The organism is Streptomyces sp. NPDC005962, assembly GCF_040629205.1.
In the GTDB taxonomy this organism is placed as follows: Bacteria; Actinomycetota; Actinomycetes; order Streptomycetales; family Streptomycetaceae; genus Streptomyces.
This window is the reverse complement of sequence record NZ_JBEXVE010000007.1, coordinates 282,028-337,550: the sequence shown is the minus strand read 5'-3', so window position 1 is coordinate 337,550 and position 55,523 is coordinate 282,028. Positions and strand designations below refer to the sequence as shown.

General features: G+C 69.6%; 50 protein-coding genes, 1 tRNA gene and 4 pseudogenes (2 of these 55 only partly in view). 17 read left to right on the top strand and 38 right to left on the bottom strand.

The features are described from left to right. A protein-coding gene (locus ABZ370_RS15260; protein ID WP_358620354.1) for a PEP/pyruvate-binding domain-containing protein crosses the window boundary here: on the bottom strand, positions 1–1,917 show its 5' portion. The gene continues 90 nt to the left of window position 1, outside the view; the window shows 1,917 of its 2,007 coding nt (coding positions 1–1,917); the start codon lies at positions 1,915–1,917; the stop codon falls past the left edge of the window. Beyond that, entirely contained in the window at positions 1,917–3,299 is a 1,383-nt protein-coding gene (locus tag ABZ370_RS15255) for an ATP-grasp domain-containing protein (RefSeq protein WP_358620353.1), read from the bottom strand. Before ABZ370_RS15255 ends, ABZ370_RS15260 begins: the two co-directional genes overlap by 1 nt. Positions 3,300–3,652: 353 nt before the next feature. On the opposite strand from ABZ370_RS15255, the gene ABZ370_RS15250 reads away from it, so the two are divergent. Further along, positions 3,653–4,939: a PAS domain-containing protein gene (locus ABZ370_RS15250; RefSeq protein ID WP_358620352.1), complete on the top strand. Its 1,287-nt coding sequence runs from the start codon at positions 3,653–3,655 to the stop codon at positions 4,937–4,939. Between the two features lie 20 nt (positions 4,940–4,959). Then, positions 4,960–5,187: pseudogene (locus ABZ370_RS15245) on the top strand (integrase core domain-containing protein); the annotation flags it as partial. Here ABZ370_RS15245 and ABZ370_RS15240 read toward each other — a convergent pair. The 3 genes from ABZ370_RS15240 to ABZ370_RS15230 form a co-directional block, all read right to left on the bottom strand. Continuing rightward, positions 5,184–5,585, bottom strand: coding sequence for a hypothetical protein (locus ABZ370_RS15240; protein WP_358620351.1), 402 nt, complete (start codon positions 5,583–5,585; stop codon positions 5,184–5,186). The pseudogene ABZ370_RS15245 and the gene ABZ370_RS15240 sit on opposite strands and share 4 nt — an antisense overlap. Before the next feature lie 327 nt (positions 5,586–5,912). Next, positions 5,913–7,895, bottom strand: a complete 1,983-nt coding sequence (locus ABZ370_RS15235; protein WP_358620349.1) for an FAD-dependent oxidoreductase — start codon at positions 7,893–7,895, stop codon at positions 5,913–5,915. A 29-nt stretch (positions 7,896–7,924) separates the two neighbouring features. Beyond that, the gene (locus ABZ370_RS15230) at positions 7,925–9,571 is read right to left on the bottom strand and encodes a GMC family oxidoreductase N-terminal domain-containing protein (RefSeq protein ID WP_358620348.1); all 1,647 of its coding nucleotides are present in this window, start codon (positions 9,569–9,571) and stop codon (positions 7,925–7,927) included. Between the two features lie 768 nt (positions 9,572–10,339). Here ABZ370_RS15230 and ABZ370_RS15225 point away from each other — a divergent pair. Both ABZ370_RS15225 and ABZ370_RS15220 read left to right on the top strand, forming a co-directional pair. Next, positions 10,340–10,627 carry a hypothetical protein gene (locus tag ABZ370_RS15225; protein ID WP_358620347.1) on the top strand — a complete coding sequence of 96 codons (288 nt, stop codon included), beginning with the start codon at positions 10,340–10,342 and terminating at the stop codon, positions 10,625–10,627. A 68-nt stretch (positions 10,628–10,695) separates the two neighbouring features. Further along, a complete protein-coding gene (locus tag ABZ370_RS15220) occupies positions 10,696–10,914 on the top strand; it encodes a hypothetical protein (protein WP_358620346.1) in 219 nt (72 codons plus the stop codon). Between the two features lie 70 nt (positions 10,915–10,984). Here ABZ370_RS15220 and ABZ370_RS15215 read toward each other — a convergent pair whose 3' ends face one another. Next, positions 10,985–11,362, bottom strand: a complete 378-nt coding sequence (locus tag ABZ370_RS15215; RefSeq protein WP_358620345.1) for a LacI family DNA-binding transcriptional regulator — start codon at positions 11,360–11,362, stop codon at positions 10,985–10,987. On the opposite strand from ABZ370_RS15215, the pseudogene ABZ370_RS15210 reads away from it, so the two are divergent. Continuing rightward, positions 11,331–11,585: pseudogene (locus tag ABZ370_RS15210) on the top strand (LysR substrate-binding domain-containing protein); the annotation flags it as partial. The gene ABZ370_RS15215 and the pseudogene ABZ370_RS15210 overlap by 32 nt on opposite strands. Before the next feature lie 85 nt (positions 11,586–11,670). Then, positions 11,671–12,117 carry a transposase gene (locus ABZ370_RS15205; protein ID WP_358620343.1) on the top strand — a complete coding sequence of 149 codons (447 nt, stop codon included), beginning with the start codon at positions 11,671–11,673 and terminating at the stop codon, positions 12,115–12,117. Positions 12,118–12,152: 35 nt separating this feature from the next. Here the strand turns inward: ABZ370_RS15205 and ABZ370_RS15200 are convergent, their stop codons facing one another. The 9 genes from ABZ370_RS15200 to ABZ370_RS15160 are packed head-to-tail and all read right to left on the bottom strand — an operon-like array spanning position 12,153 to position 21,464. After that, complete coding sequence (locus ABZ370_RS15200) at positions 12,153–13,622, bottom strand: dihydroorotase family protein (RefSeq protein ID WP_358620342.1); 1,470 nt, start codon at positions 13,620–13,622, stop codon at positions 12,153–12,155. Between the two features lie 32 nt (positions 13,623–13,654). Further along, positions 13,655–14,464, bottom strand: coding sequence for an ABC transporter permease (locus ABZ370_RS15195; protein ID WP_358620340.1), 810 nt, complete (start codon positions 14,462–14,464; stop codon positions 13,655–13,657). An 8-nt stretch (positions 14,465–14,472) separates the two neighbouring features. Continuing rightward, entirely contained in the window at positions 14,473–15,255 is a 783-nt protein-coding gene (locus ABZ370_RS15190) for an ABC transporter ATP-binding protein (protein ID WP_358620338.1), read from the bottom strand. Positions 15,256–15,301: 46 nt separating this feature from the next. After that, entirely contained in the window at positions 15,302–16,408 is a 1,107-nt protein-coding gene (locus tag ABZ370_RS15185; RefSeq protein ID WP_358620336.1) for an ABC transporter substrate-binding protein, read from the bottom strand. Beyond that, on the bottom strand, positions 16,405–17,703 hold the full coding sequence (locus ABZ370_RS15180; RefSeq protein WP_358620335.1) for a nucleotide disphospho-sugar-binding domain-containing protein: 1,299 nt from the start codon (positions 17,701–17,703) through the stop codon (positions 16,405–16,407). Before ABZ370_RS15180 ends, ABZ370_RS15185 begins: the two co-directional genes overlap by 4 nt. Continuing rightward, positions 17,700–18,743 (bottom strand): ABC transporter ATP-binding protein, encoded by a 1,044-nt coding sequence (locus ABZ370_RS15175; protein ID WP_358620334.1) that lies wholly within the window; start codon positions 18,741–18,743, stop codon positions 17,700–17,702. Before ABZ370_RS15175 ends, ABZ370_RS15180 begins: the two co-directional genes overlap by 4 nt. Continuing rightward, entirely contained in the window at positions 18,740–19,507 is a 768-nt protein-coding gene (locus ABZ370_RS15170; RefSeq protein ID WP_358620332.1) for an ABC transporter permease, read from the bottom strand. Before ABZ370_RS15170 ends, ABZ370_RS15175 begins: the two co-directional genes overlap by 4 nt. After that, on the bottom strand, positions 19,507–20,346 hold the full coding sequence (locus tag ABZ370_RS15165; protein ID WP_358620331.1) for an ABC transporter permease: 840 nt from the start codon (positions 20,344–20,346) through the stop codon (positions 19,507–19,509). The genes ABZ370_RS15170 and ABZ370_RS15165 overlap by 1 nt, the downstream gene beginning before the upstream one ends. A gap of 35 nt (positions 20,347–20,381) precedes the next feature. Continuing rightward, positions 20,382–21,464 carry a spermidine/putrescine ABC transporter substrate-binding protein gene (locus ABZ370_RS15160; RefSeq protein WP_358620329.1) on the bottom strand — a complete coding sequence of 361 codons (1,083 nt, stop codon included), beginning with the start codon at positions 21,462–21,464 and terminating at the stop codon, positions 20,382–20,384. A 358-nt stretch (positions 21,465–21,822) separates the two neighbouring features. Between ABZ370_RS15160 and ABZ370_RS15155 the strand changes: the two genes are divergently transcribed. Further along, positions 21,823–22,482, top strand: a complete 660-nt coding sequence (locus ABZ370_RS15155; protein WP_358620327.1) for an NAD(P)H-dependent oxidoreductase — start codon at positions 21,823–21,825, stop codon at positions 22,480–22,482. A 142-nt stretch (positions 22,483–22,624) separates the two neighbouring features. Here the strand turns inward: ABZ370_RS15155 and ABZ370_RS15150 are convergent, their stop codons facing one another. Beyond that, a complete protein-coding gene (locus ABZ370_RS15150; RefSeq protein WP_358620326.1) occupies positions 22,625–23,185 on the bottom strand; it encodes an alpha/beta hydrolase in 561 nt (186 codons plus the stop codon). Between the two features lie 264 nt (positions 23,186–23,449). Then, on the bottom strand, positions 23,450–24,496 hold the full coding sequence (locus ABZ370_RS15145; protein WP_358620324.1) for a LacI family DNA-binding transcriptional regulator: 1,047 nt from the start codon (positions 24,494–24,496) through the stop codon (positions 23,450–23,452). A gap of 109 nt (positions 24,497–24,605) precedes the next feature. Here ABZ370_RS15145 and ABZ370_RS15140 point away from each other — a divergent pair, with 109 nt between their 5' ends. From ABZ370_RS15140 to ABZ370_RS15125, 4 genes are read left to right on the top strand one after another with little or no spacing between them, the layout of a single operon-like run. Beyond that, positions 24,606–25,784: a phytanoyl-CoA dioxygenase family protein gene (locus ABZ370_RS15140; protein WP_358620322.1), complete on the top strand. Its 1,179-nt coding sequence runs from the start codon at positions 24,606–24,608 to the stop codon at positions 25,782–25,784. A gap of 52 nt (positions 25,785–25,836) precedes the next feature. Next, entirely contained in the window at positions 25,837–26,598 is a 762-nt protein-coding gene (locus ABZ370_RS15135; protein WP_358620320.1) for an SDR family oxidoreductase, read from the top strand. 31 nt (positions 26,599–26,629) lie between these two features. After that, positions 26,630–27,634, top strand: a complete 1,005-nt coding sequence (locus tag ABZ370_RS15130; protein WP_358620319.1) for a Gfo/Idh/MocA family oxidoreductase — start codon at positions 26,630–26,632, stop codon at positions 27,632–27,634. Beyond that, a complete protein-coding gene (locus ABZ370_RS15125; protein ID WP_358620317.1) occupies positions 27,631–28,650 on the top strand; it encodes a Gfo/Idh/MocA family oxidoreductase in 1,020 nt (339 codons plus the stop codon). Before ABZ370_RS15130 ends, ABZ370_RS15125 begins: the two co-directional genes overlap by 4 nt. 66 nt (positions 28,651–28,716) lie before the next feature. On the opposite strand, the gene ABZ370_RS15120 is transcribed toward ABZ370_RS15125, so the two are convergent. From ABZ370_RS15120 to ABZ370_RS15100, 5 genes are read right to left on the bottom strand one after another with little or no spacing between them, the layout of a single operon-like run. Further along, positions 28,717–29,736: a Gfo/Idh/MocA family oxidoreductase gene (locus tag ABZ370_RS15120; RefSeq protein WP_358620316.1), complete on the bottom strand. Its 1,020-nt coding sequence runs from the start codon at positions 29,734–29,736 to the stop codon at positions 28,717–28,719. Positions 29,737–29,763: 27 nt separating this feature from the next. Further along, positions 29,764–30,678, bottom strand: a complete 915-nt coding sequence (locus ABZ370_RS15115) for an ATP-binding cassette domain-containing protein (protein WP_358620314.1) — start codon at positions 30,676–30,678, stop codon at positions 29,764–29,766. 5 nt (positions 30,679–30,683) lie between these two features. Beyond that, a complete protein-coding gene (locus ABZ370_RS15110) occupies positions 30,684–31,766 on the bottom strand; it encodes an ABC transporter permease (RefSeq protein ID WP_358620312.1) in 1,083 nt (360 codons plus the stop codon). Beyond that, a complete protein-coding gene (locus tag ABZ370_RS15105; RefSeq protein WP_358620395.1) occupies positions 31,766–32,791 on the bottom strand; it encodes a substrate-binding domain-containing protein in 1,026 nt (341 codons plus the stop codon). Before ABZ370_RS15105 ends, ABZ370_RS15110 begins: the two co-directional genes overlap by 1 nt. 5 nt (positions 32,792–32,796) lie before the next feature. Beyond that, positions 32,797–33,813 (bottom strand): sugar ABC transporter substrate-binding protein, encoded by a 1,017-nt coding sequence (locus ABZ370_RS15100; RefSeq protein ID WP_358620311.1) that lies wholly within the window; start codon positions 33,811–33,813, stop codon positions 32,797–32,799. A 340-nt stretch (positions 33,814–34,153) separates the two neighbouring features. Here ABZ370_RS15100 and ABZ370_RS15095 point away from each other — a divergent pair, with 340 nt between their 5' ends. Further along, entirely contained in the window at positions 34,154–34,939 is a 786-nt protein-coding gene (locus ABZ370_RS15095) for a GntR family transcriptional regulator (protein ID WP_358620309.1), read from the top strand. 95 nt (positions 34,940–35,034) lie between these two features. Here ABZ370_RS15095 and ABZ370_RS15090 read toward each other — a convergent pair whose 3' ends face one another. The 7 genes from ABZ370_RS15090 to ABZ370_RS15060 form a co-directional block, all read right to left on the bottom strand. After that, positions 35,035–35,880: a sugar phosphate isomerase/epimerase gene (locus ABZ370_RS15090; protein ID WP_358620307.1), complete on the bottom strand. Its 846-nt coding sequence runs from the start codon at positions 35,878–35,880 to the stop codon at positions 35,035–35,037. Between the two features lie 156 nt (positions 35,881–36,036). Further along, positions 36,037–36,924 carry a sugar phosphate isomerase/epimerase gene (locus tag ABZ370_RS15085; RefSeq protein ID WP_358620305.1) on the bottom strand — a complete coding sequence of 296 codons (888 nt, stop codon included), beginning with the start codon at positions 36,922–36,924 and terminating at the stop codon, positions 36,037–36,039. Continuing rightward, positions 36,921–37,871, bottom strand: a complete 951-nt coding sequence (locus ABZ370_RS15080; protein WP_358620303.1) for an NAD(P)-dependent oxidoreductase — start codon at positions 37,869–37,871, stop codon at positions 36,921–36,923. Before ABZ370_RS15080 ends, ABZ370_RS15085 begins: the two co-directional genes overlap by 4 nt. Before the next feature lie 5 nt (positions 37,872–37,876). Beyond that, a complete protein-coding gene (locus ABZ370_RS15075) occupies positions 37,877–39,094 on the bottom strand; it encodes a Gfo/Idh/MocA family oxidoreductase (RefSeq protein ID WP_358620301.1) in 1,218 nt (405 codons plus the stop codon). Next, positions 39,094–39,912, bottom strand: a complete 819-nt coding sequence (locus tag ABZ370_RS15070) for an aldolase/citrate lyase family protein (protein ID WP_358620299.1) — start codon at positions 39,910–39,912, stop codon at positions 39,094–39,096. The genes ABZ370_RS15075 and ABZ370_RS15070 overlap by 1 nt, the downstream gene beginning before the upstream one ends. Beyond that, positions 39,909–41,873, bottom strand: a complete 1,965-nt coding sequence (gene iolD, locus ABZ370_RS15065; RefSeq protein WP_358620297.1) for a 3D-(3,5/4)-trihydroxycyclohexane-1,2-dione acylhydrolase (decyclizing) — start codon at positions 41,871–41,873, stop codon at positions 39,909–39,911. Before iolD ends, ABZ370_RS15070 begins: the two co-directional genes overlap by 4 nt. A 40-nt stretch (positions 41,874–41,913) precedes the next feature. Then, on the bottom strand, positions 41,914–43,356 hold the full coding sequence (locus ABZ370_RS15060) for an aldehyde dehydrogenase family protein (protein WP_358620295.1): 1,443 nt from the start codon (positions 43,354–43,356) through the stop codon (positions 41,914–41,916). 328 nt (positions 43,357–43,684) lie between these two features. On the opposite strand from ABZ370_RS15060, the gene ABZ370_RS15055 reads away from it, so the two are divergent. Next, complete coding sequence (locus ABZ370_RS15055) at positions 43,685–44,038, top strand: hypothetical protein (protein WP_358620293.1); 354 nt, start codon at positions 43,685–43,687, stop codon at positions 44,036–44,038. A gap of 17 nt (positions 44,039–44,055) precedes the next feature. Beyond that, a pseudogene (locus ABZ370_RS15050) lies at positions 44,056–44,322 on the top strand (xylosidase); the annotation flags it as partial. Between the two features lie 41 nt (positions 44,323–44,363). On the opposite strand, the gene ABZ370_RS15045 reads toward ABZ370_RS15050, so the two are convergent. Both ABZ370_RS15045 and ABZ370_RS15040 read right to left on the bottom strand, forming a co-directional pair. Next, positions 44,364–45,218: an ABC transporter permease gene (locus tag ABZ370_RS15045; protein ID WP_358620291.1), complete on the bottom strand. Its 855-nt coding sequence runs from the start codon at positions 45,216–45,218 to the stop codon at positions 44,364–44,366. Further along, entirely contained in the window at positions 45,215–45,823 is a 609-nt protein-coding gene (locus ABZ370_RS15040) for an ABC transporter ATP-binding protein (protein WP_358620289.1), read from the bottom strand. The genes ABZ370_RS15045 and ABZ370_RS15040 overlap by 4 nt, the downstream gene beginning before the upstream one ends. A 151-nt stretch (positions 45,824–45,974) precedes the next feature. Between ABZ370_RS15040 and ABZ370_RS15035 the strand changes: the two genes are divergently transcribed. Next, the gene (locus ABZ370_RS15035) at positions 45,975–48,290 is read left to right on the top strand and encodes a polyprenyl synthetase family protein (RefSeq protein ID WP_358620287.1); all 2,316 of its coding nucleotides are present in this window, start codon (positions 45,975–45,977) and stop codon (positions 48,288–48,290) included. A gap of 13 nt (positions 48,291–48,303) precedes the next feature. Here ABZ370_RS15035 and ABZ370_RS15030 read toward each other — a convergent pair. From ABZ370_RS15030 to ABZ370_RS15020, 3 genes and pseudogenes are all read right to left on the bottom strand, one after another. Continuing rightward, positions 48,304–48,492: pseudogene (locus ABZ370_RS15030) on the bottom strand (SDR family oxidoreductase); the annotation flags it as partial. Between the two features lie 731 nt (positions 48,493–49,223). Then, positions 49,224–49,300, bottom strand: a tRNA-Met gene (locus ABZ370_RS15025). A gap of 127 nt (positions 49,301–49,427) precedes the next feature. Beyond that, positions 49,428–50,525: a winged helix DNA-binding domain-containing protein gene (locus ABZ370_RS15020; protein WP_358620286.1), complete on the bottom strand. Its 1,098-nt coding sequence runs from the start codon at positions 50,523–50,525 to the stop codon at positions 49,428–49,430. Between the two features lie 528 nt (positions 50,526–51,053). Here ABZ370_RS15020 and ABZ370_RS15015 point away from each other — a divergent pair. Beyond that, positions 51,054–52,457 (top strand): isopeptide-forming domain-containing fimbrial protein, encoded by a 1,404-nt coding sequence (locus ABZ370_RS15015; protein ID WP_358620284.1) that lies wholly within the window; start codon positions 51,054–51,056, stop codon positions 52,455–52,457. Positions 52,458–52,717: 260 nt separating this feature from the next. Here the strand turns inward: ABZ370_RS15015 and ABZ370_RS15010 are convergent, their stop codons facing one another. The 3 genes from ABZ370_RS15010 to ABZ370_RS15000 all read right to left on the bottom strand — a co-directional run bounded on the left by ABZ370_RS15010 (position 52,718) and on the right by ABZ370_RS15000 (position 54,033). Then, positions 52,718–53,164, bottom strand: coding sequence for a hypothetical protein (locus ABZ370_RS15010; RefSeq protein WP_358620282.1), 447 nt, complete (start codon positions 53,162–53,164; stop codon positions 52,718–52,720). Between the two features lie 42 nt (positions 53,165–53,206). Continuing rightward, the gene (locus tag ABZ370_RS15005) at positions 53,207–53,461 is read right to left on the bottom strand and encodes a hypothetical protein (protein WP_358620280.1); all 255 of its coding nucleotides are present in this window, start codon (positions 53,459–53,461) and stop codon (positions 53,207–53,209) included. A 326-nt stretch (positions 53,462–53,787) separates the two neighbouring features. Next, positions 53,788–54,033 (bottom strand): hypothetical protein, encoded by a 246-nt coding sequence (locus tag ABZ370_RS15000; RefSeq protein WP_358620278.1) that lies wholly within the window; start codon positions 54,031–54,033, stop codon positions 53,788–53,790. A 260-nt stretch (positions 54,034–54,293) separates the two neighbouring features. Between ABZ370_RS15000 and ABZ370_RS14995 the strand changes: the two genes are divergently transcribed. Further along, complete coding sequence (locus tag ABZ370_RS14995; RefSeq protein ID WP_358620276.1) at positions 54,294–55,307, top strand: helix-turn-helix transcriptional regulator; 1,014 nt, start codon at positions 54,294–54,296, stop codon at positions 55,305–55,307. A gap of 78 nt (positions 55,308–55,385) precedes the next feature. Here the strand turns inward: ABZ370_RS14995 and ABZ370_RS14990 are convergent, their stop codons facing one another. After that, positions 55,386–55,523, bottom strand: the 3' portion of a protein-coding gene (locus ABZ370_RS14990; protein WP_358620275.1) for a hypothetical protein. The gene runs 99 nt beyond the window's last position; the window shows 138 of its 237 coding nt (coding positions 100–237); its start codon lies beyond the right edge, outside the window; it ends in the stop codon at positions 55,386–55,388.

Genomic DNA, 55,523 nt, shown 5'->3' with positions numbered 1-55,523 from the left:
CGCGAAGTGCGACTGGAGCAGCCGCCCGGTGAGCGCGAGATCCGCCAGCCGCGCCCGGGTCGAGGACGGCAGGTCCGTAACCGACGAACCGAGGTCCACGGTGCGGCCCCCGCCCTCCACGGTGTTGTAGAGGTACTGCAACGGCAGCGCGGTGCCGTCGACGACGCTCTCGGGCGAACCGGGCGTGCAGTTGAGGTAGACGTTGCGGAAGTCCTCGCGCCGCGTGGGGTTGCAGGTGACCAGCACCCCGCCGAGCTCGGCCGGGGTGTACTCCTGCACGATGACGCCCATGTAGGTGTCGTCCAGGGAGATGCCCGCCTCTTGACGGAGCCGGACACTGCGCGGCGACACCAGCGAGGCCCACACCTGCCGTACGGCGTCGAGGAGTTCGTCCGTGCCGTGCACCGTGGTGATGGAGTCGTAGACCCCGGCGGCGGAAAAGCCGGGCAGGTCCTCGGCATTGGAGGAGGACCGCACCACCAGCCGCTTGCGGCACACCCGGTCCGCGAACGGGCCGGTGATCCGCGCGGCCACTTCCTCCGGCACCGGGGTGCCGCGCACCAGCTGCTGGAGGCTCAGGCACAGCGGGTCCAGTACGTCGGTGGCTCCCAGCTCCAGCGCCATCTTCAGCTTGCCGATGCCCTGTTGCAGAGCGGGCGAGGAGATCAGGAAGCGGTGCTGGAGGGCGAACGGCAGCGCCACCCCGTCGGGCGCGGTGACGGTGGCCGCCACGAACTCCGAGGCCGCCTGGCGCAGCGCCTCGGGGTCGGCGGACGCGGCCAGCCGGGAGGCGAGATGGCCGTACAGATCCTTCCGGGGCGGCCGGGCGCGGCCGTAGAAGGCGGTGAGGTCGGCGGTGCGGCTGTCCAGCACATGGTGGAGTTCACCGAGGTTGGCGGCCTTGGTGCCGTAGCGGTCGCGGTCCTCGCGGCGCAGCCGGCGCAGTTCCAGGACGGGGATGTCCTCCAGCAGCGGCGGCTCCAGCCGGATTCGCTGCTGGTGCCACGCGGGCTCGTCCAGCTCCGGGACCTCGTGCAGCCGGACCAGGCTCACCTCGTCGTCCTGGACCCGGTAGCACACCCACGCCCCGTCCAGCTCCTCCGACTCCACCAGCCGGGCCATGTCGCGCACGATGGCGTTCGGGATGCCCCAGCCGGAGGCCAGCACATTGGTGTGGGACAGCGGGGTGATGGGGGCGGCGTTGATGAATCCGGCCACCCGTGGCACATCGTCGGGCAGACAGTCCATGGCCACGATGTCCGACCAGCCGAGGTCCGCGGCGTGCGCGCGGTACTCCTCGAGCGAGGCGAACCAGCGCAGCCGGCCGATGACCTCCCCGGTGTTCAGCGGGGTGCGGGGGCGGCTGACGAACAGCTCGTGGCTGAGGACGCGCGGCAGCGTTACGTCGCTCACCGGGGCGAGTGCCGCTTCCTGGCCGTGGTTGGCGGGTTTCAGCAGCAACGGCAGCCGCCCGTCAACCCGCTCCCGGACGAAGTCGTAGAACTCCTGGAGCAAGGGGCCGTCCATGGTGTCGGCCTCGGTGGTCTCCAGCACCAGGAACGGCCGGTCCCGGCCCTCGGTGTCCTCGTCGGCGTGCAGCGACAGCACACCGAGCAGGAAGCGGCGGCCGGGGTCGGTGTACACCGAGGCGTTGAACGCGTCGAGTCCGGCGTCGAGTTCGTCCAGGTCCATCCCGAGGATGCGGGTGGCCACATAGTTGACGTGGAAGGGGTGGACGGCGGTGTCCAGCAGATGCCAGGTGTGCTCGGCGCGGTCGACCACCACCTTCAGATACGGGTGTCCGGCCAGCACTCCGGACAGCGACCGGAACAGCGGCAGTGACAGGTTCTCGCCGACCACGGTGGCATCGGTGCCGGGCGCGGTGGCCGGGCTCGGAAACGCGCTGATGCCGGTCATCACGGCCTCCCGGCGGCAGGGACAGGCGGCAGGGCGGTGGGCAGGGCGTCGTTGAGCCTTTCGAAGTCACGTATCACCGTGACCGGATCGTCGGCCACCAGCAGACACTGCGCTGCCATGGTGTTCGCGCCCGCCGCCGGGTCGTAGACCGGCACCGGGGTGCCGTCCGGCAGCGAGTGCTCGGCCACCTTCGTCAGCCGCGCCCCGGTGGAGATCAGTCCGGAGCGCTGGACGGCGTCGAAGTCCCACAGCCGCCGGTCCGGCCACGGCGCGCCGGAGCCGTCCACGGCCAGCACCACCAGCGAGCCGGCCGCGCCCTTGGCGTCCGCGGCGCCCAGCACCGAACCGGGTCCCGGATCGGGCCAGTCGACCTCGCGGCCGAGCAGCCGGTCGATGAGCATGCCGATGATGTCCACCCCGAAGACCTCCTCGATCTGGGGGACGGTCATCGCGCCACCGAACCGCGCGGCGGTCTCGATGACCCACATCCGTCCGTCGGCGCCCAGCTTGATCTCGGTGTGGGTGCCGCAGGTGCGCAGGCCGAGCGCGTCCACGGCGGCCGTCGCCAGCTCCACCACCTTGCGCTGGGCGTCCTCGGGGAGCAGGGCGGGGGTGATCCCGGCGCGCTCGGTGAACGGCTCGACGGTGGGCATCCGCCCGCTCAGGCACACCGGGTGATGGACGCCCTCGGCCACGACGCCCTCGACGCTGACGTAGTCGCCCCAGCCCGGCTCCTCGAACCAGTCCCCGGCCGTGCCCGTCACGATCTCCTCGACGAGGAAGTCGGCGTCCGCCCCGGCCACATGGAGCTCGGCGTACCCCTGGCGGGCGGACTCCTCCATCACCTCACGGGCCCGGGCCCAGGCGGGCGCGATGTCCTCCGGGCCGCGCAGGATCTGATGGGCGGTGGACCCGGCGCTCCAGGCTGCCTTCATCAGCATCGGGTACGGGATCTCGGCCGCGGCCTCGTGCAGATCGCGCTCGGTGGCCACGGAGCGGAACCGTGGCTGGGACACCCCGTGCGCGTCCCAGGTGCGGCGCATCATCCGCTTGTCCCGGGCCAGCACGCAGTGCGCACCGGCCCCGGCGAGACCCAGCCGCTCGCAGGCGTCGGCCACCGCCACCACGGCGTACTCGGACGGGGTGAACACCGCGTCGGCGCCGACGGCCTGTGCCTGAGCCGTGATGAGCGCGACGAGGTCCCGGGACGCGGTGTCCACGGGGGCGACCACCGAGGCGCACAGCCGGGTGACCACCTCGTGGGCGGAGAGCGGAAGGGGACTGAGCACGAGCAGATGTACTTCGGCCTTCGCGGCGACCCGGGACAGCGCGTATTCCAGCGGCGGCCCGCCCTTGGCATAGACAAACAGCACCTTACTCACAGATAACAACTCCTCGGTTCAGAGTTTCTCGACGGCTCAGCAAAAACCGGCGGACCGGCACATCCGCCGCGATCCGGGCCCGTCAGGCGAACCAATCGGGCCTGACGCGTACCCCTCGAACCGGGGGTGGGCACTCAGGCAAATGCCTGAGTGCCACGAGGTGTTCACGGCGAGCGAGGCCATCGGGCATGGGTTTCAGCCCTTCTCGACCCCTTGTCCCTTTCGGCTGGTTACGCCGCATGTGAGCGCGGGGCCTGGGCAATCCTTAGCCATGCCTTCGGCGGTCCGCACCCGGAGGCCGGACCGGAAGGCGGCTGGTGTCCGATATGGGCCTGAGTACGCTGCTCGAGCGCATGCCTGTGTCATGGTGGGAAGCCGATGAGGGGCTGCGCATCGTCAACTGCGGCGGGGGCGCCTTCCATGACCCCGGCACGGCACAGCGGTTCGTCGACAGTCTCTGCGGCACGGCCGACGCCGCGCGGGAAGGCGCGGCCGCCGAGGGTCGGGAGTCGGGGATCGACCGCCGCCAGGTCCGGTTCGGCGGGCGGCTGTTCGACGTCACTTCCTATCCCGGCCGACTGGCCGGTGACGGCCGGGGCGGGGTCAGCGGGCTCGCGGTGGACATCAGCGCCCTGGAGCTCGGACGTCACGGCTACGCCGCGTTCACCGACTTCGCCGACTTCGCGCCCGCCGCGGCGTTCATCCGCGACGCCCACGGCCGCTACCTGTGGGCCAACCACGCCTACGCCCATCTGTACGGCACCACCCCCGACGCCGTGATCGGCAGCAGCGTCACGGATGTCGACGCCCCCGAGGACGTGGCGACCTTCCAGGCCCTGGACCGGCAGGTGCTCAGCTCGGGCAAGCCGGTACGGCACACCATCGGCTACCACCGCCCCGACGGCTCACCCGGGCGCGCGGTCGGCCACCGCTTCCCGGTGGCCGCAGGTGGCCAGGCCTGTGTGGCCGGGATCTACATCGACATCACCGACTGCACCCTCGCCCTGAGCCGGCGGCGCGCCGCCGAGGAGGACCTCCAGGCGCTCAGCGAACACAGCGGTCTGCCCTGCGCCCTGCTCTCGCCGGGCGGCCGGATCCTCCGGGTCAGCGCCTCGGCCGCGGAACTGCTCCGGGTCCATGTGCCCGACCTGCTCGGCCGCCCCGCCCACCGCTATCTGGCCCCCGCCGACGATCTGGCCGGGCTTCGCCACGCCTGGCGGGACCTGGTGAACCGGCGCCGGCGCCGGTTCCAGACCTCCGCGGTCTTCCTCGACGCCCGGGGCGATGAGTGGCGGGCCCGGGTACTGCTCACCGCCGTCAGCAGCGGTTCACGGCGGGCCCGCGGCGTCTGGGCGGTACTGCCCCACCACACCCTGCCGCACCCGCCGCTGCCACCGCTCACCGCGGCGCAGTTGCGCATCCTCACCCTGTTGTCCGCCGGGCACGGCAACAACGAGATCGCCGCCTCGCTCCGGCTCTCCCGGCAGACCCTGGACTATCACCTCTGCCGGCTGCGGGAGTTGCTGGCGGCACCCACCCGGCTGGCGCTGGTCAGCCGGGCGTATGTACTGGGCATCCTCGATCCGCAGGCGTGGCCGCCGCGCTCGGCCGCCGGCTGCCGCCCGGCCGGTCCCTGCTGATGGGAAGCGGACAGGGAGCCATCGAGCGTGTGCTGACCGACAACGCCTGGGCCTACAGCAAGAACACCTGGCGCCAGACCTACCATGACCTGGGCATCAGCCCCCGCTGGACCCGCCCCTGGCGCCCCCAGACCAACGGCAAAGTCGAACGCTTCCACCGCACCCGCACCCTGCTGGACGAATGGGCCTACCAACGGCCCAACCCCCCAGCCAGCCGCTTCACCAACCACCCCGGACAACACACCTAGACGTCGATCCCGTCGGGCGCGATATCGCCCAGCCTTGCCCCGATGTTCCCCACGCGGTAGTTGAAGGCCTCGGCGCCCAGGCGGTCGCGCAGCCAGCCGACCTTGTCGTCGGTGCCCGCGCTGGCCACTACCCGGTTGCCCATGAGCCGGGCGATCTGCACGGCCAGACTGCCCACCGCCCCCGCGGCGGCCGAAACCCAGCCCGTCTCCCCGCCTCGTAGCGCGTCGACGACATGCAGACCAGCGTAGGCCGTCAGCCCCATACCGCCCAGCGGACCGAGATACCACCGCGGCTCGCATTCCTCGACATCCAGGCGGGTCAGGGTGCCGAGTCCCCCGAGCTGCTCGGCACCCGCCTCCACGACGGCGCACTCGCGCCAGCCCTGGACATGCCACACGACGTCCCGAGCCGGAGGGCGCGTCGGGACGTAGGCGAAGCCGACGGCCGGGGTCCACCGATGTCCATGTGTTGCGTACGAGCACCTGCCCCGCCCCGGGGCCGGGGCACAGCGACCTCGACCACCTCGAAGTCATCCGGACTGACGCCGCCGACCGGGTATGCCCTGACCCGGATCTCCCGTCCGGTCCGCATCATGCCCATACCACCGTGACGGGCGTCATGAGGCGTCTCTCGTTCATCGACATCGCTCCGGGATTCACGACCTTCTCGCTGTCATCGTTCACACGCAGCTCATGTGCACGGGTTGAACCTTATTGAACCAATATCAGTTTGGTTTGGTCAGGTACAAGGGAAGAGCGCGTCTTTGCGGCATACGGCGTCGTACAGCGGTGGCGATTCTGACGGCGGCCTCCCGCCCCTCGGCGATCGCGTGCGCCACACGTCGCGGAACCACGGCGTCGCCAACCGTCAGCACCAAGGGGGCGACGCAGTCCAGGGCGCCGTACGGGCGGCGCTCCCCCACCACGACGACACGGTCCGCGGGCACGGTGGTGGTCCGTCCGGAGGTGCGGTGAGCGACGGTGACGCCCTCGGGGCTGATGCCGGTCGCCGTGCACAGCGGCAGGATTTCAAGTTCGCAGGTGCCCGACAGACGTTCCAGCAGTTGGACACGGCTCTCGGGCGGGATCGCCCCCGCGAAGGCCGTTCCCGGCGTGACGAATGTGATGCGGGGAACCCCCGCGGCTACGGCCAGTTCTACGACATCGCACCCGGGCCACCAGCCGAACCCGTCGTCGGCCACGAGCACATGGGCGGCACCTGCCAGCGAAGGAACTCCCCGCGCCAGCGCGACCGACGAGGCCATGGCCCCGGTCTCCAGCAGCGGTGATGTCTCCTCCGCGCCCGTGGCCAGCACCACGGCGTCGAATCCTTCGAGTTCGGCGTCCGGCTCCACGGTCTGCCCGAGACGTACGTCGACACTCGCGGCGGACAGCCCCCGTTCGTAGAAGCCGAGCAGCGCGGCCCAACCGGTGCGGTGGGGCGCCAGAGCCGCCGTGGTGAGCTGTCCGCCCAACCGGTCGGCGGCCTCGTAGAGGACGACATCCGCCACCCCCGCCTGGGCGAGACTCAGCGCGCACTCCAGGCCCGCGGGGCCCGCCCCCACGACGGCGACGCGCTGTGCGGTGGCGCGTGCAGGGTCCCACGCGCGCACCAGCGGTGCGGCGGGCCGACGCGGTTCACCGGACGGTGCGAGGTCCGGGTTGACCACGCACAGCAGCACCGGGTCGAACGTCCGGCAGTCCTCGTTGCAGGCCACGCAGGGCCGGACCTCCGCCGCACGTCCTGTGAGCACCTTGTGCGGCAGGTCCGGGTCGGCGATGAGTGCGCGCGCCATCCCCACCAGGTCGGCTCCGGCCGCCAGGGCGTCGCCGATCGAGGCCGCGGTGCGGAAGGCGTGGGACACCACGAGCGGCCGGGTGACGAGCGGCCGCAGACGCGCCAGATCATCCAGCACCGGGGGGCGTTCGGTGGCCATGTCACGGACGTACGTGGTCCGCACCCCGACGGTGACGTTGACATAGTCGACCAGCGGATCCACGGCCGGCAGCAGCGCGGCCAGCTCGTCCGGCGTCAGCGCCACGTCCTCCGAGGCGTCGACGCTGAAACGGATGCCCAGCAATGCGTCGGCCGACAGCCCGCGAACCGCGGCGATCACCCGCTCCAGTACCTCGAGCCCGTCACGGCGCGGGTTCGTGCGCGGCGAGAGGAACTGCTCCAGCAGATAGGCGTGAGCGGCGTGCAATTCGATGCCGTCGAACCCCGCCTCCAGAGCGTGGGCGGACGCTACGCGGAACGCCTCCACCACCTCGTCGATCTCGCTGCCGAGCAGAGCACGCGGCGCCGTCGGCTCACGAGGAGAGCGCACGGCCGCGGGAGCGACCGGTGCGTAGTACGACTGCGCACCGAGCGTCTCCCGGCCCAGATGAACAAGCTGGCAGACGGCGACCGCGCCTTCGGCGTGCATGGCCTCCACCCGCTCCCGCAGCGGACCCACCGCCTCCGGACGATGGAGCTGAAGGATGTTCCCCTGCCGCGGCGCGGACTCCGGCGCCACCGTCGTACCGCCGCAGACCAGCAGCGCCGCGCCACCGGCCGCCAGACGGCCCCAATACGCGGCGTCGCCGCCAACGGGCAGCCCATCCCGTACGAAACCGCTGGCGTGGGCCGTGGCGACCAGCCGGTTCCGCAGCGTCGACGAACCGATGACCAGCGGCGCGGCGGCCGCCGGAAGAGGTGATGCGGCCATGGGCCCTCCGGCATCGGTCATGATCGTGACTACGCTTGGGTGACGGCGCCATCGCCCGCGATGGGGCCGGCGAGGCGTCCACGGATGAGGTCCGACAGCCGTTCCGCGGCGGCGATGGTCGGCAGGTTCGTGTTGGCCCGCGGCACTTCCGGGAACACGGAGGCGTCGGCGACCCAGAGCCCGTCGACGCCGAGGACGCGGCCGGACGGATCGACCACCGCACGGGGGTCGTCGGGCGCGCCCATGCGGCAGGTTCCGCAGATATGGCCGGTGTCGCCGATGGTCTCCATCAGCCAGCGGTCGACCGTCGCGTCGTCGGACAGCGCGTCGAGACCCCGGCCGGCGATGTCGATGGCGATGTGCTCGAAGGCGGTGTCGAACGGTCCGCTGCGCAGCAACTCCACACAGCGCTTGACGCCGTCACGCATCCGGACGAGGTCCGCGCGGTCGCTCAGCAGATCCTGGTCCATCACCGGATGCACGTCGGGGTCCGCGGAGGCCAGGCGCAGCACGCCGCGCGAGAACTGCTGGTTCGCCCACAGACAGAGCAGGCCAGGACCGCCCGCGGCATGGCCGCCACCCGCACCGCCCCAGGTTCCGCCGGTGCCCTCGGCGACGAGGTGGGAGTCGCCGGGGTTCGGCAGGGCGAGCGTCTGGTTGATCGAGGTGATCATCATGTCGTTCTCGCCCGCCCCCGCCAGTCCGGAGGAGTAGCGCAGACAGCAGTTGGCATGCCGGGCATCGATGTCGGGCTGTTTTCCGGGCCGGGCGTACAGCCAGAACAGCGCCAGAGGATGTTCCTGCATCCCCTCACCGACCGGGAGCGCCGCCACCGGGCCGTTCGGCCCGATGCCGGACCGCAGCAGGATCGCCGGGGAGTGCACCGCTCCGGCACACAGGACGACGTGCTGGGCACGGACTTCCGTCCAGTCGTTCCCCCGGCGCAGTCGCACCCCCACGGCCCGGCCGCCCTCGATGAGCACCGTGTCCACCGTCGCGCCGCCGAACACCCGCAGATTGGGGCGCTGTCGGGCCGGCTCGAGGTATCCGTCGTTGGTCGTGACCCGCGCACCGTCGCGGGAGCTGATGGCGTACGGCGAAACGCCGGTCCCCGTGGGCCCGTTGTGGTCGTCGCACCAGGCGTGGCCACGTCCCAGCGCGGCCTCGGCAAGCGCGTGGTCGGCGGGGCCCCAGTCCTCGCGGCCGAGCCGCTGCACCGGTATGGGCCCGTGACCGCCGTGGTGAGGGCGGTCGCCGAAGTCCGCGTCGCTCTCCATGCGTCGCAGGTACGGCACCATGTCCGCGTACGACCAGCCGGGACAGCCGTACGCCGCCCACCGGTCGTAGTCGTCCGGCATGGCCCGGAAGGCGATCATGCCGTTGACCGACGACGAACCGCCGAGGCCCCGTCCGCGCACATGCGGCCGCGGCGCCTGGGCGCGGCTGCGCCGTGACGTAAGACCCGGCCACTGGAACTCCGCACAGGCCGTCTCGTCCAGCGCCCGCCAGCCGTTCATACTGCGCAACTGCGGTGGGGCGTCAGCGGACCGCCAGTCGCGTCCGGCCTCCAGCAGCACGACCTCGCTGGCCGGATCCTCGCTCAGGCGCGCCGCCAGCACGCTCCCGGCGCTGCCGCCGCCGACGACCACCCAGTCGGCTTCCACTGTCGGTGTCATGGTGCCCCCACCTCCATCCACACGCTGGACTTCGTCGCCTCATCGGGCGGGGCGACGGTCTCACTATTGATGACGTGGCCGAAGCGCGGCCGTCGTAGACGCCTCGCTGCGGACTCGGACAGGCGGTACAGCGAAGGATCCGTCAACTGGGTGGACATGTGCGGCTCCCCTTAGCGCGACGCTGCGCGTGGTCGGCCGGGTCGGGAGGGTCGTCGTCCCACGGCGACCCGCGCGCCGGATTGCACGTGAAAGACAGAGATTGAACTAACTTCAATTCTGCTGGGAGCGTACTGCCCCGAACGGGAGAGCGGCAAGGGCAGGTCCGGACTGGCCAGCACACCACGTCGACGCCGTGGCCGAGGGCGGTGAGCCGGTCGGCGGCGGCCAGGGCCTCCGGAACCAGGGCACCCATCGCGGCGAGGGCCACCACCGGCTTCTCGTGCCGGCGCAGCCGGTAGGCCCCCGCGGTCACCTGCCGGCGGCGGCGTTCGCGGGCGGCCCGGTCGTCGGGGACGGCGGCCGGGTCGGCGCCTCGCACGCCGGATCTCGCCCGAGGGCGTCCGGGGCAGCTGAACCACCGCTCCGGGGCGCCTCATACGGGTGGCGTGCGTGCCGTCGGCGAACCGGTCCAGGGCCGGTGATGTCGCGAGAAAAGGCCCGGCAGGCGTGGGCGAGCGCCTGGGGATCTGTCGGAGAGAACAGACCGTACGAGCCGGTCTGGCCGGTAGGCTCGGCAGCAGCCCGCTTCCCGACCTTGAGGAGACGCGTGTGAGCGCGCAGCCTGATCACCCCGTCAGTTACAAGGTCTCCGCGATTCCGTACAGCATCGAGGCGATCGGCAAGGCGTTGGCCGACCAGAAACGGACGAAGTTCTACAGCCAGGTCCTGGCCGCCGAAGGAAGCCGGGCCATCGACGAAGCCATGGAGAAATGGTGGCGGGAGGCCATGCTGGACCGGGCCCCCGGCGCCGACGCCAGCCGGGCCAACGCAAGCGCCGGCCGGAACCTTGTCGCCGTTGAGGACCTGATCGCTCAGGTTGAGCGAGCCGCCGGGTGAGCAGTGAGCGTCCCCGGCCGGCGTGGGCGGCGTACGTTGAAGACGGGTCCGCCTCAGCCATCTTGACCATGCCGCCGGACCTGGCGAAGAAGGTCTCCAACTTCATCGCCGCCCTTGCCATCGAAGCCGGAGGCGCGGTGGACAGGGACCGACCGCCGCCGGGCACCCCGATGAGTGCCCACGCCCGCTTCAGCATCCACATTCCCGGCGAACCCGTCATCCTCGAGTACACCGTCCACCAAGACCTCCGTGCAATCCGGATCCCGGTCGTGGTCTGGATCGACTGACATCTCCGATACCCCTGGACCGTGCCAGCCGACGCAGAGGCCCCCGACGGTGTCCGGGGGCCTCCACAGTTCAAGGCGCGGCGGGCCGCACCATCTGCCACGTCGCGGGGGACACCAGCACCTGTCCGTTGATCACCCGAGACACCGTGGCGATCGACACGCCCGCCTCAGAGCCACGTGGCCAAGCGGGCCACCATCCGGTGCGAGCGGGGCCACGCTCCCCAACGAGTGCCGGTGCGATGAGTACGCCGGACACCGCCGGTCCAGTGCGCGGGGCCCGGCGTACCCACCGGCCTTTGCCCGGCTCGCTGTGCTCGTGACCACCGTGCTTGCCGTGGGCAGGAAGAAACCGCTGCCCGGTGAGCGGCAGCTGCACTGCTGGGGACTGGGTCACCGGCCGGGCGCGGCCGAGGCAGTGGCCCGGGCTGCCCGGACGGCCTCGCGTCATCCACTCCGCGCGTGACTGGCTGACGAAGCTCCAGCTGGTCGCCGGCGGCTTCGGTGTGACCACGGTGCCGTCCCGGCTCTCACCGGTGCTGCCGCCCGGGGTGAGCCTGCTGCGCGTCGACGGCGCACCCCCCGAGATCCGCCGGGTACTCGTGGCGCGCCTCCCCGGCCACCCCGCCCCGGCGATCACAGCCGTCACCCGAGCGATCACTTCGGCCGCCTGAACCACCGCCAAGGCCACGCACGATCACGTGCACCCCTTTCCCCTCACGGCTGGGCACCCCGGTCACCGTCGGCCTGTTCTTCGACATGCACATACCGCCCACGCCCCGACACCCCCACGACGGCCGCTACGACTTCACCGGACCACAAGCCGGCAGACCGCCCCCGGTGCACCAGCTCCCACGAGAGCGCCCGGAACGTGGGCTTTCCCCCGCGAGAACTCCGCGACCTGCAAGTCCGCGTCCGCACCGAGCAGCAGACACCCGAATGGCCCGCTACGCCCTCCACTCCCGAGTGGAGGGCACCATCAACGAATTCACCCACGGACACGGCATACGCCGCTGCCGCTACCGAGGACAGCCGAAAGCCCACCTGCAACACGTACTCACGGCCATCGCCGTGAACATCAAACGTCTCAGCGGCCGGTCAGTGACCGAGGGAACCTCTTCGCCGAGACCGCCGACCGCCTTCCGGACCATCCTGGATCAGCGGGGGATCCCCCGGCCGAAGTCCTGGCGAACCCTCGGCAGCTGACCTCGGCCATCAGAGGTTCTCAACAAGAGTCAAGCTCAGGCGGTGCCGGTCGGACGGTGCAGGTAGGCGCCGGCGGGTGGGCCGACGACCTTGCCCGCCCACAGGATGTGGTTGCCCCTCAAGAAGGTGTCGGTGACCTGGGCGGTCAGCTCGAAGCCCTCGAACGGGGTGTACTGCTGCGTCGACTCCGACTCCGCGGCGCGCACGGTCCAGGTGCGGCCCGGGTCGACCAAGGCGATGTCGGCGTCGAAGCCGGGGGCGAGGCTGCCCTTGGTGCGCAGCCCAAAGCGCCGGGCCGGGTTCCAGGAGGTCAGCGCGGCGATCCGGCCCAGCGGCAGGCCGCGTTTCGTTCCCTCGGTGAGCAGGCCGGGGAGGAGGTACTCGGCGCCGCCGAAGCCGGCCTTGGCGAGGAAGACGTCGTCCTCGGGCCCGCCGAACTTCACCTCCTCGCGGCAGCACGCGTGGTCGCTGACGACCCAGTCGACGGTGCCGTCGAGCATGTGTTCCCAGAGCGCCTCGACGTCGTCACGGGGCCGCAGCGGTGGGTTGACCTTGCCGCCGAGGCCGTGTGCGGTGGTGATGTCGGCGAGCAGATGCCCGACGGTCACCTCGCGGCGGAAGTCGATGTGCGGGAACGCCCGGCTCATCCGCACGGCCGCGTCGACCGCCTTGCGGGACGACAGGTGCAGCAGGTTGATCGTGGGCAGCCCGGTCTCGTGCGCCAGGTAGGAGGCGACGGCGACCGCGAGGCCTTCGGAGTGCTGCGGCCGGGAGGCGCTGTAGGCGGCGAGCCCGGTCAGGTCGCCCGCCTCCTCGACCAGCCTGGTGTACGCGGTCATGATCTCGGCGGTCTCGCAGTGCAGGGAGAGGGAGATCTCGTCGGCGAGGTCGGGGAATCGCTCACGGGCGGCCTGCACCCCGCGCATGACGAACTCGAAGTGCGCGTAGTCGTACCGCTCGTCCTCGGGGAGCATCAGGAAGGCATTCTGGTCGGCCGACCTGCCGTGGAGGCCGTGGCTGCCGTAGAACATGAAGACCTTGAACGAGGTGACGCCGAACCGCTCGATCAGGTCGGGAATCTCGTCGATGTGAGCACGCGAGATCGGCGCGAGGTGGAAGCCGTAGTCGACGTGGGCGCGGCCGGAAGCGGCGGCCAGCACCTCGGGGAAGAAGTCGGCGTACGCACCGGCCTTGTTGAGGTAGTAGCGGCCGGTCCGGGTGTAGGTCAGGGCGCTGGTGACGCCTCCCTGTGCGCACGCGCGGCTCTCGGTGGCCGCGTCCTCGGGCAGCGGGTGGTAAATCCCCCAGTGCTGGTGGGCGTCGACGACACCGGGGAACGCCAACCTGCCGCCGGCGTCGACCACCCGGCGGGCGCCTTCCGTGGCGATGCCAGAGGCTACGGAGGCGATCCGGCCTCCTTGGACGGCGATGTCCGCGGGGTGCGCGTCATCGTGGTCGTGGGTGACGACACGGGCGTTCTTCACCACCAGGTCGTATGCGGTCATGCGGGCCTCCTGCCTCGGTCGACCTCAGTTCGTCATGCGCCGATCACCCGGTTCTCCTCGGCCCAGAAGACGAGCCGCTTCCTTGCGAACCGGATGATGAAGTGGGCGATCAGCCCCAGTACGGAGAGCACCACCAGCACGGCGAACATCCCGGCGATGTCGAAGTTGTAGTTGGTCTGCAGCAGGAGGTATCCCAGGCCCTCCTTCGCGCCGATGAACTCGCCGACGACGGCGCCGAGGATCGAGAAGACGATCCCGATGTCCAGGCCGGCGAAGATGAAGGGGAGCGCGCTCGGCAGCCGCACCATCCGGAACACCTGGAACCTGCCGGCGCCGAACACCGTGAGCATCTGGATCCGATCGGCGTCGGCCGAGCGCAGCCCCTCGATGACGTTGACCAGCACGGGGAAGAACGAGATCACCGCCGCCATGACGACCTTGCTCGTCATGCCGAAGCCGAACCAGACGACGAACAGCGGCGCGAGCGCCACCTTGGGCACCGTCTGGAAGGCGACGACGTACGGCATGAAGGTGCGCTCGATCAGCCGCACCTGGGAGATCGCGGTGCCCAGCACCAGCGCCGCCGCCACTCCGAGCAGAAAGCCGTAACTCGACTCCAGGACCGTCACCTTCAGATGTCCCCAGAACAACGGGTCCGCCAGCTGTGTGCGGAGGGCGTCGAAGATCTGCGAGGGGCGCGGCAGCACGTAGTCGTCGATACCGAAGACGGGAACCGCGAACTCCCAGGCCAGCATGGTGACGACGAAGACGGTGGGAGCGAGCAGCAGTTCGGGGCGTTCTCGCAGGTCCACGCGGAGCCGCCGCTTGCGGGGTCGATTCATGAGTCGCTTCATGAGTCGATCACCCAGGTGGCGTTGAAATGCCCGCGGATCCGCTCGACGAAGACTCCGGCGCGGTCCGAGGCCATCGCGCCGAGTGTGCGCGGGCGTTCGAGCTCGATGTCGACGATTTCGGCTATGCGGCCGGGGCGGGGGCTGAGAACCACGACCCGGTCGGAGAGGAAAACCGCCTCGGGGATGGAGTGGGTGACGAATACGACGGTCTGACCGCTCTCCCGCCAGATCCTCAGCAACTCGACGTTCATCGTCTCGCGGGTCAGGGCGTCGAGTGCGCCGAAGGGCTCGTCCATCAGCAGCACGGCCGGGTCGTGCACCAGGGCCCGGCAGATTCCGGCGCGCTGCTGCATCCCGCCGCTCAGCTCATGCGGGTGTCTGCCCTCGAAGCCGTCGAGGCCGACCATCGCGAGCAGCCGCTCGGCCCGCTCCCGGTACACCGAGGCGTTCAGCTTCTGTACCTCCACGGGCACCATCACGTTCTGCAGCACGGTGCGCCAGGGCAGGAGGGTGGGCGTCTGGAAGACCATGCCCACCTCGGGCAGCGGCCCCGTCACGTCGCGGTCGGCGACGCGGACCGTCCCCCGGCTCCTGGAGACGATCCCGGCGAGGATCTTCAGCAGGGTGGTCTTGCCGCACCCCGACGGGCCGACGACGGACAGGAACTCGCCGCGCCGGACCGTGAAGGTGACGTCCGAGAGTGCGTGGGTCGGCTCGGACCTGCGCGGCCGGTAGGTCTTGTGCAGTCCGGTGACTTCGATCCAGCGGTCTTCGTCCACGGTCTCCCCGCTCTCTCCGCTCGCCTGTTCTCCCCGCCTTCCCGCGTCACCCGGCGGCCTTCGCCTTGGCGATCACGGCCGCCGGGTCGAAGCCGTTCGCGCCCCCCAGCAGGCTGCCGTCCCACAGCTCCGGGAGGGGGACGTCCTCGGTGATCTGGCCGGCCGTCCTGGTGTAGGCGACCGTCTTGTCCCACTCCACGTCGCTGATCGCACCCCAGTCCTTGAAGTTCTCGGGCTCACCGGTGGCGGGGACCGCGGTCTTGATCCACGCCTTGAGGGTCCTGGTGTCGTCGGCGATACGGTCGTCGGCCTTCTTGCCGGTCAGCAGCTGGGGGAACGCCTGGTAGCCGTCGCGCATCGCGGCCTCGGGGTTGACGGCGGAGAAGAGCAGTGCCTTGTAGGAGGCGCGCAAGTAGCGCGTCAGCACGTCCTTCTTCTCCTTCAGGGTCTTCTCGGTCACCGCGTAGGTCAGGGAGCGGATGCCGTCGAACGCGTCGGAGTTGTCGAGATAGCGCAGATCGGTGCCGGTGTTCTCGATGGTGGTGTACGCCTGGGTGTACAGGGCGAGCACGTCGACCTTGCCTTCCTCCAGAGCGGCCAGGGCCTGTGCGGCCACGCCGACCGGCAGCAGGTCGACGTCCTTGGCCGCGTCCAGTCCGGCGTCGCTCGCGTACGCGCGGGCGTAGATGGCCGAGCCGGAGGCGAGGCTGATGACCCCGATCTTCTTGCCCTTGAGGTCGGCCGGGCTCCTGACCTCACTGCCGGGCCGGACGGCCATGCGCCACGGCCAGTTCCGTACCAGGCCCCCGACGGCCTTCACCGGGACGCCCTTCTCCCGTGCGGCGAGGATGGCTCCCGCGTCGGCCGGCGCGATGTCGGCGCTGTTCGAGGCGACGGCCTGGACCGCTGCCACCGACCCGTCGGTGTTGATCACGTCGACTTTCAGCTTCTCCTCGGCCAGATAGCCCTCGGCGTCGCCCACCGCGTGGGTGGCGACCTCTTCCTTGGGGGCCATCACGGCCGAGGGAACGGCGAGTCGGAGCGTGGCCCGGGCGCCCGAGTCACCGCCGGAGGACGACGCGGGCCCGTCCGCGCAGGCGGAGAGCACCGCGAGGACGGCGACGCCGAGGCCGAGCCGTAAGGACAGTTTCAATTTCCGTACCTTTGGTGGCCGTGCCGCTCGATGAGGTCGGCGGCGGTGCGCAGCCCGTCGCGGGACCGGATGGTCGTGGAGGCTTCCGTCAACCGGTGCCGCAGGCGGGTGTCGCCGAGCAACTCCGCCAGGGCGCCGTGCAGCTGCGCGTCGGTGAAGCGGTACGGGTCGAGGCGGACGCCGTAGCCGAGTTCGGCGACCCGCTGTGCGTTGTCGTACTGGTCCCAGAACAGCGGGAGCACGATCATGGGCTTGCCGAAGTGGAGGCTCTCGGTGGTCGTGTTGTTGCCGCCATGGGTGATGACGAGGTCGACGAGCGGGAGGATCCGCGTCTGTGGGAGGAACTCCGCGCCCCACATGGTGGGAGGCAGCTCGATCTCGTCGTGCAGCGGCCCCTTGGAGACGATGTAGCGGTGCCGGGTGCGCGCCAGAGAGGCGATGATCCGGCGCATGAGGCCGATGTCGGCGGAGCCGAGGGAGCCCAGGCTGAAGTAGATCAGCGCGCTGCCCTCGGGCCGTTCGGCCGCCTGTGGCGGCAGGGTGAACTCCTCGTCGGTCTCGCGGACCGAGGAGTCCAGCCGGTGCCAGGCAGGGCCCAGCGGGCGGGCTTCGGTGTAGTCGGCGATCTCCGGGTAGACGTACAGGTTCAGCTCGCCGTCGTGGATGAACTCCAGGTCGGGCAGCGGCCTCGCGCCCTGGTCCACGACCCAGGCGTTGAACTCGGCCCAGAGCTCGCGGTGCGTGCGGTCGTACTCGGCACGGAACTCGGCCCAGCCCGCGCGGTCACCGGCCGGGTACCCGGAGAAGGGCGGGGGAACGTGTTCGCCCTTCACTTCCAGCGGGTTGCAGGAGACGATCCGCACGAAGGGCACGTCCGCCGTGGTCAGCGCGGGGAAGCAGACGACGTTGTCCTCGACGATCACGTCCGGCCGGACCCGGTCGACGATTCTTTTGAGCTGAGGTTCGCAGTACCGGGCGCCGGCGACCAGTTCCTCCCAGACCGGCCTGACCCATGTGCCCAGCTGTTCGATCGTGGGCTTCTGGAACTCGGGGGCGGTGTCGCGTACGAAGTCCTTCCAGAACTGGCCCGCCTCCTGGGGCTCTTCGGGCGGCGGGGCCAGGTCGACCAAGTGCTCCTCGAAGCCGAGCGGGGCGAGCCTGCCCTTCCAGGACGCCTCCGCCGCGAACACCACGCGGTGGCCCCGTCGGCGCAGTACGTCGCCGATGCCGACGCAGTTGTTGGTCGGGCCGTACGCGCTCTCCGGCGCGAAGAGAATGGTCAGGGGGCCGCTCAAAGGGTGTCTCCCGTCGTCTCGATCAGTACCGCGCTCTCCGGGTCCCATGACAGCGCGACGCGGGCCCCGGAGACCGCCGTGGCCGGGCCCGGAACGGTCAGCAGAACCGGCCGGTCCAGACCGGGGACCGTGACCGCGATCCTTGAGGAGCCGCCGAAGTAGCTGATGTCCAGCACCGTGCCGTGCAGGTAAGCGTCCGCGCCCTGGGCGGCGAGCCGGATGTTCTCCGGACGTACGCCGACCAGCCCCGCCGCCTTCCCGGCCGGGGCGGGCAGGACACCGACGCCGGGTACGTCGAGTCCGCCGGAGGGCAGCAGCCGTCCGGAGAAGACGTTGTTGGCGCCGACGAAGCCCGCGACGAACCGGCTCCGAGGGTGCCGGTAGAGCTCGACGGGGGTGTCGACCTGCTGGACGCGCCCCCGGTCCAGGACGGCGATCCGGTCGGCGAGCGACATGGCCTCCTCCTGGTCGTGGGTGACGACGAGGAAGGTGATGCCCACCTGGTGCTGGAGGCGCTTGAGCTCCAGCTGCATCTCGGCGCGGACCTGTTTGTCGAGCGCCGACAGCGGCTCGTCGAGCAGCAGCACACGGGGGCGTTTGACGATGGCACGGGCGAGGGCAACCCGCTGCCGCTGCCCGCCGGACAGCTGGTGCGGCCGTCTGCGGGCCTGCGCGGTCAGCCCGACGGTGGCGAGTACGGCCGCGACCCGTTCGCCGATCTCCGCCCGGGCGAGCCCTTCCCGCGCCAGCCCGTACGCGATGTTCTTCTCCACGTTCATGTGCGGGAACAGCGCGTACGACTGGAACATGAGGTTGACCGGCCGCCGGTGCGCGGGCACGCCCAGCAGGTCCTGGCCGTCCAGAGCGACCGTGCCGCTGTCCGGGGCCTCGAATCCGGCGAGGACGCGCAGCAGGGTCGTCTTCCCGCAGCCGCTCGGGCCGAGGAGGGCGAAGAACTCGCCCTCCTCGATCTCCAGGCTCACCCCGTCCAGGGCGATGACCTCGCCGAACCGCCGGGTGACGGCATGGATACGAATCACAGCGCCTCCGTCAGCCGGCTGACGCGCTGGGCGGCGATCACCACAGTGAAGCTGACCGCGAGCAGCAGGGTGGCGAGCGCGTTGATCTCCGGGGTCACGCCAAACCTGATCATCGAGTAGATGACGATCGGCAGGGTGGGATCCTTCGGTCCCGCGGTGAAGAAGGCGATGACGAACTCGTCGAGCGAGAGCGTGAACGTCAGCAGCGCGCCCGCCACGATGCCGGGGGCGAGGGTCGGCAGGGTGATGCGGAGGAACGTGGTGACCTCGCCCGCGCCGAGGTCGCGTGACGCCTCCTCCAGGGAGGGATCGACGTGGGCGATCCGGGTGCGCACGACGGCCGTGACGAAGGCGAGGCCGAAGACGGTGTGGGCGAGCAGCACCGACTGCAGGCCGAGGGTGGCCGAGACGAGCGAGTAGAAGGCGAGCAGGCCGATCGCGAGCACGATGTCCGGCAGGACGGCGGGCAGCACCGACAGGGCGGGCAGCAGCCGCGACCGGCTCGCGTGGCGGGCGAGCCCCACGGCGAGCAGTGTGCCGAGGACGGTGGACAGGGCGGTCGCGCCCGCGGCCACGATCAGCGTGTTGGCCAGGCCCCGCAGGACCTCGTCGTCGCCGGCCAGCGTGGAGTACCAGGCGGTGCTGAACCCGGACCACTCGTAGGGGCTGTCCGAGCGGTTGAAGGACATCACCACGAGCACCACGACGGGCGTGTAGAGGAACACGTACGTCAACCACAGCGGGAGGAGCGTCGCCCGGCGCATCAGCGGCCGCCCAGCCGGCGCCCGGCCCAGGCCTGCGCCATGAGCAGCATGACCAGGAACGCCATGAGGGCGAGGGCGAGCACCGAGCCGAACGGCCAGTCCCGTGCGTTAAGGAACTGGTCTCTGATCAGGTTGCCGACCATGACCGTGTGCCCGCCGCCCAGCAGTTCGGGGACGACGAAGTTGCCGAGGCTGGGCACGAAGACGAAGACGCAGCCGGTCAGCACGCCGGGCAGGGTGTGCGGGAGGGTCACGCTCCAGAACGTGCGGGCCGGGCGGGCGCCCAGATCGGCCGAGGCTTCGTGCAGCCGGGGGTCGACCCGCTCGATCGCCGAGTACAGCGGCAGCACCATCAGCGGGAGATAGGCGTAGAGCAGTCCGAGGACGACGGCGGGTTCCGTGTAGAGGAGTTTCAGCGGCCGGTCGATCACGCCGATGCCGGTGAGGGCCGAGTTGACCACACCCCCGCTGGACAGCAGCACGATCCAGGCGTAGGTACGGATCAGGAAGTTGGTCCAGAACGGAAGCACGACCAGGACCAGGGCGATCGTGCGCCATCTGCCGGGCAGCCGGCTGATCGCGTACGCGGTCGGGTAGCCGAGGAGAAGCGCGAGCAGCGTGGTGACGGCGGCGATGCGCAGCGAGTCGGCGAGGACGCCGGCGTAGAGGGGGTCGGTGATCCGCGCGAAGTTCTCGCCGGTTCTTCCGTCTTCGTACGCGATCCCGCCGAAGCGGCCCCGCCGGAAGACCGTGTAGCCGATCAGCAGGGCCAGCGGCAGCACGAGCAGGACGGCCAGGTAGGACAGGCCCGGGCCGAGCAGGACGATACGGGCTCGCAACGGTGGTCTTCCGGCCGCCCTCCCCCGGCGGGCCATCAGCCCGCGGTGACTTCCGTGACGATCCGGGTGTACGCCGTCGCAGCGTCGCCAAGGTCGACGGCGGACTCACCCTTGAGCAGTTCCTCGGGGGGCATGGCGAGTGCGGGGTAGCTCTTCAGCAGGGCCGGGTCGAGTTCGGCCATGGCGGCGGTGTTGGGGACCTTGTAGAAGATGTTCGAGGCGACCCAGGAGTGCACTTTCGCGTCGAGGACGTAGTCGATGAAGGCGTGCGCCGCCTCTTTGTTCTTCGACGACTTGAGGATGACCATCGTGTCGGTCCAGAGGTCGCTGCCCTCCTTGGGGACGACGAAGCCGATCCTCTTGTCGTCGGTCGGGCACCAGCCGTCCCAGGCCTCCGCCAGCACGGCCTCCCCGGACTTGAGCCGGTCGCCGAACGTGGTGTCGTCGTAGGCGAGGAGCCCGTCCTTCGCGGTGAGCAGTAACTTCTTGACCTGGGCGAGCTGCTGCTTGCCGGTGGTGTTCACCGAGTAGCCGAGCGCCTTCTGCGCGGGCAGGAAGAGCCAGCGTTCGGTCTTCAGCATGGTGGCCTTGCCCTTGACCGCGGCGCGCGGCTTCAGCAGGTCGTTCCAGCTGTCGGGGGTGTAGCCGACGAGGTCCTTGCGGTAGCAGAGCCCAGTGGTGCCCCAGGTGTACGGAACGGAATAGACGTTGCCCTTGTCATGGGCGAGCCGGGCGGCGAGCGGGTCCAGGTTCTTGAGGTGTGGGACCAGATCGTGGTGGATGGGTTCGAGCAGCCCCTGCGCCGCGAGCGCCTGCGCGTACTGGCCCGATACGAACGCCACGTCGATGCCGCTGTCGGCGGAGGCGGTCAGTTTGGCGATGATCTCCTCGTTGGTGCTGTGCTTGGCGACGGTCATGGGTGTGCCGACGGCCGACTTGAACCGGGCGGGAAGGTCCTTCGGCATATAGCCGTCCCAGTTCGAGACGGTGAGCCGCTGCTTGCGTAAGTCCGCCTCGGGGTCGAGCGACGCGGAAGCGGCGGGGCCACTTCCGCCCGGTTGGCCGTCGCCGCCGCATGCCGGGAGAAGGAGCGTGAGGACGGCCGCCGTCGCCGCCACGGACAGGTGCCTGAACCTCAGTGCGCCTAACACGCCACTCCCTTGCTGTCGCTTGCTGTCGAGATCAGCCGGCTGAGCGTGGGTCGTGCCCGGTTCGCCGAACGGCTCACGGGCAGGCATCGATTTCCGGATTTTCGCACCATTGGCATGCACCGGGCAAGATGGCCTTTTCATCCGGCCTCGCTCTCGCCCTGTGCGGACGGAGGAGCCCGATGCGCTCCGCGGCGTGCACAACGGTCACCCCGGTCGCGTGTGCCCGAGGTATCGCTCAGAAGCCGCAGTGTGTCGTCCCATGCGGCAGGCCGGGCTGGGGAAAACTGGCTGGTGGGGACAACCGCCCGGCGAAAGGGACCGCAGGATGGCCAGAGATGCTCAGTCGGCTCCCGTTCGGGTCCTGGTATTCGGCGCCGCACTACGCGCCGGGTCCACCAACGCGCGGCTCGCCTCGCTGGCGTCGAACCTGATCGCCGAGACCGGTGCCGAGGTCGACCTGGCCAGGATGCGGGATTTCGACATGCCGCTGTACGACGGGGATGTGGAGGACTCCGAGGGACTGCCCGCCGGTGCCCTGGCCCTGTGCGAAAAGATCAAACGCTGCGAAGCACTCGTGATCTCGTCGCCCGAGTACAACGCCTCCGTTCCAGGACTGCTGAAGAACGCCATCGACTGGGTCTCCCGAGTAAGCCCGCAGCCATTCAAGACCAAGCACGCGCTGCTGGTCTCGTCCTCCCCGTCGATGATCGGCGGCAACCGCGGCCTGTGGGCACTGCGGGTCCCGCTGGAACACCTGGGGACACGGGTCTACCCCGACATGTTCAGCCTGCCCCGCGCGCACGAGGCCTTCACCGAGGACGGCCGACTCACCCACCCCGGCGCCCAGGAGCGGCTCGCCGAGACCATCTGCGGGTTCATGCGGCTGGTACGCGCCGACGTGGAGTTCGTGTGCCTGCACCGCCGCTGGTACGAGTTCCCCGGCGATCGCACCGACGCACCGGTCACCCACCGCAGCGAGGAATGACTTCCGTTTGCCGACCTGCCTATCCGGGAGCACCGCTGGGCATGGTTCCCGGCAAGCGCCGGGCGCCCCATCGCAGCGCGGCTGCTGAACGCGGGCCGCCGCCGGGCCCGCCAGGTGGTAGAACCAGGCATGGTGGAAGGGCTCAGGGTTTTTCGGGGCTGATCGTCTTGGCCACTTCACTCAGATCGTTGTTCAGCTGGTGATCGCGCCCGGGCAGCCGGTGCACCTGCGCCTGCGGAATCAGGCGGGCGTAGAGGTCGGCATGCGACGGTGGGGCGGTCTCGTCCTCGAGTCCGTGGAACACATGCACCCGCGTGCCGTGCGGCAGCCTCGCGCCCAGGTCGCCGGGCAGCTCGAACTCGTCGCCCGGCCAGCCGCCCTGGCCGACGAACGGGGCGGCGATCAGCACGATCGCCGCAAGTCCGTGCTCCGGCGGCTGCTCGGCGAGTGCATGGATGAGGATCGTCCCGCCCACCGAATGACCGGCCACGACTGCGCCGTCGTCCAGGTCCGCCATCTCGCGCCGGATCGCCGGGCTCCACCGGGCGTAACTCGGGTCGCCCTCGTCGGGCATACGGGGGTAGCGCACCTCATGCTCGTCCCCGAGCTCTCGCCTGAGGCTGTCGACGAGCTTGTCGTCCCATTCGTCGTGCGCGCCCGCGCCGCCACCCTGGATGAACAAGATCTGCTGAGTCCGTGTCATGGCGACCGTCCTTCGCGCCCTCGCGACGCTCCGATTTGGGCGTACGGCTTCCAGGCACAGGCCGCCGTGGCGGAAGTGTTCCAGGCGGCCGGACTGCTGTGCCCATCATGATCTCCCGCCTGGCCGAGGCCGGCAACCTGCGGCAGGGAGTACCCCGGCAGCGACGGGGTCATCTGCCGCGACCGCGCAGGCGCCTACGCCGAGGCGGCCGACACCGCCGCGCCCCAGACCCTCCGGTCCGGGCATAGGGCGCTCGCAGCCGGTTCAGTCGACGGCCGGCATGGGCGGGGTCCCGGGTGGCATGTTGAACGGCGTGACCACCTGGATCGGCGAGGGCAGTGCGGGGCCGTCGTCGGGGAGTGCGTTGTGGGCGCGCATGATGATCTGGCAGGCGCGGCGCATGTCCTGGCGCAGGTCGTGATGGAGGACTGCGGACAGGCGGCGCTCTCGCAGCAGCCGGGTGTTGTCGTGGTCGAGGTCGTGCGCGATGAACGCCACGCACTCCCGTCCGAGTGCGTCGAAGGCGTCGAGGGTGGCGAGGTTGCCCCCGCCCACGGAATAGACGGCGACGAGGTCCTCGTCGCGCTTGAGCGCTTCGAAGACGAGGTCACGCTGGGTGGCGTCCAGGCCGTCGCTGTCGGTGACCTCCACCAGGGAACGCCCGGGGTGGGCGTTCCGCATCGCGCTGCGGAAGCCCATCTCGCGCTCCTCCTCGCCACGGAAGGAGCCGCGGCTGAGGGTGGTGAGCACCTTGCCTGGCCGGTTGCCGAGCCACTGTCCGAGGAGGTAGGCGGCGGTGGCGCCGGCCGCGCGGTTGTCGATGCCGACGTACGCCAGGCGCGCGCTGTGGGGCAGGTCGGTCACCAGGGTGACGACGGGGATACCGGCCGCGATCAGCCGTCCGACGGCGGCTGCGATCTCCGGCTCGTCGGGGGCCTTGAGGATCACGCCCTGTGAACCACGCTTGGCGATCTTGTCCAGGGTGGCGATCAGCTCTCCGGAAGAGCAGGTCTCACGGAAGTGGAAGCGTGAGCGCACGTGGGCGGGATGCAGGGAGGGCAGTTCGGCCTCGAGTGCGTCCCGTACGGCGGTGGAGAACCGCTCCGGGGTCTGCATCACGATGTCGATCATGAAGGTACGGCCCCCGAGCCGGACCTGATTCCGCTGGCGGTTCAGGTCCTTGATGGCTTCCTGTACCTCTCTGATGGTGCTCTCCGTGACATTGCCCCGCTCATTGAGGACACGGTCGACCGTGGCCGTGCTCAAGCCTGCCTGGCGAGCGATTTCCCTGATCGGGTAGGGGTGCCGCATGACTGATCCCAAATGCCGATGATGGACTTTTGATGTATTGAGAAGCATTGAATGATGGGTTCGGATTCTCAAGACTTGCAGAAAAGCACGGACTGCGAAAGGACTGGGAATGTCCCCCACAGCCGCGGGAACGCGGACTTGGCTGACCGAGGCGGACTGCGACCTCGAAACGTTCCGCTACCTCGTGGAGCAGAGCACCGACCCCGCCGACCACCTCTCCGCCGAGCGGGTCGAGCAGGGCGTGCCGCTCTACGACAGCGAACGGCTCCGCTCGCTGACCGCGTCCCCGGAGGGCCGTCGGAATGTGCGGGACGAACTGGTCCGGGCGCTGCTGGACGGGCCGGGCGTCGTGGTCCTCAAGCGCGCCTTCACCGACGCCGGTGTCGTGGACGGCATGTCGCGGGCCTTCACCGGCGTGATCGAGGAGGAGCGCGCCACCGGCGCGGCCCGCGGCGACCACTTCGCCAAGCCCGGTGCCAACGACCGGGTCTGGAACGCGCTGGACAAGGTGGCCGTGCGAGCGCCGGAGGTGTTCGCGGACTACTACGCCAACGACATGCTCGCGCTGATCGCCGAGGCCTGGCTGGGTCCCGCCTACCAGCTGACCTCGCAGGTCAACGTGGTCAATCCGGGTGGCGCCGCGCAGAGTGTGCACCGCGACTACCATCTCGGCTTCCTCTCCCAGGAGCAGGCGGCCGCCTACCCGGCGCATGTCCACCGCCTCTCCCCCGTGCTGACCCTGCAGGGCGCGGTGGCCCACTGCGACATGCCCGTGGAGTCCGGCCCGACGCTGTACCTGCCGCACTCGCAGAAGTACGAGCCCGGCTATCTCGCCTGGCGGCTGCCCGCGTTCGTCGAGTACTTCGACGCCCACCACGTCCAGCTGCCGCTGGAGAAGGGCGACGCGGTCTTCTTCAACCCCGCGCTCTTCCACGCCGCCGGACACAACCGCTCGACTGATATCCGGCGCATGGCCAATCTGCTGCAGATCTCCTCCGCCTTCGGCCGCGCCATGGAGACCGTCGACCGCGAGACGATGGCGAACGCGCTCTTCCCGGTACTGCTGGACCGCAAGGCCGAGGGCGCCTCGGAGGACTGGCTGCGCCGCGTGGTGGCCGCCACCGCCGAGGGCTACCCCTTCCCCACCCACCTCGACCTCGACGCGCCGGTCGGAGGCCTCGCCCCGCCTTCCCAGGCGGACACCCTCCGGCAAGCGGTCGCCGAGGGCTGGGCCCCGCAACGGCTGCGCAAGGAACTACGAGCGGCTGCAGAGCGGCGTCAGGGCTGAGAAGCCCGAGCGGGAAAACCTGAGCGGGAAAGCTGGAAGGGACACAGCACTCATGAGATTGCTTGAGGACAAGGTCGTCCTCGTCAACGGCGGCAGCCAGGGCGTCGGCGCGGGCATCGTGCGGGCGGCCGTACGGGAGGGCGCGACCGTCGTCTTCACCGGGCGCCGGGCCGAGGTGGGCGAGCCGATCGCCGCGGACACGGGCGCCCGCTTCGTACGGGCGGACCTCGCCGATCCGGAGCGGGCGCGCGACAGCGCCGTCCAGGCCGTGGAAGCCCACGGGCGTATCGACTGCCTGGTCAACGCCGCGGGGCTGACGTCGCGCGGCTCGCTGCTGGACACCACGCCGGAGCTGTTCGACCAGCACATGGCGATCAATCTGCGCGCGCCGTTCTTCGCGATGCAGGCGGCGGTGGCCGACATGACGGCCCGCAAGGCGCCGGGCACCATCGTCAACATCATCTCCAACTGCGCCCACGGCGGGCCGCCGTACCTGGCGCCGTACTCCGCGGCCAAGGCCGGTCTGGCCGGTCTGACCCGCAACGCGGCCCACGCGCACCGCTGGGACCGCATCCGGATCAACGGCCTCAACATCGGCTGGACGGACACCGAGGGCGAGGACGCCACCCAGCGCGCCTTCCACGGCGCGGGCGACAGCTGGCGGGAGGAGGCCGCCAGGGCACAGCCCATGGGCAAGCTCGGGCAGGCCGACGAGATCGCCGATTTCGTCGTCTTCCTGCTCTCGGACCGCAGCGGAGTGGTGACCGGCTCGGTCATCGACTGGGACCAGGTCGTCATCGGCGGCCTGGACTGAGCCGCCCTCGGGCAGAAGGAGCACGATTTTCATGCGTATAGGCATCATGGGACTGGGCCGGATCGGCGCTTTCCACGCGGAAACCCTCGCCGGGCTGGACGCGGTGGACTCCCTCGTGGTCACCGATCCGGTGGCCCCGGCCGTGGCCCTGGCCACCGAACGGTTCGGGGCCACCGCGGTGGACTCCCCCGAGGCCGTGCTGGCCGCCGGTGTCGACGGCGTCGTGATCGCCGCCGCGACCGACGCACACCCTCATCTCATCCGCACCGCGGTCGAAGCGGGCGTCCCCGTCTTCTGCGAGAAGCCCGTGGCCCGCGGCGTCAAGGAGAGCCTGGAGGTGCTGCGGGCGGTGGAAGACAGCGGAGTCGAGGTGCACATCGGCTACAACCGGCGCTTCGATCCGGGCTGTGTGGCCGCGCGCCGGGCCGTGGTGAGCGGTGAACTCGGCGAGCTGCACACCGTACGGTCCACCACCCTCGACCCCGCCCCGCCGCCACCCGCCTACGTGGCCGTCTCCGGTGGCATCTTCCACGACTGCAGCGTGCACGACTTCGACATCGTGCGCTGGGTGACCGGCCGCGAGGTGGTCGAGGTCTACGCGACCGGCGGCAACCGGGGCGCGGATTACATCCGTGAGGCGGGGGACGCCGACACGGCGTCCGCCCTGCTCACCCTCGACGACGGAACCATCGCCGTCATCTCCAACTCCCGCCACAACGCCCGCGGTTACGACGTGCGCCTGGAGTTGCACGGTATGAACGACAGCATCGCGGTGGGCCTGGAGGACAAGCTGCCGCTGCGCTCCGTCGAACCGGGCACCGCCTTCCCGGCGGGACCACCGCACACCTTCTTCATGGACCGCTTCGCCGCCGCCTACCGCGCCGAACTCTCCGCCTTCACCGAGGTGGCGGCGGGCACCCGCAGGTCCCCCTGTACGGTGGCGGACGCCATCGAGGCGAGCTTGATCGCCGAGGCGTGCACCCTGTCGCTCCGTGAGCACCGTCCCGTACGACTCGACGAGGTGCGCACGGGATGACGGACGAGCCCTTGCGCATCGGCGTCCTGGGCGCGGCCCGGATCGCCGAGCTGTCGATCGTGGGGCCGGCCCATGCGGGCGGCCACCGCCTCGTCGCGGTGGCCGCCCGTGACCGGGGCCGCGCCGAGGCGTTCGCCGCCGCCCACGGTGTGGAACGCGTCGCAGGCTCGTACGCCGACCTGATCGCCGACCCCGAGGTCGAGGTCGTGTACAACCCGTTGGCCAACGGCCTGCACGGGCCGTGGAACCTGGCCGCCCTCCAGGCCGGCAAGCACGTCCTCACCGAGAAACCGTCCGCGAGCAACGCGGAGGAGGCGGCCGAGGTCCGCGAGGCCGCGGCCAAGGCGGGCACCTCCTTCATGGAGGGCTTCCACTATCTGTTCCATCCGGTATTCCGGCGCCTACACGAGCTACTGGACAGCGGCGAGCTGGGCGAACTGCGGCACGTGGAGGCCATGGTCGCCATGCCCGCGCCACCGGAGGGCGACGTACGCTGGTCGCTGCCACTCGCTGGCGGTGCGCTGATGGACCTCGGCTGCTACAGCCTGCACGCGCTGCGGACGCTCGCTCCCTGGGCCGGTGGCCCGCCCCGGCTGGTCGCCGCGCGCGGCGGGGAGAAGGCCGGGGCCGCGGGCGTCGACCAGTGGCTGTATGCCGACCTGGAGTTCCCGGGCGGCGTCACCGGTACGGCCAACTGCCACATGGCGTACGACACATGGCAGATGAGCTGCCGCATCGTCGGCACGCGCGGCGAAGCCACGGCGATGAACTTCGTACAGCCGCACCTGGACGACCGGGTGGTGGTGCGCACGGCCGCCGGCGAGCGCACCGAGGAACTCGGCCGCCGGTCGTCGTACACCTTCCAGCTGGAGGCCTTCGCGGCCCACCTGCGGGGCGGTGCGCCACTTGCTCTCGACGCGGACGACGCGCTGACCACCATGCGTCTCATCGACGACTGCTACCAGGCGGCCGGATTCCCGGTCCGGCCGCGTACGGTGCTTCCGGCCACCGGCTGAGGAATGGCGCACAGCGGGAGAGGGCGGTACCGGTCCGGTACCGCCCTCTCCCGCTGTGGGTGCCGCCTACTGATAGAAAGCCGGCCGCTCGATCAACTCGACCTCGACGCGCCGCCCCTCCCGCTGGGACAGCACGCCCGCCTCGCACACGGCCGCGGCCGCATAGCCGTCCCAGGCGCTGGGGCCGATGGTCCCACCGCGCCGCGTGGCATCCGCCCAGGCCTGAACCTCGCGGTCGTAGGCGTCCGCGAAACGCTCAAGGTAGTCCGGTATGACACGGCCACCCCAACGGCCGTCGGCGCTCAGCCGCGGGCCGTGTTCGTCGTCGATCCGTACGGTGCCGCGTTCGCAGACCGCTTCGGCTTGCACCTGGTAGCCGTAACCGCAGTGACCGAAGATCTCGACATCGGCGAGAGCACCCGACTCGGTTTCGAAAAGCACGAATTGCGGGTCGTTCATCCCGGCCGGGGCGTACGACGTAGAGGCCGGCTTGTGCACGGTGACCGCTGTGATCTCCTGGTCGAGAAGCCAGCGGGTCACGTCCATCTCGTGCACCACCGAGTCGTTGATGAGCATCTCGTTGGTGAACCACGGCGGCATGGCCGGGTTGCGGTGCCGGTGGTGCAGCATCAGCGCCCTGCCCAGCACCGCACTGCCGAGGAGCCGCTTGAGCTTCGCGTACTCGGCGTCGTACCGCCGCATGAAGCCCACTTGGACGCGCCGGTGCCCGAGCCTCTGTTCTGCCTCCAGGACGCGAAGGGCGGAGGCCGCGTCGGGGGTGAGCGGCTTCTCGCACAGCACCGGCAGGTCACGGTCGAGGGCTTCGAGCAGGGCCGCCTCGTGGGCGGGCCCCGGGGAGGCGATGAGGACGGCGTCCACGTCCTGCGCCGCCATGGCTGCCGCAGGTTCGGTGTACGCCGTGCAGCCCTCGATCGTGTCCGCGAGCGTCCCGGCGCGCTCCGCCTCGATGTCGACGACGGCGCTCACACGAGCCCCGCTGACGAGATGATGAAGTCTGCGCGCATGGTCCGCGCCCATCTTCCCGGTGCCGATGATGGCGACGCCGAGTGCTCGCTCAGATGGCATGTACTGATGTCTCCGTGGTGGGTGAAGTCAGTTGGCCTGAGGGGCTCCGGCCTGTAGTTCGTCATGTTCGGGGAGTTCCTCGACGTCGACGCCGCGGACCTGCGCCAGCTCATGTTTGAGGGCCACGAGTTCGGCGCCGCCGGCCATGTGGTTGGTCAGCTCCTCGAGCGTGATCTCGCTACGGGAGGCGGACAGTTCCATCGTGCCCAGACGCAGCACGCTGAAGTGGTCGCCGACCATGTAGGCGTGGTGCGGGTTGTGGGTGATGAAGATGACGCCCAGACCGCGGTCGCGGGCGGCGGCGATGTACTTGAGCACGACGCCGGACTGCTTGACGCCAAGTGCGGCGGTGGGCTCGTCCAGGATGAGGACGCGGGCGCCGAAGTAGACGGCGCGGGCGATGGCCACGCACTGCCGCTGGCCGCCGGAGAGGGTGCCGATGGGTTGTTCGAGGTCGTCGAGGACGATGCCCATCTCGCGCAGCTCGTGGTCGGCGGTCTTTTTCATCCGCTCGATGTCGAGGCGGCGGATCGGCCAGGGCCCCTTGGTCATTTCGGAGCCGAGGAAGAAGTTGCGCCACACCGGCATCAGCGGCACGGTGGCGAGGTCCTGGTAGACGGTGGCGATCCCCCTGTCGAGGGCCTCGCGGGGGGTGGAGAAGCGCACCGGGGTGTTGTCGACGAGGAAGTCGCCCTCGGTGTGCCGGTGCAGCCCGGAGATGATTTTGATCAGGGTGGACTTGCCCGCGCCGTTGTCGCCGAGCACGCAGGTGACCTGGCTGGGGTAGACGCTCAAGCTCACGTCGTGCAGGGCACGGACATGGCCGTACGACTTGCCGGCGCCGCGCAGTTCGACGGTGGGACTGTCCTTGTCCGCGGCACCGTCCGGGGCATTGTCCGCGAGGATCGCGCCGTGCGTGCCGGATTCGCTGCTGGATGTCATGTCGGTTACCTCCTCCTGGTGGCCGACTGGCGGACCCACAGATTGATCAGGACGGCGCCGAGCAGCATCACGCCGAGGAAGGCCTTGAACCAGTCGGGGTTCCAACCGGCGAACACGATGCCCTGGTTGACCATGCCGAACATGAACGCGCCGAAGACCGGGCCGATCGCGGAGCCGTAGCCCCCGGTCAGCAGACAGCCGCCGATCACCGCTGCGGCGATGTAGATCAGCTCCTGGCCCACGCCCTCGCCCGACTGCACCGTGTTGAAGGTGAACAGCTGGTGCATCCCGACGAACCAGGCACCGAAGCCGACCAGCATGAACAGCGAGATCTTGGTGAAGGTCACGGGCACGCCGACCGCCCGTGCGCTCTCCTTGTTGCCGCCGACCGCGAAGATCCAGTTGCCGTACCGGGTGCGCAGCAGTACCCAGGTGGCCAAAGCGGCGAAGGCCAGCCAGTAGAACACGGTGATCTTCACCTGAACGCCGCCGATGTCGAACGAGGAGGCGAAGATCTTCTGCGCTTGGCCGAAGCCGGCCATGTCGCTGATGTCGTCGGTGGCCACGTTGCCGGTGACCAGCTTGGCGACCGCGAGGTTGACGCCCTGGAGGATCAGGAAGGTGCCCAGGGTGACCAGGAAGCTGGGCAGGCCGGTCTTGACCACCATCCAGCCGTTGAAGAAGCCGACCGCCAGCGACACGATCAGCGCCACGAGCACACCCGCCCACACGTTCATGGTGAGCTGGTAGCTGAGCATGCTGGCGGTCAGCGCAGAGGTGATCACCGCGACACCGGACGACAGGTCGAACTCGCCGCCGATCATCAGCAGCGCCACCGGGAGCGCCATGATGCCGATCGTCGACGACTGGTACAGCACGGTGGCCATCGAATCGCCGTCGCGGACCGGCGGGGCGGCGATCAGGAAGAACACGTACACCGCGGCGGCACCGAGGAAGACACCCACCTCCGGCCGCGCCAACAACCGGATGGCCAGCGGCCGTTCAGATGCGCGGCCGTCCTTTCCACTGGTCGGCGGGGCCGGTGACGGGGAACCCGTCGCCGGAGCCGTGGTCTGGGCCATGGTCATCACCGGGTTCCCTTCGCGGCGAATGCGGCGACCTTGTCGATGTTGGACTTGTCGACGATGGCCGGTCCGGTCAGCACGGCCTGCGCACCACCGCCGCTGAAGTTGCCGTTCGTCTTGTACAGCCACTGGGCGTCGACCGACAGGTAGCCCTGCAGGAAGGGCTGCTGGTCGATGGCCCACTGGATCTTGCCGGACTTGATGGCGTCGGCCGCGTCCTTGTTGAGGTCGAACGTGGCGAGCTTGGCCTTGCTGCCCGACTCGGACACCGACTGTTCGGCGGTGAGTGCGATCGGGGCGGCGAGGGTCGCCACGAAGTCGATCGAGCTGTCCTGCTTGAGCTTGGCGGTGATCGTCGACTTCACGGACGGCATGTCGGTGCCGTTGACATAGAGAATGTCGGTCTTGCCGGAGAAGGTCTTCTTCAGTCCTTCACACCGCTGAGTGAGGCCGATGTTGCCCTGCTCCTGGATGACACAGGCAGTGTGTTTGGCGCCGACCTTGTTGAGCTTCTTGCCGAACGCCTCACCGGCCACCGTCTCGTCCTGTCCGAAGAACTCCAGCAGACCCAGCTTCTTCCAGCCGCTCACACCGGAGTTGAGGCCGACGACGGGTATGCCGGCTTGCCTGGCCTTGGCAACGACGCTCTTGAGCGCGTCGGGCTTGGCGAGGGTGACGGCGATCCCGTCGACCTTCTGGTCGATGGCGTTCTGCACCAGGTTGGCCTGGTTGCCGGCGTTCGGGTCGGAGGAGTAGATGAGCTTGACGTTGTCCTTGGCGGCGGCAGTCTGGGCGCCCTTGCGGACGATGTCCCAGAAGGTGTCACCGGGCGCGGCATGCGTGATCAGGGCGACCGTCATGCGGGGTGTGGTGGCCTTCCCGGCCGAGATGTTGTTCCCGGCCTCGTCGGCCTTCTTGCCGCCGGAACTGCTGGAGCATCCGGCGACCAGCAGGGCGGCCACCACCGCGGCAACGACGGGGGTGATCCTGCGGGAACGGGGGTGGGACATTGTCGTGGTCCGGGTCATGATCGTCACCGGGTTCCCTTCGCGGCGAACTGGGCGACCTTCTCGACGTTGGACTCGTCGACGAAGGCCGGCCCGGTCAGCACCGGCGCGCTGCTGCCGCCGCTGAAGTTGCCGTTCGTCTTGTACAGCCACAGGGCGTCGACCGACAGGTAGCCCTGCAGGAACGGCTGCTGGTCGATGGCCCACTGGATCTTGCCGGACTTGATGGCGCCGACCGCGTCCTTGTTGAGGTCGAACGTGGCGAGCTTGGCCTTGCTTCCGGCGTCGGCGATGGACTGGATGGCGGTCATCGCGAACGGGGCCCCGAGGGTGGTCACGTAGTCGATGGAGCTGTCCGTCTTGAGCTTGGCGGTGATCGTCGACTTCACGGACGGCATGTCGGTGCCGTTGACATAGAGAATGTCGGTCTTGCCGGAGAAGGTCTTCTTCACCCCGGCGCAGCGGGCCTCCAGAGCGACCTGCCCCTGCTCCATGATCACGCAGACCGTGTGCTTGGCACCGACCTTGTTGAGCCTGCGGCCGTAGGCCTCGCCGGCGATGGTCTCGTCCTGGCCGAAGTACTCGAGCAGACCCTGCTTCTTCCAGTCGTCGACGCCGCTGTTGAAGCCCACCACGGGGATACCGGCCTGTTCGGCCTTGGCGACCGCTCCCTTCAGGGCGCCCGGCTTGGCCAGAGTGACCGCGATGCCGTCGACCTTCTGGTCGATCGCGTTCTGGATCAGGTTGGCCTGGTTGGGGCCGTTGGGGTCGCTGGAGTAGATGAGCTTGACGTTGTCCTTGGCGGCGGCGGCCTGGGCACCCTTGCGGATCGTGTCCCAGAAGGTGTCACCGGGCGCGGCGTGCGTGATCATCGCGACCGTCATGCGGGGTGTGGTGGCCTTCCCGGCCGAGATGTTGTTCCCGGCCTCGTCGGCCTTCTTGCCGCCGGAACTGCTGGAGCATCCGGCGACCAGCAGGGCGGCCGCCACCGCGGCAACGACGGGGGTGATTCTTCGGGATCGGGGGCGAGACAAACGGTTCATCTTTCCGGCACCTCACTGTGCGGCAGGGGAGGGGAGAGGCGGCTGATCGAGCGAACGCTCCGGATCACATGCCGTTAACACGGTTGTTTCGTATGACGAGATAGAACCCTCACGCCACCTCGAGGTCAACGTTTGTAAAGACATCATTTGTCCATCAGCGCAATATGTCAGAACAATTGCTTGACGCTGGCTACGCGTGACCTCTACACCTGAAATGGTCAGGTGTATCGACTCGTCATCCCTTCATTTTCCTAAGAGCTACGGGATGCGATAACCACGGATTGAGCGGGGTCGTTGTCCGTGCCTTAAGTCCGGCTGCCCGAAAGGAAACCCGCACCCGATGAAGAGCCTCCGCCCCGGGCGCCGGAAAGCCGTGGGCAGTACGGCTGGGCTGGGCATCGCCGTCGACCGTACGAGCCCGGTACCGCTGTACTACCAGTTGGCCCAGCAGTTGGAGCAGGCCATCGTCCGCGGTCTGCTCCTGCCGGGCGACCTGCTCGATAACGAAGTGGAGGTCGCCGAACGGCTCGGTCTGTCACGGCCGACCGTCCGGCAAGGCGTCAGCGCCCTGGTCGAGAAGGGGCTGGTGGTACGGCGCAGGGGCATCGGCACCCAGGTCGTCCACAACACGGTCAAGCGCCCGCTGGAGCTCACCAGCCTCTACGACGATCTGGTGGAGGCCGGGCAGGTACCGAGCACGCGGGTGGTACGCAACGATGTCGTCCCCGCGCTTGCCGAGGTGGCCACGGCTCTGGGCATCAGCCAGGGCGACAGTGTGGCCCGGCTGGAGCGTATCCGGTGCGCGAACGGACTCGCCGTGGCCGTCCTGCGCAACTACCTTCCCACCGATCTGTCGCTCGACCTGGATACCAAACGGCTGGAAACCACAGGCCTGTACCGGCTCCTGCGCGCGGCCGGCATCGGTCTGCACAGCGCGCATCAGACGGTCGGAGTCCATACGGCCACTGCCGAGGAGGGCGGATACCTCGGAGAACCCGCGGGTGCGCCGATGCTCACCATGCGGCGCACGGCGTACGACGCCGGCGGGGCGGCGGTGGAGTACGGCACGCATCTGTACCACGCCACGCGGTATGTGTTCGAGTTCCAGCTGCTGGCACGGACGTAAGGGGCTGGAGTGCACCCGACGCGCGGTGCGCGCGTGAAAGCAGGGGTGGTGGGGACGACCGTGATCTCGTCCTCACCACCCCTGCGGCTCTTACTTCACAGGAGCGCCGCGGCGGTCCGGTACGCCGCTTCGGCAGCCTCCCTCACCGGCAGCGCACGGTGTGTGTCCGAGAGGATCTCCACCCCCCAGGGGCCGGACCAACCGGCCGTACGGAGCGCCGCGATGATCCCCGGCAGGTCGAAGGAACCCTCCCCGCACAGGCGGCGGCGTCGGACGGTGTCCTCGAAAAGGCTGCCCACGACCTGGCTGTCGGCGTCATTGAGCTCCACGCCCACGATGCGCGAGCCTGGTACGTCCGCCAGCTCGGCCGATGGTGTGTGGGCGCGCTCGGTGTGCCAGACGTCGATGATGACGCCGCCCGCCGGGTGGCCGGCGGCCTCGACGAGCCGGAGTCCGTCGTGCACGGTTTTGATATTGGACCAGGGCAGGAACTCGATCCCGACCCGGGCACCCACGGCGTCCGCCTGGGCCGCCAGCGCGGCGAACTCCTCGGCCCAGACGTCGAGGTGCAGCGGTCCGTCCTCGACATCGCCATGGATCTTGATGTGGTGTGCTCCGAGCGCCTCGGCGGCCTCGAGGAGGTCCCGGCGGACGGCGTCCGACGCGGCCCGCCGGGGCCCGTCGGTCCACCAGTCGGCGAAGGCTTCCAGTTCGATATGGGCGAGGCCGTTGTCCGAGAATATCGACCGGATGCCCGCAAGACCGTATTCGCGCTCGGCCGCCAGCAGGTCCGCGTGCACCAGCCCGAAGCCCTTGTACCCGGCGGCACTCGCCGCCTCCGCCCGTTCCCGAAGGCTCAGCGGACTGCGCTGGTCATTCCTGTCGGGAGCGGCGTCGCCCGCGGTGGTCCAGCATGTGGCCAGCAGGTGCTCAGCAGTCATTTCCACTTCCTGCATTTCTCATGTCCGGAAAAGACCGGCGCGCCAGCCATGGCAATGCCAAGAATGAATACGAAGTTGCGTCGCAATTCTTGGGCGCCCCGCACACACTGGTCAATCCCCGGGAAGCCATCAAAAGAACATCAGACTGGTATGCGGTCAGGAAACTCCGCGCAGCATCGAGCGCAGATGCTCGGCGCTGGCCCACACATCGTCGACCGGCCCCTTTTCCTTGGGTTCCTCGGTGAGGATGGTGTCCTGTTCCAGGACGTACCAACCGTCGTATCCGCGGGCGGCGAGGTGCGTGATGATGGCCTGGACGTCGACGTCGCCCGCGCCGAGCGGGCGGTACATGCCCTCGCGGACGGCCTCGGTGTAGGTGAGGCGACCGGACTGGACCTTGGCGGCGAGGGAGGCGTCCACGTCCTTCATGTGGGTGTGGGCGATCCGCTCGGGTGCCTGGCGGGTCAGCTCGGCGGGGTCGGTGCCGCCGATGAGCAGGTGGCCGGTGTCGAGGCAGAGGGAGATCGCCGAGTGCTCCAGGACGCGCTGGACCTCGTCGCCGTTCTCGATCATCGTGCCGACATGCGGGTGCAGGACGGCGTGTACGCCGCGTTCGGCGGCCAGGGCCGTCAGGCGGTCGAGGTTGGACAGCAGCCGCTGCCAGCCGTCCGCGTCGAGTTCGGGGCGGGAGTCGTAGCCGTCCTGCCCCGTGATGGCCGAGAGCACCAGTACGTCCGCGTTCGAGGCCGCGTAGCTCTCCAGGAGCTGTTCCACCGCGGGCAGAGGGTCGTGTCCGGGTACGTGCAGCAGCAGCGGGGTGAAGCCACCGACCGCGTGCAGGTCGTGGTGGGCAAGGGCCTGGGCCATGGCATCGGGCTCACCGGGCAGGAAGCCCTCGGGGCCGATCTCGGTGGCGGCCAAGCCGACCTCGCGCATTTCCTTCAGTACCTGGTCGGGCGTCAGCTGATAGCCCCAGCCGGGTACTTCGCACACGCCCCAGGAGATGGGCGCGCCGGCGATCCTGTTCAGGGATGGGGTGGTCATGCCGTGGCCTTTCGGTAGTTCTTCCAGTCGGGGTTGGCGACCGCGGGCGGCTCCCGGCCCGCGAGAACGTCCGCGACACCGCGGGCGGCGTCGCGGAACGTCAGCGTCATCGCCCGGCGGGTCATGCCCATCAGGTGCGGGGTGAGCACGACGTCGGGGTGGTCGAACAGCGGGTGGTGAAGGGCCGGCTCGGGGTCGAACACGTCCAGTCCGACGCCCGACAGCCGGCCCGACTCCATGGCGGCCAGGGTGGCGTCCGGATCGAGCAGGCCGCCCCGGCCGCAGTTGATGAGGATGGCTCCCGGCCTGACACGGGCCAGCAGTCGCTCATCCACGAGGTGCCGGGTGCCTTCGGTGAGCGGGGCGTGCAGGGTGACCACGTCGCTGGACTCGACGAGTTCGTCGAGGTCGGCGCTGGCGAACTCGGGCGGAGGAGGACTGAACGGGTCGTACGCGAGGGTACGCATCCCGAACGCGGCGGCGAGTTCGCCCACGCGCCGGCCGATGCGGCCGTAGCCGACGATCCCCAGGGTGGCACCGTCCAGATCGCCGACCGGCACGGCCGACCGCTCGGCCCAGCGGCCGTCCCGTACCAGTTCGGTCAGTGGTTTCAGCCTCTTGACCAGGTGCAGGGCCATGGCGAAGACGCCCTCGGCCACGGCTCGGGTGCCGCTGTGGGGGGTGATGACGACGGGGATGCCGCGGGCGGAGGCCGCAGCGACGTCGACCAGGTCGACGCCGACACCGGTGCGGGCGATGACCCGCAGCCGTGGCGCCTGCCGAAGGAAGTCCTCGTCGACCCGGCGGTCGGCGCGGACGATGGCGCCCTCGGCGACCGTGAGGTCCTCGGGCGTGGGGTCGGTGACGAGGGTGGCGTGCTCGCCGAGGACGGGGCACACCGTGTCGGCGTCGACGGGGCCGAGGGCCACGACGAGGTGCTCGGACATCGCGATCACTTCCGTTTCGGATGACCGAAGTTCGCGCCCGGCACCTCGGACACCCGCTGCCACGAGCCGCTCTCCGCGGAGGCCGCTGCCGCCGCGATCACCTCGGCGACGGCGTGCGCGTCCTCGATGGTCGAGTTGTGGTGCTCGATGCCGGCCACGGCGGCCAGGAACTTCTTGGCCTCGATCACCTTCAGGTCGTCGTAGCCCATACTGTTGCCGGGGCCGGGCTGGAAGTTGGCGTAGTCGCCCATGTGGCCGTTGCCGAGCACCGTGGTGTAGCCCTGGTGAGGGCCGCCGCGGTCGAGGGCGACGCGCAGCTCGTTCATCCGCTCGAAGTTCCAGGCGACCGAGCCGTCGGTGCCGTAGATCTCGAAGCCGATGCCGCACTGGGGGCCGACGATGACGCGGGACGCCTCCAGGGTGCCGACGGCCCCGCCGCCGAAGCGCACCAGGGCGGCGCTGTAGTCGTCGTTCTCCACGGTGGCCATCTCACCGTCCTCGATCACCGCGAAGTGCGTGCCCGAGCCCATGGGCAGGATCGGGCGCTCGGTATAGACGGTGCTGGTGAGCGCGGAGACCTCGTGGATCGGGGCCACCACATAGCTGACCAGGTCCACGACGTGGCTCATGAGGTCGCCGAGCGCGCCGTGCCCGGCCAGGTCCCGCTTGAAGCGCCAGGACAGGGCACCCTTGGGTTCGGCGGCGTAACCGGAGAAGAAGGTGGCGCGCACGTTGGTGATACGGCCCAGCCGCCCCCCGGCGATCAGCTGCCGGGCCCGCTCGACGGCCGGGGCGTGCCGGTAGTTGTAGCCGATGGAGGTTGCCACCCCGGCGGCGCGGGCCGCGGCTGCGACTTCGCCGGTCTCCTCGGCGCTGCGCCCGACGGGCTTCTCGATCCAGAACGGCTTGCCGGCCTTGGCGGCGGCGATACCGATCGCGTGGTGGAGGACGTTGGGTGCGCAGATCGAGACCACGTCGACGTCCGGGTCGTCGAGGACGGCGCGGTAGTCAGTCGTGGCTTTCTCGTAGCCGAGGGTGTCACGGGCGTAGGCCGCGCGGTCCTCGGCCGTGTCGGCGGCGTGGACGAGGCGGGGCTTGATGCCGAGTTCGGGGTAGACGGAGGGCAGTGCCTGGTAGGCGCGGCTGTGCAGCTTGCCCATCCAGCCGACGCTGATCAGTCCGACGCCGATCTCGCGTGCGGCGCCCGGGGTGGTGGTGGGCATCATGTCTCCTGGTGGTGCTGGGCCCGGGCCTCTCCGAGCGCGGTGGACAGGGCTGCGGCGAGCAGAGTGGAATCGGAGCCGATGGCGATGAACGTCCAGCCCTGGGCCCGTTTGGCGGCCGCGGCCGCACCATCGGGGACGAGGAGGCCGCACGCCTTGCCGTGGTCGGCGGCGGCCTTGCGGACTCGCTCCAGCGCTTCCTGGTAGACGGGCTCGGCGAACATGCCGGGCACGCCGAGGTCGTGGCTGAGGTCGCGGGGGCCGACGAACAGTACGTCGACGCCGTCCAGCGCCGCGATGGCCTCGACCTCCGCCAACGCGCTCGCCGATTCGATCTGGACCACGCCGAGGATCTCGCCCTCCCGGTCCAGGGCCGCGGGGTCGAGCCCGAAGCGGCAGGCGCGGTTATAGGTGGCCACGCCCCGATCCCCCGCGGGCGGGTACCTCAAGTGCCGCAACGCTTCCTGGACTTCGGCCGCCGTGTCGAGGCGCGGCAGCATGATCCCGGCAACGCCGAGGTCGAGGACGCGGCCGATGCGGATACGGGCCGCGGACTCGACGCGTACGACGGTCGGCACACCGTAGGCCGCCGCGGTGGGGACGGTCGTACGGACCTGTTCCTCTCCCCCGGCGCCGTGTTCGAGGTCGAGCAGCAGCCAGTCGGGGCCAGTCGCGGCGCACACCTCGGCCGTGACCGGGGAGGCGGTGCCGACGAACGTACCCAGCGTGGTCTCTCCGGCGGCGAGCCGGGCGCGCAGGTGGCCACGGTCCAGGGGGGAACGGTCCGGGCGTGAGGGGCCCGGGCGTGAGGGGTTCATCCGTACCACCTCTGGGAGGCCAGGCCCTCTTCGTACTCGCGGCGCAGCTGGGCGACCGCTTCCTGCTCGGAGACCTCGGCCGGGGCCACGTCCCACCAGGCTCCGGCGCCGGGCAGGTCGGCGTGCGGGATCACGGGGACGACGAGGACGACGGGGCCGTCGTGGTCGCGGGTGCCGGCCAGGGCGGCGCGTACGTCGTCGGCGGTGGTGGCGCGGAGGGCGTGGGCGCCGAGGCCCGCCGCGATCCGGACGAGGTCGATTTGGAGGTAGTCGCCCTCCAGGCGTGCGGGCTTGCCCGTGCCGATATCGAGGCTGCCGTCGCGGTAGCGGAATTCGTTGCCGAACTCCTGTCCGCTGCGGATCATTTGGAGGCGGTGGATGACCTGGTATCCGTGGTTTTCCGGGATCACGATGGTGAGCGGGAGCTTCTCCTGGGCGGCCGTGACCAGTTCGGTCGGCGCCATGAGGAACGTGCCGTCGCCCAGCAGGGACAGCACCCGCTTCGACGGATCGGGCTCGGCGAAGCGGACGCCGATGGCGGCGGGAAGTTCGTAGCCCATGCAGGAGAAGCCGAATTCCAGGTGGGCGAAGCGGCCTTCGGTGGCGTCCCACACCTTCAGCAGATCGCCGGGCGGCCCGCCGGCGGCAGCGATTATCGTGTCGCCGCCCTGTGCGTGCTCCTGGAGAAGCCCGATCAACTGGCCCTGGGTGAGGACCGCGTCGGTGTCGCTCACGACATCGGAGTCATCCGGCAGTGACGCGAAGTCGAAGGGGGTGTCCGGGTCGAGCGCGGCGGCACGCTGCTTCCGCCACTGCTCGTCCAGGCCACGCACCTTCTCCTGCCAGGCTGCCGGAGTGGTGGTGCCGTTCGCATCTACGGCGTCGGTCAGCGCGGCCAGGGCCCTCTTCGCGTCGGCCACGATGCCGGTCGCACCCAGGCGGCCCGCGTCGTGCACGTTGACGTTGATGCTCGCGAAGCGCACTCGCGGATTCTGGAACATGGAGTGCGAGGCGGTGGCGAAGTCCGTCAGGCGCGAGCCCACGGTGAGCACGAAGTCGGCGTCCCGGGCCAGGGCATTGACCGCCGGAGTGCCCTCCAGGCCGATGCCCCCGAGCTGCCACCACGCGCGGCGCTGAACGGCGCCCTTGCCTGCGAACGTCTCCGCGATGGGGACGCCCGCCGCATCGGCGAGTGCCTCCAGTTCCTCGGTGGCACCGGAGTGCACGACGCCACCACCGGCGATGATCAGCGGCTTCTCCGCCTCGGCGAGCATCCGTGCCACCGCCGCGACCTCGTCGGCGTCCGGCGCCGGACGGCGGATCTGCCAGTCGCACTCGGCGAAGAACTCCACCGGGTAGTCGTAGGCGTGGGACTGAATGTCCTGCGGGAGGGAGACGACGACGCCACCGGTGTCGACATCGGTGAGCGCGCGCATCGCCGCGGGCAGCGCGGTGAGCAGCTGCTCGGGCCGGGTGATGCGGTCGAAGAAGCGGGAGATGGGGCGGAAGGCGTCGTTCACCGAGGCGTCGGCCTCGACGGGGTGCTGCAACTGCTGGAGGACGGGCCCCTGGTGGCGGGTCGCGTAGGTGTCGCCCGGCAGCAGCAGGACGGGCAGCCGGTTGACGGTGGCCAGGCCGGCGCCGGTCACCATGTTCAGGGCGCCCGGGCCTATGGAGGCGGTCACGGCGAGAGCAGAGTGCCGCTTACTCGCCTTGCCGTAGGCGGTCGCGATGTGGACGAGTGCCTGCTCGTTCCTCCCCTGTACAAAGGGGAGTTGGTCACTGAGCTGGTCGAGAGCCTGCCCGAGCCCGGCCACGTTGCCGTGGCCGAAGATGCCCAGCGCGGCCGGGATGAGGCGCCGCCGGTGACCGTCGGCCACGGAGTACTGCCGGGAGAGGTAGGTGACGACAGCCTGGGCGACGGTGAGGCGCACCGTGCGCTGTTGCGTCCGGTCGGTCATGAGTCGGCTCCTGATCGGGTTGTACGAGCGGGCGCCCGGGTCACCAGGGACGGCCGTGCAGAACGATGGTCTTGGCCTCGGTCATCTCGCTGACCGCGGCACGAGGGCCTTCCTTGCCGTAGCCGCTGCCCTTGAGGCCGCCGTACGGCATCAGGTCGGCGCGCCACAGGGGCGTCCAGTTGATGTGGACGGAACCGGCGTCGATCTCCCGGATGGCGCGGACCGCTCCGGCGACGTCGGAGGTGAAGATGCCGGCGCCGAGGCCATAGGCGGTGCCGTTGGCCTGAGCGATGGCGGACTCCCAGTCCGCGGCCGGGCTCACGGCGACGGCGGGGCCGAACAACTCCTGCTGACTGAACGGCGATTGGGGGTCGACGTCGGCGACAACGGCGGGCCGCACCACGGCTCCGTCACGCTCACCGCCGGTCAGGACGCGGGCGCCGTCCTCGCCGGCCCGGACGATGGCCCGCTCGACGCGCTCCGCCTCGGTGGCGGTGATGAGCGCGCCCATGGTCGTGTCCGGGGACGAGGGGTCGCCGGTGCGGATGGCCTCGACTTTGGGGACGAGGGCGTCCAGGAAGTCTCCCGTCACGGCCGGGTGCGTGATCACCCGCTGGACGGAGATGCACACCTGTCCGGCGTTGACATAGCCCCCGGCGGCGACGGCGCTCGCCGCGGCCTCGATGTCGGCGTCGGGGAGGACGACGACCGGGCAGGAGGCGCCGAGTTCGAGGGACAGCTTCTTCACACCGGCGACGCGGGAGATGTGCTCGCCGGTGGCCGTGGAGCCGGTGAAGGAGATCTTCCGGACGCGCGGGTCGGTGACAAGGGCGTCGCCCAGCACCGAGCCGGAGCCGACGAGCACCGACAGCACGCCCTCCGGCAGGCCCGCGTCCACGAAGCACTCGGCGAGCTCGAGGGCGGTCAGCGGCGTGCCGCTGGCGGGCTTGAGGATGACCGCGTTGCCGGCGGCCAGGGCAGGGGCGAGCTTGTGCAGGACCAGCAGGGCCGGGTAGTTGAACGGCGTGATGGCCACGACGACGCCGCAGGGCTGGCGCAGAGTGAAGCCGACCTTGTCCTGTCCGGTGCCGCGATTGGCGTCCAGCGGGAGGGTCTCGCCGTAGAGCTGGGTTCCCTCGAAGGCCGCCAGCCGGATCAGGTCGCCGGAGCGGGACGCCTCGCCGGTGGCCTCGGTGATCGTCTTGCCGGACTCCGCGCTGATGGTCCGCGCCGTCTTCGGGGCCCGCTCGTCGGCGAGCTCCGCCGCACGCAGCAGGATGCGCATCCGCTCATGGGCAGGCGTACGGCGCCAAACCGACGCGCCCCGCTCCGCCACCGCAAGGGCCGCCTCGACGTCCTCGGGACCGGCGAGCGCCACCGTGCCCACCGTCGAGCCGTCGAACGGCGACTTCACCTCCCGGGTCCCCGCCGTCCCCCTGGCCGCCTGCCGTCGACTACCGATCAGCAACTCCACGGGCGCCATCGCACTCTCCCTTCGGGAAGCCGTCAGAGCAAGGCCGTCCCGGACACGTCAGGGCGTGTCGCACGGCCGACGGCCTGGCCGTTTACGTGCTCGCAACGCTAGGTCGGCGTCTGGAGTTACTGAAGCCCTCGAATCAATCATTTGGCCGTCATGGAGGGCATCTTTTTTCCATCATCACGAGAAGGACGGCGCGCTCGGCGTGCAGCCGGAACAGGTGTCGCCACGGGCCTGCGGCCGCCCACGGCCCGCGGCCCGGAAGAAAGCTGCCGCCCCGGTCGCCCGACCATCGGCCGCGACCTCCAGAAAGCGACGCCTGCTCGCCGCAGGCATGACCGCCTGGCAGCCCGCTGACCTCCTCGGCGTCCACGATCACCAGTTCGACCTCGAAAAACTCCCCCGACAGCGCGAAGTCGTCGACCGCCGCCCGCCCGGCGCCGTCGACGACGCCCTCACCGTCATGACCGCGCTCGCGCAGGCCGACAGCCCGCTCACCGCCAGCCAGCTCGCACTTGCCCTGTCCTGGTCGGCACCCCGGCTCGACGCCGCCCTCGACTACCCCGCACCCACCCCAACCTCGGCGGGGCACCCCTGCTCCGCCACGTCCCGCCCGACGGGTACACCGCCACCCCGCAGGCGCGTCCGCATCCCGCAGATCGTCGGCGACCTCTGTGTTCAGCGGTGATGCCGCAGCCCGAGGCCGGCACCGGCGCCGAAGCCGCGGGCGCCAGCATCCCCGGGGGCCGCGTATGGCTGCGCGCCAACGCCGACATCCGCCCCGGCGCGGCGCGCCCCGGAATCTTCTCCTACAGCACCGACGGCACCCACTTCATCCGCCTCGGTCCGCCGTTCACGATGGGCAACGACTGGCGGTTCTTCATGGGCTACCGGTACGCCATCTTCAATTACGCCACCCAGGCGCTCGGCGGCGCGGTCCTGGTCTCCCGATTCGAACTGGCCACACCCTGACGGCCCACATCGGCAGGTGGTCGTGGACGCCCCGCGATTGCCTACGTCCCGCTCGGGCGGGCCTCGGCCTGCCGGGTGGCGTCAGCGGTGGACGGCGCGATGACGTGCGGTCGTGGCCTGCCGAGGCTGTTCCGGGTTCGGATGTGGAAGGCGAGAAGGCCGACGAGGGCGGCGACGGCGAACCATCCGGCCTGGATGGCCAGGTATTTCGGCAGGGGCGTGGTGGAGAACCCCGCACCCGTGGCGGCCTGCATCGCGCCGTAGGACGGCAGATAGCGCACGATGCCGCCGTTTGAGCTGGAGCTGTAGAGGGGGTTTTGGAGGGCGAGGTCGATGACGCTGGTCATCACGACGGCGAACATGCCCTCCACTTCGCGTCGTAGCAATGAGCCGAAGGCGACGCCCAGGGCGCCGTAAGTGATCCCGGCGAGAAAGAGGGCCGCGGCGAGCAGGGCTGGTTGCTCGGGTTCCCAGAAGGCGCAGGTGAGCGCTGTCGTGTAGGCGGCCACGGCTGCGGAGGCCAGCATGAGGGAGGTGAGCTTGGCGAGGACGAGATGGGTGCGGGGGTAGCCGGCGAGGGCGAGTCGACGATCGAAGCGGCCGCCTGCGAACGAGGCCGCGAACATCATGAAGCCGATGATCAGGGTGACGGCGTTGAGGGCGCCGGTGATCTCGGTCAGCTGGTTGCCGTGGGGGGTGAGCAGGTTTCCGGTGGCGCGCAGCCGGAAGCGGGTGCGGGTGTCGGGAACGGACCAGAATGCCAGCGCGGTCCACACCGGGATGAACAGGGCCATGAGCACCATGGCGAAGCGGTTGCGCAGGTGCTCGGTCAGCGCGTAGCGGGTCGCGGTCGTGAGGTACGTGCGGTGGCGGCGGCCGGGCCGGCGCGGCTTCATGCCGCACGCTCCGGGGTCTGCTCGTGCAGAACGCCGCCTTCCATGCGCCACAGCACGTCGAGACGTGTCGCGTCGTAGGCGAGGTGGGAGACCACGAGCACCGATCGGCCGTCGCCGCGCAGCGACGTCGCCAGGTCCCAGAAACGCTGGTAGGTCTCCCAGTCGAAACCCTGGTAGGGCTCGTCCAGCAGCAAGGTGTGGGGGTCGTACATGAGAGCGAGGGTGAGGTTCAGCTTCTGCCGGGTCCCGCCGCTGAGGGCTCCGGACCGCTCGTCCGCGTACTCGCTGAACTGCAATGCCTCCATGACCTCTTCGGCGCGCTTCAGGTCGGCCAATCCGTAGGCGACCTTGAAGTAGTCCAGGTGCTGGCGAACGGTGAGTGCGTCGTTGAGGACAGCCGCCTGCGAGCAATACCCGAAGCCTCCGTGGTGGATCACCGCGCCCCGATCGGGAGCCAGTTCACCCGAAAGGATCTTCAACAGGGTCGACTTGCCCGCACCGTTCTCCCCGACTATCCCGGCCAGGACTCCCGGTCGCAGTCGTAGGTCGATACCGCGCAGTACCTCACGTCGGCCGTAGGCGTGGTGTACACCCTTTACCTCCATCGAGGGCCTCCTCCCCTTGGCGTTCCGCTTTAACGAACCGGGAGCGAAGACGACACGGCAATTCCATTGCTACAGCCCGATGTTCATCCGATCTGATGATCTGGCGGTCAATGGCCATTGAGGGGTGACCACGGACATTTAGCTTCTTGGCATGACCACATCCTCCGACCCTGTGGCGCAGGTCCCTTCTCACCCAGCGCACCAGCACGCCACAGTCTCAGCGCCCTTCGGCTCACCGCACCCTTCCGCCGGCGCTGAGACGTGGTACCTCAACGGTCATCTGCGCGACGAGGACGGCGACACCTACACGTGGATGATCAGCATGCTGCGCCACCACGACATCCGGGACAGCGCCGCCACCCCCGGCTATGCCCTGGTGTCCATGTGCTCGGGCCCGAAGGGCGTGTCTCACGGCGCCTGGCTCTCGCCCACCATGCACCACGCAGTGCGCGACGCGCTCGCCGGCGACACCGCACAGGACCACCGGGTCCGCGAAGCACTGGCGCAGGCCCTTGCCGAGGGCCCCCTGCTTCCGGACCGGCTGCTGGCCGACCCAGTGGTCGAGTCGGCCGAGACCCTGGACATCTCCTTCGGTGACCTGGCGGCCCTGCGCCGCGACGAAGACGGCGGATACCGACTGAGCTTCCATAACAGGGACCGCTTCGAGCTCGTCCTCACCGCAGCCAAGAGCGCGGCCCCACAGTTCGACGCCCAAGGGCGCCACCCGGGGCGGCTTCCCACCGACGCGGACGCGATGACGTCGTACTTCGTACCGCGACTGCGTGCCCACGGGACGGTGCGCCGTGAGGACGGCAGCCGGGCACGGCTGGAGGGTCACGCCTGGTTCGAGCAGGACTGGGGCGCGACCTACTACGACGTCCAACGGGCCCCGGGAACACCGGACCACACCTGGGAGTGGGCCGCTATCCAGCTCGACAACGACTGGGAGATCAGCTGCATCCATTCCCGCACCAGCGATCCGGCCACCGGTGCCACCGGGCCGGAACTCACCCGTGCCACAGCGGTCGACCCGGACGGCAACGTCAGCTACCACGACCTGACCTGGCGGCCCCTGAAGCACTGGACCTCACTGGCCACCCTCAACACCTACCCCACCACCGTGCACGTGAGCGTGCCCGACCTCGGTCTGGACGCCGAGATCACCGCGACAATCGCCGAGGGCGAGGTCCGCACCCTGGTCGTGGGCCGCGCCATGTGGGAGAGCCCCGCGGCCGTCCACGGCACCATGGGAACCACGCCCGTGAGCGGCAGCGCCTTCCTGCAGACCCTCCCGACCAACACCATCGGCGACATCGAGCACTACATGCGCCGTACCCACGACATCGCCGGGGCGGAAGCGGCAGCCCTGTACTCCCCTGACCCGGCAGACGACGCCGCGCTCGGGCTCCTCACCGGCACCAGCGGCCTGACCGGTCTCGACGCCGGCGCACGTGCCCGTCTCCATGGGGCGGTCGCCGCTCCCCTCCTGCACCTGCTGGACAACCCGGGACGCTCCTGGCGCCCCTACGTCGCCGCAGCCGTCCTCTGCCTTCTCGACACCGACCCGGAGCCCTACCGGCCGCTCACCGCGGTCACCGAGCTTCTCCACCTCTCCGCACTGGTCATCGACGATATTCAGGACAACTCGCCCACGCGGCGTGGCCACCCGAGCGTCCACGAGGTCTTCGGCACCGCTCCCGCCATCACCGCGGGCACCCTCGGCTACTACACCTTCGACGCTCTCATCCAGCGGGTACCGCAGGCCGCCCCGGAAACGATGCTCCGTATCTACCAGCTCTACCTGCGGGACCTGCGCGCCGCCCACGCCGGCCAGGCCCTCGACATCGCCGGGCACCACGCCGCGTTCGACGAAGCCGTCACCAGCGGTGACGCCCGCCCGCTCCTCGACGAAGTCCGCACCGCACACCGGCTCAAGACAGGGATGCTCGTCCGCAGCACCGCAGAGGTCTCCGCGATCCTCGGCGGCGCCGACGAGCAGCAACTCGATGCCATCTGCCGGTACTTCGAAGCCGTCGGAACCGCCTACCAGATCACTGACGACGTGGCCGACCTGTACGGGCTGGTCACCGCCCAGGAACATCAGCAGGGCATCACCACCCGCTCCCCCGCGGAAGACCTGCGCAACGGCGAGGTCACCTACCCCGTGGCCCACGCCGTCGGACTCCTCGACGCGACCGACCGCCAACACCTGCGCGATATGCTCCGGCAGCGTTCCGACACCGGGGCCCGCACAGCATCCGAGCTCCTCGTCCGCAGCGGCGCCCTCGAGGTGTGCATGGCCGAAGCCCGCGGCCTCGTCGACGAAGCCTGGGACAACCTCGCCCCGCTCCTGCCGCCCACCCCGCACAAGGCCATGGTGCGCGCCCTGGGCTGGTACGCCGCCCAACGCGAAACCGACCACGTCCTCGGCGGGACGGATGAGCCCCCGACAGCCACGCGGACTTGAGGCGAGAGGCCCCACGGCCCAGCCTTCCGATCGGGGTGCCGTCCAGCATGGCTTCGTGGCGGGCCGTTCCCTCGTACCGCTCAAGCAACTGCCGGGTCCCGATGAATCCGGGGTGCAGGGAGTTGACGCGCACTCCGGATTCCGCCCAGTGCAGCGCCGCGTTCTTGGTGAGCGTGCGAACGGCCCCCTTTGCCACGTGGTAGACCGACGGACACCTCGGCGGCGATGGCGCGGGCCCCGCCAGGTTCTCCACTTGCGCGGCGCGTGCCTCCAGCTCGCGCAGGCGTGCCGCGCGGGCGGGGTGGCGCTCGATGGCCACGGTCAACGCCCACTGCCGTAGGAACCGTCGCATCCACACGCTCACGAGCGGCCGCCATCGCCTTCGTCCAGTCGGCGTCGAATGCGGCCACCGGGCTCGGCGCGATCCGCACCAGCGCGGCACACAGCTCCTCCGCGGTCGCCTTGGGTGCGGGATAAGGGAGCCGTTTCCGTCGGCTACTGCCTCGCTCATGCTGCCTCGCTCCGTGTCGTACTCACCGGGGCCGCGACGGTCCTCGGCTCGGTACGCCCCGTGAGCAGCTCGACGATCTGCGCTGGTTTTACCTGATGTCTGCTCGTTTCCATGATCTGGCAGGAGCGACCCACGTGCCCGAGGACCTCATATCCCACGGCGAGCTGTCCGCTTTGACCGGTGTTTCGAAGAGGTCGCGGAGAAGAACGACCGCGAGTTCGGGATCATCAAGAGCGGCCTGACCGCGGTGCGTCTCCAGATCGGGAACCTTGGCCAGAAGGCCGGGACTCTTGATCGACAAAGCCGACCAGCTGAAAGGCGGCCTCGAAGAGCTCGGCCAGAAGATGGACCGTAAGCAATCCACGGCAGCGCCCGGACGGGCAACCGGCCCCCTCGACATGGAGTCGAGGGGGCCGGTGCGTTGGTAGCGGGGACAGGATTTGAACCTGCGACCTCTGGGTTATGAGCCCAGCGAGCTACCGAGCTGCTCCACCCCGCGTCGTTCCGCCTACTCTACACGGCGCGGGCGATGGGGTTCGACGTACTCCACGCACCTGGTGGTCGGTGGGGGAGCGCCTCCTCTGGCTCGGGCAGCCTGACGGATGCAGCCGGGTCAAGAACTGAACTCAGCTACCCGTGAAGCGGACGGCATGGGCCGACGCCTGCGGATCGGTGGCCGCCAGCAGCCGGGAGCCCTCCGCCTCCAGCGCCTCCCGGTCAGCGATCCCGATCCGCCCGAACGGCTCGACCAGGACCGCCGCCTCACCTCGCCGCCGCTCGAACTTCCACGTACCGCCCACGAATCCATCGACCAGGACCGTGCCGCGAACGATCCCGTTGACCGTCATCACCTGGCCCGGAGCCACCTCCCCGAGAATGCGGGACCGGTCGGCGTGCGACAGCACCAGGTTGTCGAAGTCCGCGACGAAACGCGCGGGCACCGGGGTATCCGGGTCGGGCAGGCCCGCGTCCGGCAGGTCGTACAGCACCCGTCCCTGATCGTCCCGGTACGTCCGCAGCCCCAGCCCGGCCACGACCTGGCGCAGCCCCGTCAGCCCGGACCACTTCTGCAGGTCGGCGACGCCCGCCGGGCCGAAGGCGCCGAGATACCGCCTGACGACGGTCCCGACGTCGGGGCTTTCGACCGTCCGCCCCAGCCACTCCTCCACGGTCGCGTACACCGGCTGCCCGCCCTTGCCCCATACCCCGCGCGGCGGCAGCTGCACGAGGGGTATCCAGTTGCGCAGTGCGTTCACCAGTGAGCCGGGATCCGCCTGCGGCCACCGTTCGCCCAGCGCCGCCCGCAGCTCCGCCGGATTCCGTGCCCGCTCCCCCACCAGCGCCCGCCCGGCAGCCACCAGCTCCTCCCGGTCCACTCCCCGCACTCCGGGCGACCAGGTGCTGCTACGGAACTGGCGCTCCAGCATCGGCTGCACCACCGGCCGCAGCGCCAGGGCGTCCGATGCGCTCACCAGATGCACCGTTCCCCGCATCAGCACGATCCGCACCGCGCGGCGTTCGGTCATCAGCCCCGCCAGCTCGGCGAACGAGAAGTGCTTCAGCCGGGTCCAGAGTCCGACGTAGGGCGCGTCCGGCGCCTGCGACTGCATGCCCACCAGGTGCTCGATCACGTCCAGAGCGGACATCTCGGAGCGTTCCAGCAACAGCTGGCGGTCCAGCAGAGCCCGGTTGAGTGTGCGGCGGTCGAGCACGGTGTTCGGCATGAGGGAACGCTACCGACCCTTGCGGACAGGTTCCGTCCGCACGATGGAGTGCCCCGCAACGGCTGTTGGTGACCGCGCGCGACGCCAGGGGCACTGCGCGGCCCCCTCGAAACTGAGTCGACAACCGGTGGATCCGGCAGCAGCACCACGTCGGCACGGCCGCGGTCGGTACCACGCTCGCCGTCGTGGGTTGGGTCCGGAGTGCCGGGAGCGTCAACTTTGCTGGTCGCTGATTCACTCTGCGCGGGGGTGAGCGCGGGTAGTGCGACGGGCGCTTTCGGCCATGACGGGTGTGGTGGGCGGGAGTGGGGAGGTGTCTGTGGTGGGAGAGGTGTGCCGATCGGTGGCGTGTGGGGATGGCGGGGCGGGGTGTCCGGGGTGGGGTTCGCAAACGTGCTGCACGGGGTTGGCCGGACTCATTCGTTAATCACTTTACGCGTTTATGTGAACGCGTTGTGCTACTGACTGTTTCGGCTCCGCCACGGCCCAGCGGTGCATTCCAACAGCATCGACACGAGGGAGATAACCATGACCACACCTCCTGCTGCTCCGCTCCGGGTTGCCCTGGCCAACGGCAGTTTCGAAGAGCCCGCCGTAACCAGTGTGGAGATTCTGCCGGACGCCTCACAGACGCAGGCGGCCAAGCGGGTCCCGGGCTGGCTCACCACCGCGTCCGACCACATGATCGAGCTGTGGCGGTCGGGCTTCAACGGTGTGCCGGCAGCCGAGGGCGCCCAGTTCGCCGAGCTCAACGCGAACCAGGTCTCCACGCTCTACCAGGACCTGCCGACCACGCCCGGCACGAAGCTGTACTGGCGGCTGTACCACCGTGGCCGCCAAGGCGAGGACACCATGGCGCTGGACATCGGCGCGCCCGGCTCCGCGGTGGAGCAGAGGCGCTTCACCGACGGCAACACCGCCTGGGGGTACTACACAGGCACCTACACCGTCCCGGGCGGCCAGACACTGACGCGCTTCGCCTTCCGTTCCGTCTCTGCCGCCGGCGGCAACCGCAGCATCGGCAACTTCCTGGACGGCATCTTCTTCGGCACCGCCCCCTATGTGACGCTTGCCAAGACCGCCATTCCCGCGGGACCGCTGGAGGTGGGCGACACCGTCACCTACCGCATCACCGCCAAGAACGAGGGCGGTGGCGGGGCCGAGAACCTCATCCTGACCGACGCCATCCCGCAGGGCACGACGTATCTGCCCGGTTCCCTGCGTATCGTCGACGGCCCGAATGCCGGAGCGAAGAGTGACGCGAAGGGCGACGACCAGGCGTACTACGACGCCGCCGCGAACACGGTCGTCTTCCATCTCGGCAACGGCGCTTCCGGCGTGGAGGGCGGCAGCCTGCCCAACACCGGGACCCTTCCGCCGGGGACCACGGTGGAGTACCGGGCCGTCATCGACCGGGCCAGCGGCGGCAAGCACATCAGCAACACCGCCACCGCCTCCTACGAGAACCAGCTCGGCCAGACGCCGGAGCCCTTGACGGCCACGTCCAACGAGCAGATCACGGAGGTCAAGCCGGCTGCCGACTTGACCGTGGCGAAGGCAGCCGACGCGACCACCGTCACCGTCGGCCAGACCGTGACCTACCGCATCACCGTCCACAACACCGGCCCGAACCAGGCCACCGGCGTCACCGTCACCGACCAACTCCCCGACGGCCTCACCTTCCTGTCCGCCAACGGCACCCCCGGGAGCTACAACCCGGCCACCGGGCAGTGGACCGTGGGCGCCCTGGCCGACGGCGCCACCGCCACCCTCGTGCTGCGGGCCAAGGCCACCAAGGCCGGCCGGATCAGCAACACCGCCACCGCCACCGGCAACGAAAGGGATCCCGACACCACCAACAACACCGATACCGTCACCGTCTGCGTCGAACCCGCCCCCTCCTGCTGCGACCCCTGCTCCACCCAGAAGTAGCCTCCAGGAACACGCCCGGTCGGCTCCCCCCGACAACCGCCCCCGGCACGCCTCCTGCGGGAGACACGGCCGGGGGCACCATCGCGGCCACAGAAGTCGCTGCGACCGAAGACACGACCAACTCGTTCAGCTCTTGTTGGCCTTTCTCCAGTCGGACTCAGATGCCGGGCCAGCTCTCCTGGATGATGATCCACTCCCTGCGGGCGTAGGAGCGGACCGCGTCCCGTTCGACGTCGGTGCAGCGTCGGTGCAGCCATCCTTCAGAGCGGACGGGATGCCGCCGGTGGTGCTGGTCCCGTGCTGGTGGACTGATCGAGCCGTTCGCTGCCGAGTGTTCCCGCGCTGGGCCGACCGGGTCGCACGACGATCATCCGCCCGACGTGAGCGCTCGGGCCGCCCACGATCGTGGCCACGGCGACCGGTTTGTCCTGCGCGGCGTCGCTGAAGGCCGGTGCGAGTCCCGGCTCGGTGCGCGGGTCGTGGTGGCGCAGGATGAGCTCGATCGTGCCGCCACAGGTGAGGCCCACGGCGAGAGCGTCACCGTCGCTATAGCCGAACCGCACAACCTTCGGCCGGCTGTCCCCGACCAGCATCTGCCGGCACGCCTCGTAGACGGCGGCGTCGACGCAGCCGCCGGACACGTTGGCCAGTACGGCACTATCGCTCGGCGACTTCCGGTGTGGTCTGCCCGGTGCCACGCCGGTCACATCTGCACGCCCCCTCGGCTCTGGCAGGGAGGGCCTTGACGATCAGGTCCGCCCGTGGAGTTCCCACCAGCCGTTGGGCAGCAGAGTGCAGGTCCAATCCTCATAGCCGAGGTTCTCCGCAGTCTCCCAGCACTCCTGTTTGGTCTTGCACCTGTAAACGGGTGGGAAGCCCATCGCGGTGCAGGAGGCCGTGGCGGTTTTCGAGGAGGCCGAGGCGAGGGCTGCCTGCGTGGCGGTGGCAGCGCCGCCGGCCAGTATGGCGGTGGCCATGGCAGCACTGGTGAGCCAGATGCGCATACGCATGAGTCCCCTTCGTGGGTTCATGAGGATCTTTGGTTTCGCCCAGGGCTGCTCGAGGCCCGGCTCAATGGCGGCGCAGCCCCTCGATCGCGTGGAAGGCGGCCTTGAAGCCGCTGAGGCCGGGCAGTGGCTCGGTCCGCCGCCGAATGCCGGGATCAGCCCCGAGCCGTGGGCGGTCAGTGTCGAGCCGTCGCCGGGTCCAGGCAGTCCGCCACCGAGATCTCCATCAAGGTTGCCGCGCACTCCTGGACGCGTGCGCGTGCTGGTTCCTGGCGGTCCGCTGGAACGGGCCGCCAGGAACTCCCCAGCTCAGAAGGAGTGGGTCACTGCCATACCCAGAGTATGTACCAGCCGCCGCCGATCCCATCGCAGTAGGCGTCACCGGCATAGGAATCCCGCAGCGATATGCACTTCGAGTACTTGAAGGTGCCGTACTTCACGTAGCCCGACGCCGTGGTGGTCGATGTCGTGCTGGTCTCGGAGGCAGGGGCTGCCTGCGCGGTGGCAGCGCCGCCCACCAGCATGGTGGCCCCCAGAGCTATGCCGGTGAGCAACAGACGTGCGCGCATATGCGTTCTCCTTCGTTGCTTCGTGGAGGTGACTGAACTTCTGAACTCTGCTGAGCGGCGGCTGGTGGCTTCTGGCTAACCTCGGAGCATGACGCCGGGAGTGGCCGCGCTTCCGTGACCGGAGAGCCAGAACCGACCGGGTACCCGCCTGGGATTCCGTCCGGGTCGTCGTGTTGCAACTACAGACTCGGCCGATGGCGTGGCCACGTCGACTCGTTTCGGTCTCGTCCGAAGCGAGGCCATCGGGAAGAATCACGAGTGTGGCGCTGCGTATCCATTTCACCGCCGAGGACCTGGCCCGTACTCGTCTGGCCTCGGGCCCTCGTCCGTTGGTTGAGCTGGACATCGGTATCCGGCTGTTGCAGGAGAGATCGCGTCCTGTGCACTTTGACGCCTGGCGAGATCGCGCGGCCAGGCAGCTCCGCCCACGTTTCCGGCCTCTGTTCGAGTTGATTCCGCCGACTGGTGCGGGGGTGGAATTCCTCAGCCTGGTCGGCGAAGGGAGCACGGCCGATCTTGTGGAGCAGTTGCGTTCCACTCCGGCAAAGCGTGTACGCCAGGATCTGCAGGAATGGGCCGGGCAGCGTGCTGTGCGGCTGTCACCGGACACATACCGGGCCAGCCAGGAACCCGCGTTCGTACAACAACTCGCTGCCTTGGTCGAAGAGGCTCACGAGCGCTTCATCGCACCGTACTGGCCACAGATCGACCGGCTTGCCCACGCGGACCGGGCCCTTCGTCTGAGGCATCTGAGCGAACAAGGAGTGGAGTGCCTCCTGCGTGAACTCAACCCGCGCCGGATCATCTGGATACCCTCCGTGCTGCACGTCACCATGGCCTCCGGGCGCAGTGGCGATGTGTACCTCGACGGCCGCGGGTTACTGCTCATTCCCACTCTGTTCGGCTCGCACCACCCCGCTCTTTGTGACAGAGCGGAGCCACAGCCGTGGATAACCTTCCCTATCCGCTCAGACGATCGGCTCTCCGCGGAGCCGGCCACCGTCACCGCAGCTGCCCTGGCAGAACCATCCCAATCTCTGACCGCGCTCCTCGGCCGTACCCGGGCCACCGTACTGAGCGTGATCGCCAACCATCCCGGCAGTACCACAACCCAGCTCGCCGCACATGCCCGTATCTCTCTGGCCAGTGCCAGCGAACACGCCACTGTCCTGCGCAACGGTGGCCTCACGGATCTCCTGCGCGACGGAAAGAACGCCTGTCACACCGCGACTCCAGCGGGAATCGCTTTCCTATCCGCTTCCACTCAGCGCTGACCTGATCCGTACGGGCGGGTACACGCTGAGCCAAGTCCTCTCCTGCGTGCTCTCCGCGCAGGCGAAGGTGAGCCGCCTTCACCAAGTCTCCGGACCTCGGTTCCTCTGGCTCACATAATCAGGTGCGGCAGGTACCAGGGCCTTGCGCAGGACCTTGTTGCCGGTGTCGTCCTCGACCCTGACCGTGATGATGGCGACATCGTGCAGGTTGAGTCG

Coding starts and splice junctions, on each gene's coding strand:
- ABZ370_RS15135 (WP_358620320.1), top strand. CDS start 25,837: ATGAGATTGCTTGAGGACAAGGTCGTCCTCGTCAACGGCGGCAGCCAG.
- ABZ370_RS15200 (WP_358620342.1), bottom strand. CDS start 13,622: ATGACCGCATACGACCTGGTGGTGAAGAACGCCCGTGTCGTCACCCAC.
- ABZ370_RS15235 (WP_358620349.1), bottom strand. CDS start 7,895: ATGGCCGCATCACCTCTTCCGGCGGCCGCCGCGCCGCTGGTCATCGGT.
- ABZ370_RS15085 (WP_358620305.1), bottom strand. CDS start 36,924: ATGACCACCCCATCCCTGAACAGGATCGCCGGCGCGCCCATCTCCTGG.
- ABZ370_RS15075 (WP_358620301.1), bottom strand. CDS start 39,094: ATGCCCACCACCACCCCGGGCGCCGCACGCGAGATCGGCGTCGGACTG.
- ABZ370_RS15035 (WP_358620287.1), top strand. CDS start 45,975: ATGACCACATCCTCCGACCCTGTGGCGCAGGTCCCTTCTCACCCAGCG.
- ABZ370_RS15055 (WP_358620293.1), top strand. CDS start 43,685: ATGACCGCCTGGCAGCCCGCTGACCTCCTCGGCGTCCACGATCACCAG.
- ABZ370_RS15145 (WP_358620324.1), bottom strand. CDS start 24,496: ATGCGGCACCCCTACCCGATCAGGGAAATCGCTCGCCAGGCAGGCTTG.
- ABZ370_RS15205 (WP_358620343.1), top strand. CDS start 11,671: ATGCACATACCGCCCACGCCCCGACACCCCCACGACGGCCGCTACGAC.
- ABZ370_RS15220 (WP_358620346.1), top strand. CDS start 10,696: ATGCCGCCGGACCTGGCGAAGAAGGTCTCCAACTTCATCGCCGCCCTT.
- ABZ370_RS15230 (WP_358620348.1), bottom strand. CDS start 9,571: ATGACACCGACAGTGGAAGCCGACTGGGTGGTCGTCGGCGGCGGCAGC.
- ABZ370_RS15045 (WP_358620291.1), bottom strand. CDS start 45,218: ATGAAGCCGCGCCGGCCCGGCCGCCGCCACCGCACGTACCTCACGACC.
- ABZ370_RS15170 (WP_358620332.1), bottom strand. CDS start 19,507: ATGCGCCGGGCGACGCTCCTCCCGCTGTGGTTGACGTACGTGTTCCTC.
- ABZ370_RS15215 (WP_358620345.1), bottom strand. CDS start 11,362: ATGACGCGAGGCCGTCCGGGCAGCCCGGGCCACTGCCTCGGCCGCGCC.
- ABZ370_RS15250 (WP_358620352.1), top strand. CDS start 3,653: ATGCCTGTGTCATGGTGGGAAGCCGATGAGGGGCTGCGCATCGTCAAC.
- ABZ370_RS15140 (WP_358620322.1), top strand. CDS start 24,606: ATGTCCCCCACAGCCGCGGGAACGCGGACTTGGCTGACCGAGGCGGAC.
- ABZ370_RS15020 (WP_358620286.1), bottom strand. CDS start 50,525: ATGCCGAACACCGTGCTCGACCGCCGCACACTCAACCGGGCTCTGCTG.
- ABZ370_RS15120 (WP_358620316.1), bottom strand. CDS start 29,736: ATGCCATCTGAGCGAGCACTCGGCGTCGCCATCATCGGCACCGGGAAG.
- ABZ370_RS15125 (WP_358620317.1), top strand. CDS start 27,631: ATGACGGACGAGCCCTTGCGCATCGGCGTCCTGGGCGCGGCCCGGATC.
- ABZ370_RS15060 (WP_358620295.1), bottom strand. CDS start 43,356: ATGGCGCCCGTGGAGTTGCTGATCGGTAGTCGACGGCAGGCGGCCAGG.
- ABZ370_RS15195 (WP_358620340.1), bottom strand. CDS start 14,464: ATGAATCGACCCCGCAAGCGGCGGCTCCGCGTGGACCTGCGAGAACGC.
- ABZ370_RS15040 (WP_358620289.1), bottom strand. CDS start 45,823: ATGGAGGTAAAGGGTGTACACCACGCCTACGGCCGACGTGAGGTACTG.
- ABZ370_RS15095 (WP_358620309.1), top strand. CDS start 34,154: ATGAAGAGCCTCCGCCCCGGGCGCCGGAAAGCCGTGGGCAGTACGGCT.
- ABZ370_RS15150 (WP_358620326.1), bottom strand. CDS start 23,185: ATGACACGGACTCAGCAGATCTTGTTCATCCAGGGTGGCGGCGCGGGC.
- ABZ370_RS15105 (WP_358620395.1), bottom strand. CDS start 32,791: ATGACCCGGACCACGACAATGTCCCACCCCCGTTCCCGCAGGATCACC.
- ABZ370_RS15005 (WP_358620280.1), bottom strand. CDS start 53,461: ATGCGCATCTGGCTCACCAGTGCTGCCATGGCCACCGCCATACTGGCC.
- ABZ370_RS15000 (WP_358620278.1), bottom strand. CDS start 54,033: ATGCGCGCACGTCTGTTGCTCACCGGCATAGCTCTGGGGGCCACCATG.
- ABZ370_RS15130 (WP_358620319.1), top strand. CDS start 26,630: ATGCGTATAGGCATCATGGGACTGGGCCGGATCGGCGCTTTCCACGCG.
- ABZ370_RS15110 (WP_358620312.1), bottom strand. CDS start 31,766: ATGACCATGGCCCAGACCACGGCTCCGGCGACGGGTTCCCCGTCACCG.
- ABZ370_RS15015 (WP_358620284.1), top strand. CDS start 51,054: ATGACCACACCTCCTGCTGCTCCGCTCCGGGTTGCCCTGGCCAACGGC.
- ABZ370_RS15155 (WP_358620327.1), top strand. CDS start 21,823: ATGGCCAGAGATGCTCAGTCGGCTCCCGTTCGGGTCCTGGTATTCGGC.
- iolD (WP_358620297.1), bottom strand. CDS start 41,873: ATGACCGACCGGACGCAACAGCGCACGGTGCGCCTCACCGTCGCCCAG.
- ABZ370_RS15080 (WP_358620303.1), bottom strand. CDS start 37,871: ATGTCCGAGCACCTCGTCGTGGCCCTCGGCCCCGTCGACGCCGACACG.
- ABZ370_RS15090 (WP_358620307.1), bottom strand. CDS start 35,880: ATGACTGCTGAGCACCTGCTGGCCACATGCTGGACCACCGCGGGCGAC.
- ABZ370_RS15115 (WP_358620314.1), bottom strand. CDS start 30,678: ATGACATCCAGCAGCGAATCCGGCACGCACGGCGCGATCCTCGCGGAC.
- ABZ370_RS15100 (WP_358620311.1), bottom strand. CDS start 33,813: ATGAACCGTTTGTCTCGCCCCCGATCCCGAAGAATCACCCCCGTCGTT.
- ABZ370_RS15070 (WP_358620299.1), bottom strand. CDS start 39,912: ATGAACCCCTCACGCCCGGGCCCCTCACGCCCGGACCGTTCCCCCCTG.